The sequence below is a fragment of the Tepidimonas sp. genome (assembly GCF_046292505.1).
Lineage (GTDB): Bacteria > Pseudomonadota > Gammaproteobacteria > Burkholderiales > Burkholderiaceae_C > Tepidimonas.
Genome location: NZ_JBKBQX010000018.1, coordinates 1 through 42,394, shown reverse-complemented (window position 1 = coordinate 42,394; position 42,394 = coordinate 1). Strand labels below are relative to the sequence as shown.

Annotated in this window: 37 protein-coding genes, 1 tRNA gene and 1 pseudogene; 20 read left to right on the top strand and 19 right to left on the bottom strand. The window is 68.6% G+C overall.

The window, feature by feature from the left end:
* Positions 1 to 45 precede the first annotated feature (45 nt).
* Both rnr and ACK4TH_RS08695 read left to right on the top strand, forming a co-directional pair.
* Positions 46 to 2,376: a ribonuclease R gene (gene rnr / locus ACK4TH_RS08700; RefSeq protein WP_409625167.1), complete on the top strand. Its 2,331-nt coding sequence runs from the start codon at positions 46 to 48 to the stop codon at positions 2,374 to 2,376.
* A gap of 36 nt (positions 2,377 to 2,412) precedes the next feature.
* A complete protein-coding gene (locus tag ACK4TH_RS08695; RefSeq protein ID WP_409625164.1) occupies positions 2,413 to 2,961 on the top strand; it encodes a YggT family protein in 549 nt (182 codons plus the stop codon).
* Positions 2,962 to 3,001: 40 nt separating this feature from the next.
* Here ACK4TH_RS08695 and glp read toward each other — a convergent pair whose 3' ends face one another.
* Genes glp through moaA form a run of 3 tightly spaced genes read right to left on the bottom strand, consistent with a single transcriptional unit; the run spans position 3,002 to position 6,168 of the window.
* The gene (gene glp, locus ACK4TH_RS08690; RefSeq protein WP_409625161.1) at positions 3,002 to 4,300 is read right to left on the bottom strand and encodes a gephyrin-like molybdotransferase Glp; all 1,299 of its coding nucleotides are present in this window, start codon (positions 4,298 to 4,300) and stop codon (positions 3,002 to 3,004) included.
* A 58-nt stretch (positions 4,301 to 4,358) separates the two neighbouring features.
* Entirely contained in the window at positions 4,359 to 5,027 is a 669-nt protein-coding gene (gene mobA, locus ACK4TH_RS08685) for a molybdenum cofactor guanylyltransferase MobA (protein WP_409625158.1), read from the bottom strand.
* Positions 5,028 to 5,031: 4 nt separating this feature from the next.
* Positions 5,032 to 6,168, bottom strand: coding sequence for a GTP 3',8-cyclase MoaA (moaA, locus tag ACK4TH_RS08680; protein ID WP_409625156.1), 1,137 nt, complete (start codon positions 6,166 to 6,168; stop codon positions 5,032 to 5,034).
* 85 nt (positions 6,169 to 6,253) lie between these two features.
* On the opposite strand from moaA, the gene ACK4TH_RS08675 reads away from it, so the two are divergent.
* Positions 6,254 to 6,799, top strand: a complete 546-nt coding sequence (locus ACK4TH_RS08675; protein ID WP_409625153.1) for a TlpA family protein disulfide reductase — start codon at positions 6,254 to 6,256, stop codon at positions 6,797 to 6,799.
* Positions 6,800 to 6,820: 21 nt separating this feature from the next.
* Here ACK4TH_RS08675 and ACK4TH_RS08670 read toward each other — a convergent pair whose 3' ends face one another.
* Positions 6,821 to 8,875, bottom strand: coding sequence for a sodium-translocating pyrophosphatase (locus ACK4TH_RS08670; protein ID WP_409625150.1), 2,055 nt, complete (start codon positions 8,873 to 8,875; stop codon positions 6,821 to 6,823).
* A gap of 249 nt (positions 8,876 to 9,124) precedes the next feature.
* Between ACK4TH_RS08670 and ppa the strand changes: the two genes are divergently transcribed.
* Positions 9,125 to 9,673, top strand: a complete 549-nt coding sequence (ppa, locus tag ACK4TH_RS08665; protein WP_409625147.1) for an inorganic diphosphatase — start codon at positions 9,125 to 9,127, stop codon at positions 9,671 to 9,673.
* Here the strand turns inward: ppa and ACK4TH_RS08660 are convergent.
* Positions 9,649 to 10,878: a GNAT family N-acetyltransferase gene (locus ACK4TH_RS08660; RefSeq protein WP_409625144.1), complete on the bottom strand. Its 1,230-nt coding sequence runs from the start codon at positions 10,876 to 10,878 to the stop codon at positions 9,649 to 9,651. The genes ppa and ACK4TH_RS08660 overlap by 25 nt on opposite strands.
* Here ACK4TH_RS08660 and ACK4TH_RS08655 point away from each other — a divergent pair.
* Positions 10,877 to 12,571, top strand: coding sequence for an NAD+ synthase (locus tag ACK4TH_RS08655; RefSeq protein WP_409625141.1), 1,695 nt, complete (start codon positions 10,877 to 10,879; stop codon positions 12,569 to 12,571). The genes ACK4TH_RS08660 and ACK4TH_RS08655 overlap by 2 nt on opposite strands.
* Before the next feature lie 129 nt (positions 12,572 to 12,700).
* Positions 12,701 to 13,039, top strand: coding sequence for a P-II family nitrogen regulator (locus ACK4TH_RS08650; protein ID WP_409625138.1), 339 nt, complete (start codon positions 12,701 to 12,703; stop codon positions 13,037 to 13,039).
* A 33-nt stretch (positions 13,040 to 13,072) separates the two neighbouring features.
* On the opposite strand, the gene ACK4TH_RS08645 is transcribed toward ACK4TH_RS08650, so the two are convergent.
* Positions 13,073 to 13,675, bottom strand: coding sequence for a TIGR00730 family Rossman fold protein (locus tag ACK4TH_RS08645; RefSeq protein WP_409625135.1), 603 nt, complete (start codon positions 13,673 to 13,675; stop codon positions 13,073 to 13,075).
* Positions 13,676 to 13,708: 33 nt separating this feature from the next.
* Positions 13,709 to 14,254: an RDD family protein gene (locus ACK4TH_RS08640; RefSeq protein WP_409625132.1), complete on the bottom strand. Its 546-nt coding sequence runs from the start codon at positions 14,252 to 14,254 to the stop codon at positions 13,709 to 13,711.
* A gap of 280 nt (positions 14,255 to 14,534) precedes the next feature.
* Here ACK4TH_RS08640 and ACK4TH_RS08635 point away from each other — a divergent pair, with 280 nt between their 5' ends.
* The 6 genes from ACK4TH_RS08635 (at position 14,535) to ACK4TH_RS08610 (ending at position 22,172) form a co-directional block, all read left to right on the top strand.
* Entirely contained in the window at positions 14,535 to 16,313 is a 1,779-nt protein-coding gene (locus tag ACK4TH_RS08635; RefSeq protein WP_409625129.1) for an acetolactate synthase 3 catalytic subunit, read from the top strand.
* A gap of 128 nt (positions 16,314 to 16,441) precedes the next feature.
* Positions 16,442 to 16,933 (top strand): acetolactate synthase small subunit, encoded by a 492-nt coding sequence (gene ilvN, locus ACK4TH_RS08630; protein ID WP_409625126.1) that lies wholly within the window; start codon positions 16,442 to 16,444, stop codon positions 16,931 to 16,933.
* Positions 16,934 to 16,963: 30 nt separating this feature from the next.
* A complete protein-coding gene (gene ilvC / locus ACK4TH_RS08625) occupies positions 16,964 to 17,980 on the top strand; it encodes a ketol-acid reductoisomerase (protein WP_409625123.1) in 1,017 nt (338 codons plus the stop codon).
* A 178-nt stretch (positions 17,981 to 18,158) separates the two neighbouring features.
* Positions 18,159 to 18,962 carry a CDP-diacylglycerol--serine O-phosphatidyltransferase gene (gene pssA / locus ACK4TH_RS08620; protein ID WP_409625120.1) on the top strand — a complete coding sequence of 268 codons (804 nt, stop codon included), beginning with the start codon at positions 18,159 to 18,161 and terminating at the stop codon, positions 18,960 to 18,962.
* A gap of 255 nt (positions 18,963 to 19,217) precedes the next feature.
* Complete coding sequence (locus tag ACK4TH_RS08615) at positions 19,218 to 20,759, top strand: 2-isopropylmalate synthase (protein WP_409625117.1); 1,542 nt, start codon at positions 19,218 to 19,220, stop codon at positions 20,757 to 20,759.
* A gap of 150 nt (positions 20,760 to 20,909) precedes the next feature.
* Positions 20,910 to 22,172 (top strand): D-alanyl-D-alanine carboxypeptidase family protein, encoded by a 1,263-nt coding sequence (locus ACK4TH_RS08610; RefSeq protein WP_409625114.1) that lies wholly within the window; start codon positions 20,910 to 20,912, stop codon positions 22,170 to 22,172.
* A gap of 60 nt (positions 22,173 to 22,232) precedes the next feature.
* On the opposite strand, the gene ACK4TH_RS08605 is transcribed toward ACK4TH_RS08610, so the two are convergent.
* Genes ACK4TH_RS08605 through nth form a run of 4 tightly spaced genes read right to left on the bottom strand, consistent with a single transcriptional unit; the run spans position 22,233 to position 25,280 of the window.
* A complete protein-coding gene (locus ACK4TH_RS08605; RefSeq protein WP_409625111.1) occupies positions 22,233 to 23,018 on the bottom strand; it encodes an IclR family transcriptional regulator in 786 nt (261 codons plus the stop codon).
* 56 nt (positions 23,019 to 23,074) lie between these two features.
* Entirely contained in the window at positions 23,075 to 23,812 is a 738-nt protein-coding gene (locus ACK4TH_RS08600; protein ID WP_409625108.1) for an arginyltransferase, read from the bottom strand.
* Positions 23,809 to 24,600: a leucyl/phenylalanyl-tRNA--protein transferase gene (gene aat / locus ACK4TH_RS08595; RefSeq protein WP_409625105.1), complete on the bottom strand. Its 792-nt coding sequence runs from the start codon at positions 24,598 to 24,600 to the stop codon at positions 23,809 to 23,811. Before aat ends, ACK4TH_RS08600 begins: the two co-directional genes overlap by 4 nt.
* Positions 24,597 to 25,280, bottom strand: a complete 684-nt coding sequence (gene nth / locus ACK4TH_RS08590) for an endonuclease III (RefSeq protein WP_409625102.1) — start codon at positions 25,278 to 25,280, stop codon at positions 24,597 to 24,599. Before nth ends, aat begins: the two co-directional genes overlap by 4 nt.
* A gap of 99 nt (positions 25,281 to 25,379) precedes the next feature.
* Between nth and ACK4TH_RS08585 the strand changes: the two genes are divergently transcribed.
* A complete protein-coding gene (locus ACK4TH_RS08585) occupies positions 25,380 to 26,573 on the top strand; it encodes a PLP-dependent aminotransferase family protein (protein ID WP_409625173.1) in 1,194 nt (397 codons plus the stop codon).
* Here the strand turns inward: ACK4TH_RS08585 and ACK4TH_RS08580 are convergent, their stop codons facing one another.
* Entirely contained in the window at positions 26,574 to 27,128 is a 555-nt protein-coding gene (locus ACK4TH_RS08580; RefSeq protein ID WP_409625098.1) for a redoxin family protein, read from the bottom strand.
* A 55-nt stretch (positions 27,129 to 27,183) separates the two neighbouring features.
* Here ACK4TH_RS08580 and ACK4TH_RS08575 point away from each other — a divergent pair, with 55 nt between their 5' ends.
* Positions 27,184 to 28,554, top strand: a complete 1,371-nt coding sequence (locus tag ACK4TH_RS08575) for a TrpB-like pyridoxal phosphate-dependent enzyme (RefSeq protein ID WP_409625095.1) — start codon at positions 27,184 to 27,186, stop codon at positions 28,552 to 28,554.
* Between the two features lie 102 nt (positions 28,555 to 28,656).
* Here the strand turns inward: ACK4TH_RS08575 and serB are convergent, their stop codons facing one another.
* The 3 genes from serB to mfd are packed head-to-tail and all read right to left on the bottom strand — an operon-like array spanning position 28,657 to position 33,513.
* A complete protein-coding gene (serB, locus tag ACK4TH_RS08570; protein ID WP_409625092.1) occupies positions 28,657 to 29,373 on the bottom strand; it encodes a phosphoserine phosphatase SerB in 717 nt (238 codons plus the stop codon).
* A gap of 34 nt (positions 29,374 to 29,407) precedes the next feature.
* On the bottom strand, positions 29,408 to 30,028 hold the full coding sequence (locus ACK4TH_RS08565; protein WP_409625089.1) for a YitT family protein: 621 nt from the start codon (positions 30,026 to 30,028) through the stop codon (positions 29,408 to 29,410).
* A complete protein-coding gene (gene mfd / locus ACK4TH_RS08560; protein ID WP_409625086.1) occupies positions 30,025 to 33,513 on the bottom strand; it encodes a transcription-repair coupling factor in 3,489 nt (1,162 codons plus the stop codon). The genes ACK4TH_RS08565 and mfd overlap by 4 nt, the downstream gene beginning before the upstream one ends.
* A 28-nt stretch (positions 33,514 to 33,541) precedes the next feature.
* On the opposite strand from mfd, the gene ispD reads away from it, so the two are divergent.
* Positions 33,542 to 34,807, top strand: coding sequence for a 2-C-methyl-D-erythritol 4-phosphate cytidylyltransferase (ispD, locus tag ACK4TH_RS08555; RefSeq protein WP_409625083.1), 1,266 nt, complete (start codon positions 33,542 to 33,544; stop codon positions 34,805 to 34,807).
* 29 nt (positions 34,808 to 34,836) lie between these two features.
* On the opposite strand, the gene ACK4TH_RS08550 is transcribed toward ispD, so the two are convergent.
* Both ACK4TH_RS08550 and ompR read right to left on the bottom strand, forming a co-directional pair.
* The gene (locus ACK4TH_RS08550) at positions 34,837 to 36,138 is read right to left on the bottom strand and encodes an ATP-binding protein (RefSeq protein ID WP_409625080.1); all 1,302 of its coding nucleotides are present in this window, start codon (positions 36,136 to 36,138) and stop codon (positions 34,837 to 34,839) included.
* Complete coding sequence (gene ompR / locus ACK4TH_RS08545; protein ID WP_409625076.1) at positions 36,138 to 36,857, bottom strand: two-component system response regulator OmpR; 720 nt, start codon at positions 36,855 to 36,857, stop codon at positions 36,138 to 36,140. The genes ACK4TH_RS08550 and ompR overlap by 1 nt, the downstream gene beginning before the upstream one ends.
* A 104-nt stretch (positions 36,858 to 36,961) precedes the next feature.
* Here ompR and ACK4TH_RS08540 point away from each other — a divergent pair, with 104 nt between their 5' ends.
* The gene (locus ACK4TH_RS08540) at positions 36,962 to 37,735 is read left to right on the top strand and encodes an SIMPL domain-containing protein (protein WP_409625073.1); all 774 of its coding nucleotides are present in this window, start codon (positions 36,962 to 36,964) and stop codon (positions 37,733 to 37,735) included.
* 9 nt (positions 37,736 to 37,744) lie between these two features.
* Here ACK4TH_RS08540 and ACK4TH_RS08535 read toward each other — a convergent pair whose 3' ends face one another.
* Positions 37,745 to 38,515: a 3-hydroxybutyrate dehydrogenase gene (locus ACK4TH_RS08535; RefSeq protein ID WP_409625070.1), complete on the bottom strand. Its 771-nt coding sequence runs from the start codon at positions 38,513 to 38,515 to the stop codon at positions 37,745 to 37,747.
* A gap of 76 nt (positions 38,516 to 38,591) precedes the next feature.
* Here ACK4TH_RS08535 and ACK4TH_RS08530 point away from each other — a divergent pair, with 76 nt between their 5' ends.
* From ACK4TH_RS08530 to ACK4TH_RS08520, 3 genes are all read left to right on the top strand, one after another.
* The gene (locus tag ACK4TH_RS08530; RefSeq protein ID WP_409625170.1) at positions 38,592 to 39,569 is read left to right on the top strand and encodes an alpha/beta fold hydrolase; all 978 of its coding nucleotides are present in this window, start codon (positions 38,592 to 38,594) and stop codon (positions 39,567 to 39,569) included.
* Positions 39,566 to 41,785, top strand: coding sequence for a RelA/SpoT family protein (locus ACK4TH_RS08525; protein WP_409625067.1), 2,220 nt, complete (start codon positions 39,566 to 39,568; stop codon positions 41,783 to 41,785). Before ACK4TH_RS08530 ends, ACK4TH_RS08525 begins: the two co-directional genes overlap by 4 nt.
* 66 nt (positions 41,786 to 41,851) lie before the next feature.
* Positions 41,852 to 41,928 (top strand) — tRNA-Val (locus tag ACK4TH_RS08520).
* Positions 41,929 to 42,003: 75 nt separating this feature from the next.
* Here ACK4TH_RS08520 and ACK4TH_RS08515 read toward each other — a convergent pair.
* A complete protein-coding gene (locus ACK4TH_RS08515; protein ID WP_409625064.1) occupies positions 42,004 to 42,204 on the bottom strand; it encodes an EAL domain-containing protein in 201 nt (66 codons plus the stop codon).
* A gap of 6 nt (positions 42,205 to 42,210) precedes the next feature.
* On the opposite strand from ACK4TH_RS08515, the pseudogene ACK4TH_RS08510 reads away from it, so the two are divergent.
* Positions 42,211 to 42,394 (top strand): annotated as a pseudogene (locus tag ACK4TH_RS08510) (hypothetical protein); the annotation flags it as partial.

Genomic DNA, 42,394 nt, shown 5'->3' with positions numbered 1-42,394 from the left:
ATACACATGAAGCGGGCCTATCTCCCCGCAGGAAATCCCTTGTCCGTGAAAGAAAAATCCGCTGTTTCCCTCCCCGAAATCGAAGGGGTGGTCCTGGGCCACCGCGATGGCCACGGCTTCGTCGTGCGCGACGACGGCCAGCCCGATCTGTATCTGCCGCCCAACGAGATGCGTGCCGTGCTGCACAAAGACCGTGTCAAGGCGTGCATCGTGCGCTACGACCGGCGCGGGCGCCCCGAGGGGCGCGTGACCGAGATCCTGGAGCGATCCGGCTCGCCGATCATCGGTCGTCTGCTGCACGAGAACGGCGTGTGGCTCGTCGCGCCGGAAGACAAGCGCTATGGCCAGGACGTGCTGATCCCCCAGGGGGCCACCGGCACGGCCCAGCCCGGGCAGGTGGAGCTGACCGATCCGCCGGCGCTCTACGGCCAGCCGGTCGGGCGCGTCAAAGAAGTGCTGGGCGACATCGACGACCCCGGCATGGAAATCGAGATCGCGGTGCGCAAGTATGGTGTGCCGCACCAGTTTTCGGAAGGGGCGCTGGCCGAGGCGCGCGCGCTGCCGGACAAGGTGCGGGCCGTGGACCGCCGCGGCCGGGTGGACCTGACCGACGTGCCGCTGGTGACCATCGACGGTGAGGATGCGCGCGACTTCGACGACGCGGTCTATTGCGAGCCGGCGCGCGTCGGTCGCGGCAAGGGCTGGCGGCTGCTGGTGGCCATCGCCGACGTCAGCCACTACGTGCGCAACGGCTCGCCGCTGGACATCGACGCCTACGAACGTGCCACCAGCGTCTACTTTCCGCGCCGCGTCATCCCGATGCTGCCGGAAAAACTCTCCAACGGGCTGTGTTCGCTGAACCCCGGCGTGGATCGGCTGTGCATGGTGTGCGACATGCTGATCGACGCCAAGGGGCTGGTGCAGGCCTACCAGTTCTACCCGGCGGTGATGCACAGCCACCAGCGCTTCACCTACACCGAGGTGGCGGCGATCCTGCAGAACACCCGCGGCCCCGAGGCGCAGCGCTACGCGACCATGGTGCCGCACCTGCTGAATCTGCACGATGTGTACCGTGCCTTGCTCGCGGCGCGCGAGGCCCGCGGCGCGGTGGACCTGGAGACGGTAGAGACGCGCATCGTCTGTGACGAGGCCGGCCGCATCGAGCGTATCGAGCCGCGCACGCGCAACGATGCACACCGCCTGATCGAGGAGGCGATGCTGGCCGCGAATGTGTGCGCGGCTGAGTTCATCGCCACCCACCACCACCCGGGGCTGTACCGCGTGCACGAGCGGCCGTCGGCGGACAAGGTCGAGATCCTGCGCGAGTACCTCAAGGCGTTGGGGGTGCCGGCGACCATCGGCGACATGCCGGGTCCGCGCGACTTTCAGGCCCTGTCCAAAGCGACGGCCGACCGCCCCGACGCGCCGCAGATCCATCAGATGCTGTTGCGCTCGATGCAGCAGGCCATGTACTCGCCGCACAACGTGGGGCACTTCGGGCTGGCGTTCGACGCTTACACGCATTTCACCAGCCCCATCCGGCGCTATCCGGACCTGCTGGTGCACCGGGTGATCAAGGCCATCCTCAAGGGCGAGCGCTATCACCTGCCGGTCCTGCCGATTCCCGGCGAGGCGCAGGCCAAGCTGGCCAAGCGGCTGGAGGAGCGCGGCGCGTCGGAGGCCATGAAGCGCTCGCGCGGGCGTCCGTCCGGCGAGGTGCTGGGCTGGGAGGCCGCCGGCCTGCACTGCAGCGCCAACGAACGCCGCGCCGACGAGGCCAGCCGCGACGTCGAGGCCTGGCTGAAGTGCAAGTACATGCGCGAGCGCCTGGGCGAGGAGTTTGCCGGCACCGTCACCGCCGTCACCAGTTTCGGCCTGTTCGTCACCCTGGACAGTCTGTATGTCGAGGGCTTGGTGCACATCACCGAACTGGGGGGCGAGTACTTCCGCTACGACGAACGCCGGCAGGAACTGCGCGGCGAGCGCACCGGGGTGCGCTACACCTTGGGCTCCAAGGTGGCGGTCCAGGTCAGCCGTGTCGATCTGGACGGGCGGCGCATCGATTTCCGACTGGTGCGTGAGGATGCGGCGGCCGAAGGCCGACCCGAGCGGGGCGGCGGCCGCCCCGCCGGCCGCACCCCGCGGGAGCCCAGCGCGGAGGCGGGCGAGGTCGCGGACACGTCCCCCGGCCGGCGTGGGCGCAAAGGCGGTTCAGGGGCGAAAGCTGCCGCATCGGCGCCTTCCCGTGGCCGGGAGGCGGCGTCGACGAGTACGGGCAAAGGCCGGCGATCCGCCCCGCGTGCGGCCGGGGCGGGGTCTGCGGCACAATCCCCGGTGTCCGGGCGCGGTCGTCGTGCGCGCCCCGGTCGCGGTTGACGCGGCCGCACGTCTGCCACCTATGCCCATCGGTCCATGCGCATCGTCCTGTTTTTGCTCGACACGCTGTCGTTCTTTTTGATCGGGGCGGCCTTGCTGCGAGGCTGGATGAACACGCGGCGTCTGCGCATGGCCGCCCAGCCGGGACCGTTCGTCATCGCGGTGACGGACTGGATCGTCCAGCCGCTGCGCCGCTCGCTGCCGCGCGCGTGGGCCCAGGCCAATGTGGATTGGGGCAGTTTTTTGGCTGCGGCGCTGTTGGCGCTGGCCTATGCAGGGTTGGTGCACCTGCTGTGGGGCGGCGCGCTGCCGGGCGTGGAGGCCCTGGGTTTTGCCGTGACCGTGCCCCTGATGGCGGTGCAGATGTTGCTGCGCACCGTGTTGCAGGGGTTGATGCTGTTGCTGCTGGTCTATGCGGTGTTGACCTGGGTGCAGCCGTTTTCGCCCTTGATCGGGACCTTGGGGCGGCTGCTGGATCCGGTGCTGGCGCCGGTGCGGCGCATCGTCCCCACCGTGGGCGGCGTGGATCTGTCGGTGCTGGTGCTGCTGGTGTTGCTGCAGGTGGGCTTGATGCTGCTGGGCTGACGCCCATGTGTGGCTGGGCGGGGCCACGGCCGCAGCTGGTTCAGATCACGCCGTCGAACATCATCACATCCACCTCGTCGCCCACGGCCACGGGCCCCTGCTGGTGACCCAGCACGATCAGCCCGTTGGCCTCGACCATCGAGCGCAGCACGCCCGAGCCCTGGTTGCCCGTGGTGCGCACCCGCAGGGTGCCGTCGGCCTCCCGCGTCACGATGCCGCGCTGGTACTCCGTGCGCCCGGGCTTTTTGCGCATCGGCTCGGCGCTGCGGGCGCGCAGCAGCACGGGCGCCGTCTCGCGCGCCCCCATCATGCGCAGCAGGGCCGGGCGCACGAAGGTCAGAAACGTCACCATCACCGCGACAGGGTTGCCGGGCAGGCCGAACAAGACCGTCGGCGCGCCGCCCGCGGGGTCCAGCAGGCGGCCGACCGCCATCGGGCGGCCCGGACGCATGGCGATCCGCCAAAACGCCACATCCCCCAGCCGGCGCATCATGGCCTTGGTGTGATCGGCTTCGCCCATGCTCACGCCCCCGCTGGTGATGACGGCGTCGGCTTGCTCGGCCGCCTGCCGGAAGGCCGCTTCCAGCGCAGCCGGGTCGTCGCGCACCACGCCCAGGTCGATCACCTCCACGCCCAACCGTCGCAGCAGGCCATAGACGGTGTAGCGGTTGCTGTCGTAGATGGCGCCTTCGCGCAGCGGCTCGCCCAATGAGACGATCTCGTCGCCGGTGGAGAAATATGCCACGCGCAGCCGCCGCACCACGGGGACCTGTGCGATGCCGAGGCTGGCGATCAGACCCAGTGCCGCCGGGCCGAGGCGTTGTCCCGCGCGCACGGCCGCCCGTCCGGCCGTCAGGTCTTCGCCGCGCCGGCGCCGGTGATCGCCGGGTTGGACCACGCCGGCGGGGATGCGCACACACTCTTGCGCGCCGTCCCGGTCCGTGCGCACGAATTCCACCGGCACCACGGTGTCCAGCCCATCGGGCATCACCGCCCCGGTCATGATGCGCACACAGGCGTCCGCCGGGATGGGGCTTGACCAGCGGGCATCGCCCGCGTAGCAGGTGCCCACCACGCGCAAGACCGCTTCCCCATCCCCCGACAGGCAGGCTCCCCGCAGGGCGAAACCATCCATGGCCGCGTTGTCGTGCGGGGGCACGTCGATGGGGGAGACGATGTCTTGCGCCAGAACCCGGTCCAGCGCCTCGAAAATGCCGACCGTCTCCGTATCGGTCAGCGGCTCGACCAGTTGAGCAAGAAAATCACCCACGGTCGTGGCGGGCAGGGCCGTGGGGTCGTAGCCCTGGAGTTCGGCGGCGATCTGATCGAGCGTCTTCATGGTTTTGGGGCGCGGTGCGGTGGCTGGCCGACCAGCGGGCACTGGGCGGCCGCAGCGGTCAGGGGGAGGCGGTGGCCTGTTGCAAGGCGTGCAGCTCCCCGCGTGTGTTGATGTTGGTGAAGGCGAGGGGGTCGTCGTCGGGGCGGTCGAAGGACACGACGGCGCAGCGGTGGCGCGCGGTCCAGGCGTCGATTTTGCGACCGCCCTCCTGCAAAAAGGCGCTCAGGCTCTCGAGCAGGTGCGCCCCCAGCAGGCAGAACACGGGCTGGGTGCGAACGCGGCCGTCGGCCTCGGGGGCGGCGGCCATCGCCAGGTCGGCCTGCTGCTCGGTCAGGGCCTGGCACAGCCGTTGTGCCAGATCCAGCGGCAGCCGGGGGGTGTCGCACGGGACGGTCAGCAGGTACGGCGTCTCGCAGTGCATCAGCGCCGTCAGCATGCCCGCCAGGGGGCCGGCGTAGCCGCCCAGCTCGTCGGGCCAGACCGGCACGCCAAAGCCCTCGTACGCCGCCAGGTTGCGGTTGGCGTTGATCATGCAATCGGCCATCCAGTCGCCGTGCTGCATGCGCAGCCGCCACAGCGCGTGCAGCGCCAGCGGCGCCCCTTGAAAGGATTGCAGCCCTTTGTCCACCCCGCCCATGCGGCTGCCTTGCCCGCCGGCCAGGACCACGCCCGTGACCGTTCGCGGTCCAGGCGGCCGGGGCAGCGATGTCGGCGGGGTACTCGTCATGCGGTCAGCCTCCGATGTAGCTCATCTCAATGCGCCGTGCGGCACGGCGCGTCTCGGGCGGCAGCGTGGCGCGGATCTCCGAGTAGCGGTCGGCGCGCTGGCCCCAGATGGCCGCCAGCGACGCGGCGATCTCGGCATCGCTGGCGCCGCCGCGCAGCAGCGCACGCAGATCGTAGCCGCGCTCGGCGAACAGGCACAGGTACAGCCGCCCTTCGGTGGACAGGCGCGCGCGGTTGCAGTCGCGGCAAAACGCCTGCGTGACGCTGCTGATGAAGCCGACCTCGCCCAGCGCCGGGTCGTGGCGGCCATCTGCACCGGCATAGCCCCAGCGCTCGGCGGTCTCGCCGGGGCTGGAGGGGGCCAGCGGCACCAGCGCAAAGGCTTGACTCAACCGTTCTCGCGCCTCGGCACTGGGTAGCACCTCGTCCATGCACCAGCCGTTGGAACTGCCGACGTCCATGTACTCGATGAAGCGCAGCACGATGCCGCTGCCGCGGAAGTACCCTGCCATCGGCACGATCTGTGCGTCGTTGGTGCCGCGTTTGACCACCATGTTGACCTTGATCGGCGCCAGACCAGCATTCTGCGCAGCGGCAATGCCCTCTAGCACCTGCGCGACCGGAAAGCCGACGTCGTTCATGCGCTGGAAGACCGCGTCGTCCAGGGCATCCAGGCTGACGGTCACCCGCTGCAGACCGGCGTCGCGCAGCGCACGCGCCTTGCGTTTGAGTAAGCTGCCGTTGGTGGTCAGCGTCAACTCCGGTGGCGTGCCGTCCACCGTGCTGAGTCCCGCCAGCATCTCGACGAGACGCTCGATGTCCTTGCGCAACAAGGGCTCGCCGCCAGTCAGGCGGATCTTGCGTACGCCCTGTGCCAAAAACACGCGCGCCAGCCGGGTGATCTCCTCGAAGGTCAGCAGATCTGCATGCGGCAAGTAAGGGTAGTCCTTGCCGAATACCTCCTTCGGCATGCAATAGCTGCAGCGAAAATTGCAGCGGTCGGTGACGCTGATACGCAGGTCGCGCAGCGGCCGCCTGAAGCGGTCGAGCAGCCGTCCGTCGGTTACCGCCGCAGTGGTCGGACGGGGGATGGGCAGCGCAGGGGTGCGCTGATCGTGCAGGAGGATGACACGTTCGGCCATAGTGCGCTAGATTATCGCTGGACGGCAGCTGTGGCGCGGGTGGGGTTTCCCACGGGCGACAAGGCTGGCGATGCGAGGAGACACGATGACCCCGAACCGACGCGACTGGATGGTCGGCGCCGGCGCGTTGGCGATGGCCACGGTCGCTGCGCGCGGCTGGTCTCAACCCGCCGATGCCGCCGCGGCCGAAGCTCAGGCGCCGCCTCTGCCGGCGCTCGGCACGTCGTGGACGCTGCCGCTGCTGCCCATGGAGCTGCTGGATGGCGGCCGCTTCGAGCCGGCGCGTGCCGATGGCCAAGTGCTGGTGCTGTACTGGTGGGCCAGTACCTGTCCGTTCTGCGCCGTGACGACGCCGCACCTCAACGCTTTTTGGCAGCGCCACCGCCAGCGACCCGGCTGGCAGTTGCTGACGCTGTCGATCGACCGCACGCGCGAGGCGGCGGTGCGCTACCTGCAGCAGCGCGGCTACGCCTTCCCGTGCGCGTGGGTCACGCCCGACATCCAGCGCGCCATGCCCAAGCCCAAGGGCCTGCCGATCACGCTGGTGCGCGGGCGCGACGGCCGCCTCCTGATGGCCGAGCGCGGTCAGCTCTTTGCCGAGGACATCGACGCCATCGCCCAGTGGCTGTAAGCCGGCCGCCCCCAGCTGTGCTCAGGCCAGCAGCGGCACGATCAGCAGCGCCACGATGTTGATGATCTTGATCAGCGGGTTGACGGCCGGGCCCGCGGTGTCCTTATAGGGATCGCCCACGGTGTCGCCCGTGACGGCGGCCTTGTGCGCGTCGGATCCCTTGCCGCCGTGGTGGCCGTCCTCGATGTACTTTTTGGCGTTGTCCCAGGCGCCACCGCCGGTGCACATGCTGATGGCGACGAACAGCCCGGTCACGATGGTGCCCATGAGCAGCCCCCCCAGGGCGACGGGCCCCAGCGCCAGGCCGACCACGATCGGCACGACCACCGGCAGCAGGCTCGGCAGCATCATCTCTTTGATGGCTGCCGTGGTCAGCATGTCCACCGCTCGGCCATACTCCGGTTTGGCTGTGCCGTCCATGATGCCTGCGATCTCGCGGAACTGGCGGCGCACCTCCTCGACCACGCTGCCAGCGGCGCGGCCCACCGCTTCCATGGCCAGCGCCCCGAACAGGTAGGGGATCAGGCCGCCGATGAACAGGCCGACGATGACCATCGGGTCGGACAGATCGAAGCGCAGCGCCCGCCCGGCATGCTCCAGCTTGTGCGTGTAGTCGGCGAACAGCACCAGCGCAGCCAGCCCCGCCGAGCCGATCGCGTAGCCCTTGGTGACCGCCTTGGTGGTGTTGCCCACTGCGTCGAGCGGGTCGGTGACGTCGCGCACGCTGGAGGGCAGCTCGGCCATCTCGGCAATGCCGCCGGCGTTGTCGGTGATGGGGCCATAGGCATCCAGCGCTACGATGATGCCGGCCATGCTCAGCATCGCCGTGGCCGCGACGGCCACCCCATACAGGCCCGCCAGCGCATACGAGGCGACGATGGCCGCGCAGACCGCCAGCACCGGCCAGGCGGTGGACTTCATGCTCACGCCGATGCCGGCGATGATATTGGTGGCGTGCCCGGTGGTGGAGGCCTGCGCGACGTGCCGCACCGGGGCGTAGTCGGTGCCGGTGTAGTACTCGGTGATCCAGACCATGGCCGCCGTCAGCGCCAGCCCGACCAGCGCCGCCGCCCACAGCCGCCACTGCGTGCCGCTGGCGGTGATGGCGTCATCGGGCATCAGCCACACCGTCACCCCGTAGAAGGCCACGGCCGACAGGGCGCCCGCGACGATCAGCCCCTTGTACAGCGCCGGCATCACATTCTTCATGCCCGGCGTCGCCTTGACGAAGAAGCAGCCCACGATGGACGCCAGAATCGACACGCCGCCCAGCGCCAGCGGATACAGGCTGGCCTGCACCGGGGCCGCGGTCACCAGCAAGGCGCCCAGGACGATGGTGGCGATGAGCGTGACGGCATACGTCTCGAACAGGTCGGCCGCCATGCCGGCGCAGTCGCCCACGTTGTCCCCGACGTTGTCGGCGATGACCGCTGGGTTGCGCGGGTCGTCCTCGGGGATGCCCGCTTCCACCTTGCCGACCAGGTCGGCGCCGACGTCGGCGCCTTTGGTGAAGATGCCACCGCCCAGCCGCGCAAAGATCGAGATCAGCGAGGCACCGAACGCCAGGCCGATGAGCGGTTGCAGCAGTGTGGTCAGCTTGCGGTCGGGCGTCAGTTGCCCGTTGCCGACCAGAAAGCCGTAGAACGCGGTGACGCCCAGCAAGCCCAGGCCCACCACCAACATGCCGGTGATGGCCCCGCCGCGGAAGGCCACTTCCAGCGCCGGCTCGATGCCGCGCGCGGCGGCCTGCGCGGTGCGCACGTTGGCGCGGACCGACACGTTCATGCCGATGAAGCCGCAGGCCCCGGACAGCACTGCACCCACGACGAAAGCCACCGCCGTCACCCCATCGATGGCCACTGCGATCAGCACTGCAAGCACGACGCCCACCGCCGCGATCGTTTTGTATTGCCGCGCCAGATAGGCCGCCGCCCCTGTCTGCACCGCCGCGGCGATTTCCTGCATGCGGGGGTTGCCGGGGTCTTGCGCCAAGATCCAGGTCCGCGCCCAGATGCCGTACACCACGGCGACCAGCGCGCAGACCACCGCAAATATCAACGCGGATTGACCAACCATGCCAGTGTCTCCTCAAAGGGTTCGACTTGGAGGAAGCCAACGCAAGCGAGCCGTCGGCTTCCGCTGCGTTGCTTCCTCACCGCCGGTGCGCAACCGGGCGCGTCCTGCGGCGGTGATTGGCCAACACGATCACTGTAGCGCAAGGTGCGCCGCGATGCACCCCCTGTGTTGCGCCGGCCCGTCAGGCTCGTGCCAGTAAAATCCCTCAAACTCTCTCATCTCCATCACTTTTTTCGGAGCTGCGTACCCATGTCCCTCGACCAAGTCTCCGCGGGCGACAAGATCCCCGACGCTTTCAACGTGATCATCGAAATCTCGATGCACGGCGAGCCGATCAAATACGAGGTGGACAAAGCCTCCGGCGCGATCTTCGTCGACCGCTTCATGAACACCGCCATGCACTATCCGACCAACTACGGGTATGTGCCCAAGACGCTGTCGGGCGACGGCGATCCGGTGGACGTGCTGGTCATCACCCCCGTTCCGCTGCCCCCGGGGGTGGTGGTCACGTGCCGGCCGCTCGGCATCCTCAAAATGGAAGACGAGGGTGGCGTCGATGGCAAAGTGCTGGCCGTGCCGACGGAAAAGCTCCTGCCGCTGTACTCGCGCTGGAAGTCGTACGAAGACCTCAACCCCATCCGCCTGAAGACGATCGAGCACTTTTTCGAGCACTACAAGGATCTGGACCCCGGCAAGTGGGTCAAGGTGATCGGCTGGGGTTCGGTCGAGGAAGCGCGCCAGGAGGTGCTCTCCGGCGTTCAGGCCTATCAGGCTCAGTTGGGCGCCCAGGGCGCCTGACGAAAGGGCGAGTGCGCCTGCAGCGCCGCACGGTAGTTCTCCGTCGCGGCGCGCTCGCGGATCAGGTAGTCGCCCACCGCATCCGCAAAAACGGGGTGTGCCAGCCAGTGGCGGCTGTGCACCACTGCGGGCAGCAGGGCGCGGGCGATTTTGTGCTCGCCCTGCGCGCCGCCCTCGAAGCGCCCGACACCATGCGCCAGACACCAGGCCAACGGTTGGTAGTAGCACGCTTCGAAATGCAAACAATCCACGCGAGCCAGCGCGCCCCAATATCGGCCGTAGGCGGCAGCGGGTGACGCGCCGTCGTCGCTGAGGGCGACCAAGCTGGCCGCGATGGGGGTGCCGGCGGCATCGCGGGCCGTGAACATCAGCCACGTATCCGGCAGGGCGGCACCGACCGAGCGGAAAAATGCCTCGTTCAGGTAGGGCGGGTTGCCGTGTTCCCGGTAGGTCTGCCGATAGCAGCGGACAAAGAAAGCCCAGTCCTCGGCCGTGATGTCGGCTCCCCGGCGCGCCTCGAAGGCCACCCCGGCGTCGGCCACCTTGCGCCGTTCCTGTCGGATTTTTTTGCGCTTGTCTTGGCTCAGACTGGCCAGAAAGTCTTCCCAGTCGGCAAACGGCCCGCCTCGGGTTGGATGGCGGTTGTGCCAGTGGAACTGCACCGTCTCGCGGGCCAGCAGGCCGGACGCATCCGCCGCGGCCCGATCGGCGGCCGTCCCCAGCAGCACATGCAGTGAGGACAGCCCCTGGGCGTCGGCATGGGCCAGCAGCGCCCGCACCAGCGCAGCACGGGTGGCGGCATCGCGGGCCAGCAGGCGCGGGCCCGCCACGGGGGTGAAGGGCACGGCCACCACCCCCTTGGGGTAGTAGCGTACCCCGTGCCGGTGGTGGGCCTCGGCCCACGCCCAGTCGAACACATACTCGCCGTAAGAGTGCGTCTTGATGTACAGCGGTGCCGCGGCGATCAGCGAGCCATCCGCGCGCGACCAAAGCGTCACCCAATGCGGCGCCCACCCGGTGGCAGCCGTCGCGCAGCCGCTGTCGTGCAACGCCGCCAGGTACTCGTGGCGCATGAATGGCCCGCAGGCTTGGCCATCCGGCTGGGCGTGCAGCAGTGCATTCCAGGCGCGGGCCGGCACCGCGCGCGGATCGTGCACGACCCGGGTGACATAATCCGCGCTTTCAGAGGACGTCGGGGCATCCATGGCGATCAAGATCGGGGTGGCGCAGTGCAATTTTGTGGTGGGTGACCTGGCCGGCAACGCCCGCCGCATCATCGACGCCGCTCATGCGGCCCACGCCCAGGGCGTGCAGGTGCTGCTGACGCCGGAGCTGGCCATTTGTGGCTACGCCGCCGAAGACCTGTTTTTGCGGCCTGCGTTCGTCGATGCTTGCGATGATGCCGTGCAATCGGTCGCCGCGCAGACGGCGGCCTTGAAGGGCCTGCACATCGTGGTGGGACAGCCGCTGCCGGCGCCCGCTGCGGCCGGGCCGTCCGCCGGTCGCAGCGTCGGCCGCACGCCCTGCCTCAATGCCGCGAGCGTCCTGTGCGAAGGCCGCATCACCCACCGCTACGCCAAGCGCGAGCTGCCCAACTACCAGGTGTTCGACGAGCGGCGCTACTTCGTGCCCGGCGACCGGCCCTGCGTATTCGAGGTGGCCGATGCCGCCGGGCGCACCCTCCGTGTCGGCCTGCTGATCTGCGAGGACGCCTGGCACGTCCGCCCGGCGGCAGAGACGGCGGACGCGGGCGCGGACGTTCTCTGTGTCATCAACGCTTCGCCGTTTCACATCGGCAAAGGCGATGAACGCGAGCGCGCCATGCGCGAGCGCGTCCTGCACACGGGGCGCCCCCTGGTGTATGCCCATCTGGTCGGAGGCCAGGACGAAATCGTCTTCGAGGGGCGCAGCTTCGCGCTGGATGCGCGCGGGGCGGTGGCGGCGCGCTCGCCCAGTTTTGCCGAGGATCTGCTGGTCGTGGAACTGGACGACGGCCCCGGCGGCCGGGCGGTGCGAGGCCCCATCGCGCCCGAGCCTTCGACGGAGTCGGACCTGTGGCACGCGCTGGTGCAGGGCACGCGCGACTATGTGCGAAAAAACGGCTTTCCCGGTGCCATCATCGGCCTGTCGGGCGGCATCGACTCGGCGCTGGTGCTGGCCATCGCCGTCGACGCGCTCGGGCCGGAGTCGGTGCGGGCCGTCATGATGCCGTCGCCGTACACGGCCGACATCTCGTGGCTGGATGCGCGCGAGATGGCGGCCCGGCTGGGCGTGCGCTACGACGAGATCGCGATCGGGCCCATTTTCGAGCGGTTTCTGTCGGCGCTCGATCCGCTGTTCGAAGGGCGGCCGGCCGACACCACGGAGGAAAACCTGCAGGCGCGCATCCGCGGCACGCTGCTCATGGGGCTGTCCAACAAATTCGGTCACATCGTGCTGACCACTGGCAACAAGAGCGAGATGGCCACCGGTTACTGCACCTTGTATGGCGACATGGCGGGTGGCTTTGCCGTCATCAAAGACGTCACCAAGACCTGGGTCTGGCGGCTGGCGCGCTGGCGCAATGCGAACGACCCCTTCGGCCGCGGGCGCGAACCCATCCCCGAGCGCATCATCACCCGCCCGCCCAGCGCCGAGCTGCGCCCGGACCAAAAGGACCAGGACACCCTGCCGCCTTACGATGTGTTGGACGCCATCGTCGAGCGCTACATGGAAAACGACCGCAGCCCAGCAGAGATCGTGGCCGAGGGTTTCCCGGCCGCGGCGGTGGAGCAGGTGGTGCGGCTGATTCGCGTCAACGAATACAAGCGTCGCCAGGCGCCGGTGGGCATTCGCGTCACGCACCGCAGCTTTGGCAAGGACTGGCGCTACCCCAACACCAACCGTTGGCGGGGGTGAGCGGGCGGGGGCGAGCCGAGACCCCGCCCCGGTATGGTAGATTCCACAGGCTGGCGACCCGGCCGGGCGTTCCAGCGTCCGCCCATCGTTGCCCAGAAGGTTTACCTCGCCGTTTCGGAGTCATCCCGCATGAAGCAGATCACCGCCGTCATCAAGCCGTTCAAGCTGGAGGAAGTGCGCGAGGCGCTGGCCGAGCAAGGCGTGACGGGCTTGACGGTGACCGAGGTCAAGGGCTTTGGCCGCCAGAAGGGGCACACGGAGCTGTACCGCGGTGCCGAATACGTGGTGGACTTTTTGCCCAAGGTGCGCATTGACGTGGTGGTGCGCGACGGCGATGTCGATCGCTGCATCGATGCCATCGTGCGCGCGGCGCGCACCGGCAAGATCGGCGACGGCAAGATTTTCGTCACCCCGGTGGAGAAGGTCATCCGCATCCGCACCGGCGAAGAGGACGACGCCGCCGTCTGATTCCGCCCGCCCGCCTGTCCGCGGCGGGTCCGCTCAAATCTGCTGGAACTGGGCCTGCACCGAACAGCCCGCGGCCTCGACGAGGCGCGGCAGCAAGGCTTGCGGGTCGCTGCCCACCGCCACCAGGTCCATCTGCCAGCCGCTCACGAAGCCGTCGGTCACCGTCTGCGCCAGAAAGCGCAGCAGCGCATCGTAGTAGCCGTCCGCATTCAGGATGCCGACGGGCTTGTCGTGGTAGCCGAGCTGGCGCCACGTCCACACCTCGAACAGTTCCTCGAAGGTGCCGATGCCGCCGGGCAGCGCCAAGAAGGCGTCGGCCCGCTCAGCCATCATCTGCTTGCGCTGGTGCATCGTCTGCACCACATGCAATTCGGTGCAGTCGCGTTTGGCAAACTCGCGTTCCACCAGGCTTTCGGGAATGATGCCGACCACGGTGCCGCCAGCCGCCAGCGTCGCGTCCGCCACTCGCCCCATCAGTCCCTGGTTGCCTCCCCCATAGACCAGCCGTGCGCCGTGGCGGCCAATCCAGGTGCCCACGGCCTCGGCCACCGGCAGAAAGCGCCCGTCGGCGCCGGGGCGCGAGCCGCAATAGACACACAACGAGAATGGCGGTTCGTCCGGGCGAGGGGTGTTCATGCGTGTCGGTGGGGCGTCGAGCGCGGGCGCGATTCAGGCGGATTTGGCGGTGGATCGCACAGGGCGACTGTCGACCAGCCGTGTGCCGGCCCAGGCGTCGTGCCAAAACTGCCGGTCGGGGTGAAAGCGCGCCAGCACCGCCCAGATGGCGATCCAGCCGCCCAGCAGCACCACCCCTTCCAGCGCGGGCCAGGCCATGGCCTCGCGCAGCGCCAGCGGCGGCAAAAACCACGACCACGACAGCAGGTAGCGCAGCAGGGCGCGCGCCTGGGTGAGCGGTCGCCCCTGCCGGTCCACCACGCGGATGTGCCAGGTCTTCATGGCCAGCGTTTGGCCTTTGTGCCAGAACCAGGTGAAGTACACCCCCAGCACGACGAACAGAAAGGCCTGCTGCATGTGCCGGTTGTCCAGCGCATGGCGCGTCTGGGTCAGGGCCGAAAACAGATAGCCCGCGATGAACACGACGCCAAACAGCAGCATGCCTTCGTAAAGCCAGCACGCCATGCGGCGCGGCAGCGACGGGGTCGGCAGCCGTTCGATCGTGGCAGTCGGGGTGGGGGCGGCGGGGGGCGAGGACATGCGCGCGGCGGGGATGCGGTCGGGGTCAGAGAAAACCCGCTTGACATTGTCGCATGTCCCGCTCGTGCCTCCGGTGCGGAAAAAATCCGGCCGGGCTGCAGAGTTTGCATGCTGCAGTGCCATAATGAGCATTGGTATTCATCATTGCCAGCCCGAAACGGGTCAAGGTCGCGGACCAACCGCCATGGCCTTGGCCTCAAGTCCCAAAGCCGCCTCACAAGGGCGCGATCGAGGGGCACCGGAGGTTTTTCGTCAGAGAAATACTGAAAGGTTGTTTGCCATGGAAATCAACAAGGCCGAAATCGCGTCCGCCGCTGCCGCCGCCGGCCAGCCGCCCGTCGCCGAGCTCATGGGGGCGGAGGTGCTCGTCAAGTGCCTGCAAGCCGAAGGGGTGAAATACGTCTGGGGCTACCCCGGCGGTGCGGTCCTCTACATTTACGACGCGCTGTACAAGCAAGACAGCATCCAGCACGTGCTGGTGCGCCACGAGCAGGCGGCCGTGCATGCCGCCGACGGATACGCGCGTGCCACCGGCGAAGTCGGCGTGGCGCTCGTCACGAGCGGTCCGGGTGTGACCAATGCCATCACCGGCATCGCCACGGCGTACATGGACTCGATCCCGATGGTCATCATCACCGGGCAGGTGCCCACGGCCGCCATCGGTCTGGATGCCTTCCAGGAATGCGACACCGTGGGCATCACCCGGCCCATCGTCAAGCACAACTTCCTGGTCAAGGACGTGCGCGATCTGGCCAGCACGATCAAAAAAGCCTTCCACATCGCGCGCACCGGTCGTCCCGGACCGGTGGTGGTGGATATTCCCAAGGACGTGTCCTTCAAGAAAACCGCGTTCACCGGCTATCCGGACAGCGTCACGATGCGCTCCTACAACCCGGTGCGCAAGGGGCATGGCGGCCAGATCCGCAAGGCGCTGCAACTGCTGTTGAGCGCCAAGCGGCCCTACATCTACACGGGGGGCGGCGTCATTCTGGGCAATGCGGTGCCGGAGTTGCGGCAGCTCGTGGATCTGCTCAATTACCCTGTGACCAACACGCTCATGGGGCTGGGGGCGTTTCCCGCGACCGACCGGCGCTTCCTGGGCATGCTGGGTATGCACGGCACGTTCGAGGCCAACAACGCCATGCAGAACTGCGACGTGCTGCTGGCGGTGGGGGCGCGGTTCGACGACCGCGTCATCGGCAACCCGAAGCACTTCGCCCAGATCGAGCGCAAGATCATCCACATCGATATCGACCCGTCCAGCATTTCCAAGCGCGTCAAGGTGGACGTGCCCATCGTCGGGGATGTCAAGGATGTGTTGAACGAGCTGATCGCGATGGTGCGCGAAAGCCCGGTCCGTCCGGACGAGCGGGCGCTGGCCGCCTGGTGGGAGACGATCGAGGGCTGGCGCGCGCGCGACTGCCTGCGCTACGACCGCGACAACACCGACGTGATCAAGCCGCAGATGGTCATCGAGACCCTCTGGAACATGACCAAGGATGTCGAGGCCTACATCACCTCCGACGTCGGTCAGCACCAGATGTGGGCGGCGCAGTTTTACAAGTTCGAGCAGCCGCGGCGCTGGATCAACTCGGGCGGGTTGGGCACCATGGGCGTGGGCATTCCGTATGCCATGGGCATCAAGCTCGCCAAGCCCGAGGCCGAGGTGTTCTGTGTGACGGGGGAAGGCTCGGTGCAGATGTGCATCCAGGAGCTGTCCACCTGCCTGCAGTACAACACGCCGATCAAGATCCTGTCGCTGAACAACCGCTACCTGGGCATGGTGCGGCAGTGGCAGGAGATCGAGTACTCCGGCCGCTACAGCCACTCCTACATGGATGCGCTGCCCAACTTCGTCAAGCTGGCCGAGGCCTACGGGCATGTCGGCCTGCTGGTGGAGCGGCCACAGGACGTGGAGCCGGCGCTGCGCGAGGCGCGCAAGCTCAAAGACCGCACGGTGTTCATCGACTTTCGCACCGACCCGACGGAGAACGTCTGGCCGATGGTGCAGGCGGGCAAAGGCATCACCGAGATGCTGCTCGGCAGCGAGGACCTGTGACGTCATCGCGGCGGACGGCCCTCGCCGTGAGGGCGGCCCGCTGGCGACGAATCCGAGGAATCTATTGACCGCCAAGCCCGCCCCTTACCGGGGGTGGGGGAGGGCGGCCGAAAAGAGGAATCTCATCCATGAAACACATCATCGCCGTTTTGCTGGAAAACGAGGCCGGGGCCCTGTCTCGTGTCGTCGGGCTGTTCTCCGCCCGGGGCTACAACATCGAGTCGCTCAACGTCGCCCCGACCGAAGACCCATCGCTGTCGCGCATGACGATCCAGACGACCGGCTCGGACGACATCATCGAGCAGATCACCAAGCACCTCAATCGCCTGATCGAGGTGGTCAAGGTCGTCGATCTGACCGAGGGCGCCTACACCGAGCGCGAGCTGATGCTGGTCAAGGTGCGCGCCGTCGGCAAGGAGCGCGAGGAGATGAAGCGCATGGCCGACATCTTCCGCGGCCGCATCATCGACGTGACCGAGAAGAGCTACACCATCGAGCTCACCGGCGATCAGGCCAAGAACGATGCCTTCCTGCAAGCCATCGACCGCAGCGCCATTCTGGAAACGGTGCGCACCGGTGCCTGTGGCATCGGCCGCGGCGAGCGCATTTTGCGCGTCTGAATCCCACCCCCTTTTCACCTGGAGCGAACAATGAAAGTGTTCTACGACAAGGACTGTGACCTGAGCCTGATCAAGGGCAAGACGGTGGCCATCATCGGCTACGGCAGCCAAGGCCACGCGCATGCGCAAAACCTCAACGACAGCGGCGTCAAGGTCATCGTCGGTCTGCGCAAGGGCGGTGCGTCCTGGGGCAAAGCCGAAAAAGCGGGCTTGACCGTGATGGAGGTCAACGACGCCGTCAAGGCGGCGGATGTCGTGATGATTTTGCTGCCCGACGAGCAAATCGCCGAGGTCTACAACCAAAACGTCGCGCCCCACATCAAGCAGGGCGCGTCGCTGGCCTTCGCCCACGGCTTCAACGTGCACTACAACCAGGTGGTGCCGCGCGCCGATCTGGACGTGTGGATGGTCGCGCCCAAGGCCCCGGGCCACACCGTGCGCAGCACCTATCTGCAAGGCGGCGGCGTTCCGCACCTGGTGGCGGTGCACCAGGACAAGAGCGGCAAGGCGCGCGATCTGGCGCTGAGCTACGCCATGGCCAACGGCGGCGGCAAGGCCGGCATCATCGAGACCACCTTCAAGGAAGAGACCGAAACCGACCTGTTTGGCGAGCAGGCCGTGTTGTGCGGCGGTGCGGTCGAGCTGGTGAAGATGGGCTTCGAGACGCTGGTCGAGGCCGGCTATGCGCCCGAGATGGCCTACTTCGAGTGCCTGCACGAGTTGAAGCTCATCGTCGACCTGATGTATGAGGGCGGCATCGCCAACATGAACTACTCCATCTCCAACAACGCGGAGTTTGGCGAGTACGTCACGGGTCCCGAGGTGATCAACGAGGAGTCCCGCAAGGCCATGCGCAAGGCGCTGGAACGCATCCAGAACGGCGATTACGCCAAGATGTTCATCCAGGAAGGCCGCCTGAACTACCCGAGCATGACCGCGCGTCGCCGCAATCTGGCCGCGCACCCGATCGAAGTGGTCGGCGCCCAATTGCGGGCCATGATGCCCTGGATCGCCAAGAACAAGCTGGTCGATCAGAGCCGCAACTGATGGATCGCCGGCCAATGGCCGGCCGATTTCTCCCCAACGCCCGCGTGCGGCACATGGTGCCCGCCCGCGGGCGTTGCGCCATGCAGGGGCGCATGAGGCATCCCGCGTGGGCGTACACTTGCGCTCGGCCCGGCGCGTCCGACGCGCCGGGGCAGTCCCCTCGCAGTGGCCTTGGTTCATGCTCGACGGATCTGATATCTCCCCCACCCCGGAGGCGCCGCGGCGCGCCAAGGGCATTTATGTCTTGCCCAACCTGGTGACGCTGGCGGCGCTGTTCGGCGGCTTTTACGCCATCGTGATGGCGATGAACGGCCGCTACGATCTGGCCACCACCGGCATCTTCGTCGCGATGGTGCTGGACAGCCTGGATGGCCGCATCGCGCGCCTGACGCACACGCAAAGCGCCTTTGGCGAGCAGATGGACTCGCTGTCGGATATGGTCTCGTTCGGCGCGGCGCCCGCCTTGGTGGCCTACGAGTGGGCGCTGCGCGATCTGGGGCGCTGGGGCTGGATCGCGGCGTTCGTCTACTGCGCCTGCGCGGCGCTGCGGCTGGCGCGCTTCAACGTCAACACGCACGTGGTCGACAAGCGCTATTTCCAGGGTCTGCCGTCGCCGGCGGCGGCGGCGCTGGTGGCCGGCTTCATCTGGCTGGCCAGCGATGCCGGCCACGACGGCGAGGGGCTGGAGTGGGTGCTGTTTGCGCTGACGCTGTACGCCGGGCTGACGATGGTGACCAATGTGCCGTTCTACAGCTTCAAGGACCTGAGCCTCAAGCGCAGTGTGCCGTTCGCGACGCTGGTGGCGATTGCGCTGGGGATCGCCGTCATCAACATCCACCCGCCGACGGTGCTGTTCGCGCTCTTCGTCCTGTACGGCTTGTCCGGCTACGTCGTGTATGTGGTGCGCAAATCCAAGGGTCGGCCGGTCAGCGTGGTCAGCACCTCTACCGACGAGCCGGACGAGCGCGGGCTGCACGACTGAGTGGCGTGGTGCGGGCCATCGCGGCGATCGCCATAGTCTATCGCCCGTCCGTCCATCGCGCGCGCCGTGCCGCTTGTGTTACATTGATGGCCATGGAATTCGCGTTGATCCGCCTACTGCTGCTACCCCGTTGCGGGCAGGTGGTTTAGCGCGCGTTTCCAAACCTCCACGGCCCGCATGCCCCCGCTGCGGGCCGTTTGTTTTGCTGGCAGCGCACGGGCATCGACCACAGCCACCCCTAGCAGGAGTTCCGCCATGACCGACAAGCTGATCATTTTCGACACCACCCTGCGCGACGGCGAGCAGTCCCCAGGCGCCTCGATGACCAAGGACGAAAAGCTGCGCATCGCGCGCCAGCTCGAGCGGCTGCGCGTCGATGTGATCGAGGCGGGCTTTGCGGCCAGTTCCAACGGCGACTTCGAGGCGGTCAAGGCGATTGCCGATGTGATCAAGGATTCCACCGTGTGCTCGCTGGCCCGGGCCAACGATCGCGATATTTCGCGGGCGGCCGAGGCCCTGCGCGGCGCCAACCGCGCGCGCATCCACACCTTCATCGCGACGTCGCCGCTGCACATGGAAAAGAAGCTGCGCATGACGCCCGAGCAGGTGCTGGAACAGGCGCGGCAGGCGGTGCGCTTTGCGCGCAATTTGTGCGCCGACATCGAATTCAGCCCCGAGGATGGCTACCGCAGCGAGGTGGACTTCCTGTGTCGCGTGTTGGAGGCGGTGATCGCCGAAGGGGCGACGACCATCAACATCCCGGACACCGTCGGCTACGCGGTGCCGGAGTTGTACGGCCATTTCATCAAAACGCTGCGCGAACGCATCCCCAACTCCGACAAGGCGATTTGGAGCGTGCACTGCCACAACGACCTGGGCATGGCGGTGGCCAACTCGCTGGCCGGTGTCAAGATCGGCGGGGCGCGCCAGGTCGAATGCACGATCAACGGCCTGGGGGAGCGGGCGGGCAACTGCTCGCTGGAGGAGATCGTCATGGCGGTCAAGACCCGCCGCGACTATTTTGGGCTGGACGTCGGCATCGACACCACACAGATCGTGCCCGCCAGCCGCATGGTCAGCCAGACCACGGGCTTTGTCGTGCAGCCGAACAAGGCGGTCGTGGGGGCCAACGCGTTCGCGCACGCCAGCGGTATTCATCAGGACGGCGTGCTCAAGGCGCGCGACACCTACGAGATCATGCGCGCCGAGGACGTGGGCTGGAGCGCGAACAAGATCGTGCTGGGCAAGCTGTCGGGGCGCAATGCCTTCAAGCAACGCCTGCAGGAGCTGGGCATCGAGATGGAGTCCGAGACGGACCTCAACACGGCCTTTGCCAAGTTCAAGGAGCTGGCCGATCGCAAGGCGGAGATCTTTGACGAAGACATCCTGGCGCTGGTCAGCGACGAGAGCGTCACACCGGAGAGGGAGCAGTACGGGCTGGTGTCGCTGTCGCAGCACTCCGAGACGGGCGAGCGCCCGCACGCGCGCGTGGTCTTCACGATCGACGGCAAGGAATACATTGGCGAGGCCGACGGCAACGGGCCCGTGGATGCGTCCATCAAGGCCATCGAGTCGCACGTCAAGAGCGGTGCGGAGCTGCTGCTGTACTCGGTCAACGCGATCACCAGCGGCTCCACCGAGTCGCAGGGCGAGGTGACGATTCGCCTGCAGCACGGCGGTCGCGTGGTCAATGGTGTCGGGGCCGATCCGGACATCGTCGTCGCGTCGGCCAAGGCCTATTTGTCGGCCCTCAACAAGCTGCACAGCAAGGTCGATCGCGTCGCCGCGCAGGGCTGAGCGGGCGCGGTGCCGGGGCTGGGCGGGCGGCACGGCCCCGGTGTTGCGGAAACGGCTCAAAAATTTTGCCTAACACGGTGTCGAAAAGGGTGTTTTGAGCGATCGCTCCCCTATACTGCCAACCTTGTCGATGGCTATGGGGCCGACACCATGAACAAGACGCTGTTGTGGGGCACGCGAGCGCTGGCGCTGGCGCTGGTCGGATGGGGTTTGAGTCTGCCGCCGCAGGCAGCGCACGCGGCGACCGTTTCGGTGAGCGCCAAGGCGGACCGCGCCAAACCCCCGGCCAAGCCGCGGGCCAAAGCCGCCAAGGCCGCGCCCCGAGCCAAACATCGGGCGCAGAGCGGGACCACGCGCCGCACCGCATCGGCCCAGCCTGCAGCCCTCAAGGCTCAGGCGGCGTTTCCCGCCGCGGCACCGCGCGCGACTGGGGCGTCCGCGCCCCGGACACGCACCACGCTGGTATCCGCCCCCGCCATGGGGGCGGCCGCGCTGTCGGGTGCGGCGTTCGTGTCCCGACCGGCGGAAGGCGGGACGGACGACGCGCACGCGCTGTCGCTCGATCCGGTGCGCCTCAATTCCAACGCGGTGCTGGTCGTGGACCGCGACACCAATGCGGTGCTGGTCGGCAAAAACGACGCGGCGGTGCTGCCCATCGCGTCGCTGACCAAGCTGATGACCGGGCTGGTGATCGCCGACGCGGGTCTGCCGATGGATGAAGTCCTCACGATTACGGCGGACGACATCGATCGCCTCAAAGGCAGTGGATCGCGTTTGGCGGTGGGCACGCGCCTGTCCCGGGCCGAGGCCCTGCACCTGGCCCTGATGTCCAGCGAGAACCGCGCGGCCCATGCGCTGGGGCGCACCTATCCGGGGGGCATTCCGGCATTCGTCGCCGCCATGAACCGCAAGGCGGCCGAGCTGGGCATGAGCGCCACCCGTTTCGTCGAGCCCACCGGCCTGTCCAGCGACAACCAGTCCAGTCCGCGCGATTTGGCGCGACTCGTTTCCGCCGCGGCCGAGCGCCCCGTGCTGCGCGAGCTGACCACATCGCCCGAGTACGAATTGGCCAGTGGCCGGCGCGTGGTGCACTACCGCAACAGCAACAAGCTGGTGCGCGAAAGCGAGTGGGATATCCTGCTGCAAAAGACCGGCTACATCCGCGAGGCCGGTCGCTGCGTGGCCATGCAGGTGCGGCTGGCGGGGCGCGACCTGATCATGGTGTTGATGGATGCTGCGGACTCGTCGGCGCGCTGGACGGATGCGGAGCGCTTGTTGCGCTGGCTGGAGCAATCGTTGCTGCGTTCCGGGGCGGGTAAGCCCGAGGCGCTGATGCCGGAGCGGGTGTCGCAGCCGTGGGATGCCTCGGCGGACCCCTTGGCGGATCGTTGGACCGAGCACCCGCCGGGGTGACGCCTGACGCGCCGCGCCGACAGGGGCGGACAGGATGACGGTGGGTCGGACGAGGGCTGGTCAGGAGCGCTCGCCGCGGTAACCCAGCGCGGCGCTGATCTCCGCCGCGGTGGCCTGAAGCTTGGGCAGCCAGCTCTCGTCGATGCGGTTGGCGGGCGCGGAGATGGACAGGCCCGCGACAAGCCGCCCTTGGTCGTCGTGGATGCCGGCGGCCATGCAGCGCACGCCGGGCTCCAACTCCTCGTTGTCGCGTGCCACGCCCAGCCGGCGGCACAGGGCCAGCTCTTTTTCCAGCACCGCCAGTTGGGTGATGCTGTTGGGTGTGTTGCCCGCCAGCCCGGTGCGCGTGGCGTAGGCGCGCAGGCGCTGCGGGTCCTCTTGCGCGAGGAACAGCTTGCCCACGGAGGTCAAATGCAGCGGCGCCCGCCCCCCAATGGCCCGCACCACCTGCATGCCCGAGCGCTCGCTGTAGGCGCGCTCGATGTAGACGATCTCGTCGCCCTGGCGCACGCTCAGGTTGACCGGCTGCTGGATTTGGCGGTGCAATTCGCGCATCGGGCCGACGGCGACTTCGCGCACATCCAGCCGCGCCTTGACGAGGTTGCCCAGCTCCAGCAGGCGCAGACCCAACCGATACATGCCGGGTTCAGGGCGTTCCACGAAGCGGCCGATCGCCAGATCGTTGAGGATGCGGTGGGCGGTAGAGGGGTGCAAGCCGGTTTCTTCGCCCAGCGTTTTGAGCGATACCGGATCCTCGTGTCGCGACAGGACGTCCAGCAGGGCGAACATGCGCTCGAGCACCTGCACGCTGGGTCGTGGAGGGAGGGTGTCGTCCGTTTTGCGCATGGCTGTCGTCGGAAATCTCGACAGCCGATTTTACCAGATGAAATGACGGCCCATCCTCAAAACGCCAGTTGCCAGCGGCCATCCCGGTAGAGCTCATGCGGCCGAAAACGGACCTTGTAGGCCATTTTGGGGCTGTCGGCGATCCAATACCCCAGGTACACATAAGGCAGGTGCAAACGGCGGGCCTGCTCGATTTGCCACAGCACACCGTAGGTGCCCAGCGAGCCGGGCCAGTCCGGGTCGTAGAAGGTATAGACCGCGGACAGGCCGTCGTCGAGCAGGTCGATCAGGGACACCATCACCAGCCGGTCCGGGGTGTCCGCGCCGGCCCGGGCCCAAAACTCCACCAGTCGCGAGTTGACGTGGCTTTGCAGCAGGAACTGGCTGTACTGCTCGACGTTGTCGTGGTCCATGCCGCCCCCCGCGTGGCGGCTGCGCTGGTAACGCAGGTACAGCGCGTAGTGCGCAGGCGAGTAGCCTAGGCGCATGACCCGCGCGTGCAATGTGGCGTGTTCACGCCAAGCACGGCGCTGGCTGCGGTTGGGGGTGAACTCCGCGGCGCGCACGCGCAAGGGGATGCACGCCTGGCAGCCGTCGCAATGGGGCCGGTAGGTGAACAGGCCGCTGCGTCGAAACCCGCTGGCCACGAGGCGGGAGTAGGTCTCCCCCTGGATGAGGTGGCTCGGGGTGGCCACTTGCGAGCGCGCCAGCTGCTGCGGCAGATAGCTGCATGGGTAGGGCGCCGTGGCATAGAACTGCACGGCGGTCAGGGGCAGTTCGTGCAGGCGGGTCACAAGGGTGTCGAGGAGGTGATGGTGGGCGGCGTGTCCAGCGGCGCGTCGGGCCACAGCCGGTCCCAGTATAGGCAATCCCAGCGCCATGCGGGGGACGGCGCATCGATGGCCTGGCGAACCTCCTGCAAAAAAAGGTTGCGCGATTCCTCGGCAGCCCCGAGCGACGCCAAATGGCGGGTGTTCTGCTGGCAATCGATCAAGGGTACGCCCCAGGCGCGGCACGCCGCCACCAGCGCCGCCAGCGCCATTTTGGAGGCGTCCACCCGGTGGCTGAACATCGATTCGCCAAACACTGCGCGACCAATGTTCACCAAATACAGGCCACCTACCAGCCGCCCATCCCACCAGGTCTCGACGCTGTGCGCGTGGCCCTCGCGGTGCAGCGCGCGGTAGGCGGCCATCATCTCCGGGACGATCCAAGTGCCGTCCTGTCCGGGGCGCGGTGTGTGGGCGCAGGCGTCGATCACGGCATCGAATGCGCTGTCCAGGCGGATCTCCAGCCGCCCGTGGCGCAGCGCGGCGCGCAGCGCCTTGCGCAGCGAATGGCTGAGGTGAAAGCGCGACGGTCGCAGCACCATGCGCGGGTCGGGGCTCCACCACAGAATGGGCTGCCCCTCGCTGTACCATGGGAACACCCCGTGGCGGTACGCTTGCAGCAGGGTCGGGGTGTCCAGCGCGCCGCCGGCCGCGAGCAGTCCGGGGACAGGGTCCCGCCGCCCCCAGGCCCGCTCCGCGGGCGGGAAAGGGTCGCCGGGCTCCAACCAGGGCAGCGGGCGGAGGGGGCTCATCTGGGGGTGGTCTGGGTCCGGCGCGACTTGCGGATCTGGGGTGACGCTTGCGTCTGCGCCTTGGCATGGTCGCACCATGCCGCCACGCTGCACGCGCCGCACTTGGGCGCGCGCGCGGTGCAGGTGTAGCGCCCGTGCAGGATCAACCAGTGGTGCGCGTCGCGCAAAAAGCGCTCGGGCACGCGCTGCAGCAGCCCCTGCTCGACCTGCAGCGGCGTCTTGCCGGGGGCGAGCCCCGTGCGGTTGGCGACGCGGAAGATGTGCGTATCCACCGCCATCGTCGGCTCGCCGAAGGCGACGTTGAGCACCACGTTGGCGGTCTTGCGGCCGACGCCGGGCAGGGCCTCCAGCTCCTCGCGGCGGCGCGGCACCTCGCCGCCGTGGCGCTCCAGCAGCAGGCGGCAGGTCTCGATCACGTGGCGCGCCTTGCTGCGGTACAGGCCGATGGTGCGGATGTGCGCTTCCAGCCCTTCCTGCCCGAGCGCAAGGATCGCCTGCGGCGTGTTGGCCACGGGAAACAGCCGCCGCGTGGCCTGGTTGACGCTGCGGTCGGTGGCCTGGGCGCTCAGCATCACCGCGACGAGCAGCTCGAACACGCTCGTATACTCCAGTTCGCTTTGCGGCTGAGGCCGCTCGGCCTGCAGGGCCGAGAAGAAGGCTTCGATGTCGCGCGGTTTCATGACCCAGATGGCGGCGCCGGGCCCCTCGGGGCTGCGGCGCCTTCGCATGCACGTGCCTTGCAAGGATACGCGATGACGGATCACGCGCCCGCCTCCCCGGTGCGGCTGGCCGATCGGCTGGCCCACGTCGAGACCTCGGCGATCCGGGAATTGTTCAAGCTGCTGGGCAAGCCCGGCATCATCAGCTTTGCCGGCGGCTTTCCGGATGCGGCGCTGTTCGACGTCGAGGGCATCCGCGCCGCGACGTTGGCGGCGCTGGAGGCCAACCCGGGCGCGGCGCTGCAGTACGGCGCCACCGAGGGCTTCGATCCGCTGCGCGAGCAGTTGGCTGCCTTCATGGCGGCCAAGGGTGCGCGTGGCGTGGCGCCCACCGACCTGATCGTGACCACCGGCAGCCAGCAGGCGCTGGACCTGATCGGCAAGACGCTCGTGTCGCCGGGCGACAAGGTGATCGTCGAGGCGCCGACGTTCCTCGCCACCATCCAGTGCTTCCGCCTCTACGGCGCGCAGCTGCTGACGGTGCCGGTGGACGGGCAGGGTGCCGACGTCGAGGCGCTGGAGCGGCTGATCGAGGAGCACCGGCCGAAGTTCGTCTACCTGATCCCGACGTTTGGCAACCCGAGCGGGGCGCAGATGAGCCTGGAGCGCCGCCGCCGCGTGCTGGAGCTGGCCGTGCGCACCCGCACGCTGGTGGTGGAGGACGACCCGTACGGCGACCTCTACTTCGACGCCCCGCCGCCGCCCAGCCTGCTGGCGCTGAGCCACGAGGTGCCCGGCAGCCGGGAGTGCCTCGTGCACTGCGGCAGCCTGAGCAAGGTGCTCTCACCGGGCCTGCGCATCGGCTGGATGGTGGCCCCACCCGAGCTGCTGGCCAAGGCGACGATGTGCAAGCAGTTCAGCGACGCGCACACCAGCACCTTCGCGCAGGCCACCGCGGCGCAGTACCTGGCCAGTGGCCGCATGCCGGCGACGCTGGCGCGCGTGCGCGGCATCTACGCCCGCCGTGCCGCGGCGATGGTGGAGGCGCTGCGGCAGGAGCTGGGCGCGGCGATCGACTTCGTGCCGCCGCGCGGTGGGCTGTTCGTCTGGGCGCGGCTGACCGGTGCGGATGGCCGGGCGACGGACGGCGGGGAGCTGGCGCGCCGGGCCATCGAGCAGGGCGTGGCCTTCGTGCCGGGGGCGCCGTTCTTCGCCCGTGATCCCGACCCGGCGACGCTGCGGCTGAGCTTTGCGACGGTGGACGAGGATCGCATTCGCGAGGGGGTGCGGCGGCTGGCGGCGGCGCTGGGATGATCATCCTTGCGCGCGTGACCACCGCAGCGACGCCGCCCACAGCCTGAGCCGCATGCCGAGGCCGGTGGTGTAGCCGACCGTGACGTGGCGCAGGCGGTCGCCGGCGTCCAGCACGGCAAACACCGGCACCGCGCGCCAGCCGTGCGCGGCGGCGAGGCGTCCGTCCGCATCCAGCACCGTCACCCACGGCAGGCCGCGCTGGCGCAGGTGAGCGCGCACGGCGGCCGCATCGCCGCTGCGCGTGGCCAGCGTCACCACCGGCCGCTCGGCCGCCAGCGCGGTGACGGTGCCTTCCTCGGCGCGGCAGATGCCGCACCAGGTGGCCCAGACGTGCAGCGCCAACGGCGCATCGGCCCCGGCGCCGAGCTGCGCGCGCAGGTCGGTCCAGCTGCCGCGGCCCTCGGTGCCGTCCGGCATCAGCCACGCCAGCGTGCCTTCGGGCGCCCAGCGCTCGGGCGTGGCGCGCGTCAGCCACGCCTGCACCCCCAGGAAAACCCCAAGCGCCAGCGTCAGGGTGATCGAAGCTTCGCGTACAAAATGGCGGATGCGGCCCATGGCCCGATTGTGCCCGGCCACCCCCCACCGTATCCGATCCTCGAGGAGATCCCCCGTGACGACGCCGACCAAGTTCCTGCTGCAGGAAAGCCAGATGCCCAAGTACTGGTACAACATCGCCGCGGACCTGCCGAAGGCCCCGCCGCCGGTGCTGCACCCGGGCACGCTGCAGCCGGTCGGCCCCGACGACTTGGCGCCGCTGTTTCCGATGGAGCTGATCCTGCAGGAGGTCAGCACCGAGCGCGAGATCGAGATTCCCGAGCCGGTACGCGAGATCTACCGCCTCTGGCGGCCGAGTCCGCTGTTTCGCGCCCATCGGCTGGAAAAGGCCCTGGGCACGCCGGCCAAGATCTTCTACAAGTACGAGGGCGTCAGCCCGGCCGGCAGCCACAAGCCCAACACCGCGGTGCCGCAGGCGTTTTACAACGCGCAGGCCGGCACCAAGCGGCTGACCACCGAGACCGGCGCCGGCCAGTGGGGCACGTCGCTGTCGTTCGCGGGGCAGCTGTTCGGGCTGGAGGTGCTGGTGTTCCAGGTGCGCGTCAGCTACGACCAGAAGCCCTACCGCCGCGCGGTGATGGAAACCTACGGCGCGCGCTGCCTGCCGTCGCCGTCCACCGAGACGGAATATGGCCGGCGCGTGCTGGCGCAGCGCCCGGATCACCCGGGCAGCCTCGGCATCGCGATTTCGGAGGCGGTGGAGCTGGCTGCGCAGCGCGAGGACACCAAGTACGCGCTCGGCTCGGTGCTCAACCACGTGCTGCTGCACCAGACCGTCATCGGCCTGGAGGCGATGGAGCAGCTGCAGATGGCCGACGCCTGGCCGGACGTGATCGTCGGCGCCACCGGCGGTGGCAGCAATTTCGCCGGCATCGCGTTTCCGTTCATCGGCCACGCGCTGCGCGGCGGGGCGCGGCCGCGCGTGGTGGCGGTGGAGCCGGCGGCCTGCCCGTCACTGACGCGCGGCAAGTACGCCTACGACTTCGGCGACACGGCGCACCTGACCCCGCTGACCAAGATGCACACGCTGGGCTCGACCTTCACGCCGCCGCCGTTTCACGCCGGCGGGTTGCGCTACCACGGCATGGCGCCGCTGGTGTCGCACCTGAAGGAGTTGGACCTAATCGAGGCGGTGGCCTACACGCAGACGCAGTGCTTCGAGGCCGGCGTGCTGTTCGCGCGCAGCGAGGGCATCGTGCCGGCGCCGGAGGCCAACCACGCCGTCAAGGGCGCGATCGAGGAGGCGCTGCGCTGCAAGCGCGAGGGCCGCAGCGAGACGATCCTGTTCAACCTGTGCGGCCACGGCCACTTCGACATGGCCGCGTACCAGAAGTACTTCGCCGGCGAGCTCAAGGACGAGACCTACGACGAGCGCGAGCTGGCGATGGCGCTGTCGGGTCTGCCGAGCGTGCCGGAGCCGGTTTGAGCAACCCGTGGGTCGGCATCCGATGGATGACCGGCCCGCGGGCCGAAAGATCATGCAAACCGGAAAGTCGACTTTCCGATTTGCATGAAATGACTCGGTGGCTCAGGGCCGCACGACCTCCAGCAGCCGATCCAGCCCGCCCATGTCGATCGCGACGTGGGCCTGCTGGCGCACCTTGGGCTTGGCGCGGTAGGCCACCGCCAGGCCCGCGGCGGCCATCATCTCCAGGTCGTTGGCGCCGTCGCCCATCGCGATGGCCTGCTCGGGCGTGCAGCCGATCAGGTCGCACGCCTGCAGCAGCGTGCGGCGCTTCTCCGCGCCGTCGCAGATGTCACCCCAGTGCTGGTCCACGAGCCGGCCGGTCAGGCGCCCGTCGACGATCTCCAGCTTGTTGCTGCGCGCAAAGTCCAGCGCCAGCCGCTCGCGCAACCGGTCGGTGAAGAAGGTGAAGCCCCCGCTGACCAGCAGCACTTTGAGCCCCGCGGCCTTGCACGCCAACACCAGCTCGGCCGCGCCGGGGTTGAGCTTGAGGCGCTGGCGATACACGTCCTCCAGGTGCTGCACCGGCACGCCGGCCAGCAGCGCCACGCGGCGGCGCAGGCTTTCCTTGTAGTCGGTGATTTCGCCGCGCATCGCGGCCTCGGTGATGGCGGCGACCTCGGCTTTGCGCCCGGCGGCGTCGGCGATCTCGTCCACGCACTCGATGTTGATCAGCGTGGAATCCATGTCGAAGGCGATCAGCCGGAAGTCGCGCAGGCGCAGCGGCGGGGTGATACCTCGCACGGCGAGGCCGGGGGCGATGTCGGTCAGAGGGGTCATGGGCGGCATTATCGCGGGGTGGCGTGGCGGTCCGTCAGTACGCCACATAGCGCCCGGGCTTGTGGTTGATGGCCAGCGTCAGGTTCATCAGCGCCGCGGCCAGCACCGACAGCAGCAGCTGCAGCGGGCCGACCCAGGGGATGGCCGCGAGCAGGATGGTGACGTCGATGGCCAGCTGCACCACGCCGGCGCGCCAGCCGTAGCGCTCCTGCAGCCACAGCACCAGGGTGTTGAAGCCGCCGAGGCTGGCCCGGTGGCGAAACAGGATGATGAAGCCGACGCCGATCAGCAGCCCGCCGGCCACGGCGGCAAACCAGGGGTTGAGCTGGCCGATGACGATCCAGCGCGGCATGACCTCGGTGAACGCGGCCAGCAGCGCCACCGCCAGCACCGTCTTGAGCGTGAACGCGCGCCCCATGCGCACCCAGGCCAGCGCGTAGAACGGCAGGTTGATCGCAAACACCAGCGCGCCAAACGGCCAGCCGCTGGCGTAGTGCAGCACGAATGCCAGCCCCACCGTGCCGCCGGTGACGAAGCCGGCGTGCCGAAACAGCACGAGCCCCAGCGCCACGATCAGCGTGCCGGTCAGCAACGCCTGCGCATCGTCCAGCCAGGTGTGGCGCGGGGTGGGAAAGGGCATCTCGGCAGGGGTCATGCGGTTTCGGTGGCCAAAGGCTGGCCCAGCGATCGCAGTACGTCGCGCACCAACTGGGCGCGCGCGGCGGGTTCGGGCAGGGCGCGCTCGATCTTCAGACGGTCATTGCCCGCCAGTTTGACCTGGCGGTTTTTCTGCACCAGCTCGATGATGCGCATCGGGTCCACCGGGGGATTGGGCCGAAAGCTGATCAGCACGTGCGACGGGGCAGCATCGATCTTGACCACGCCGTAGCGGCTCGCCAGCACACGCAGCCGGTGCACGTCGATCAGATGTTGCGCGGGTGGCGGCAGCTTGCCAAAGCGGTCGACGATTTCTTCGACCAGCGCGTCGATCTGCTCGTTGGTCTTGGCGGTGGCCAGCTTTTTGTAGAAGCTCAGGCGCAGGTGCACGTCGCCGCAGTAGTCCTGCGGCAGCAGGGCCGGGGCGTGCAGATTGATCTCGGTGGTCGCGGCCAGGGGTTTGAGCAGGTCCGGCTCCTTGCCCTCGCGCAGGCTGCGCACGGCTTCGGCCAGCATCTCGTTGTAGAGCTGAAAGCCGACCTCCATCATGTTGCCGCTCTGGTTCTCGCCCAGCACCTCGCCGGCGCCGCGGATCTCCAGGTCGTGCATCGCGAGGTAAAAGCCGCTGCCCAGCTCCTCCATCTGCTGGATCGCCTCCAGCCGCTGCGCGGCCTGCTTGGTCAACCCCTCGATGTCGGGCACGAGCAGGTAGGCGTAGGCCTGGTGGTGGCTGCGGCCGACGCGCCCGCGCAGTTGATGCAGTTGAGCCAGACCGAATTTGTCGGCGCGGCTGATGACGATGGTGTTGGCGGTCGGCACGTCGATGCCGGTCTCGATGATGGTGGAGCACAGCAGCAGGTTGAAGCGCTGGGCGACGAAGTCGCGCATGACGCGCTCCAGCTCTCGTTCCGGCATCTGGCCGTGGGCGATACCGATGCGTGCCTCGGGCAGCAGCTGCTCCAGCTTGGCGCGACGGTTCTCGATGGTTTCCACCTCGTTGTGCAGGAAATACACCTGCCCGCCGCGCTTGAGCTCGCGCAACACCGCCTCGCGGATGACGCCGGCGTTTTCCTCGCGCACGAAGGTTTTGATCGCCAGCCGCCGCTGCGGCGCCGTGGCGATCACCGACAGATCGCGCAGTCCCTCCAGCGCCATGCCAAGCGTGCGCGGGATGGGTGTGGCGGTCAGCGTCAGCACGTCCACCTCGGCGCGCAGCGCCTTGATGGCTTCCTTGTGACGCACGCCGAAGCGGTGTTCCTCGTCGATGATCAGCAGTCCCAGATTCTTGAACTGGGTCTTTTCCGACAGCAGCTTGTGGGTGCCAACGACGATGTCGATGGTGCCGTCCGCGATGCCTTTGAGCGCGGCGCTGATCTCTTTGGCGGTGCGAAAGCGGCTCATTTCCGCGATGCGCACCGGCCAGCGCGCAAATCGGTCCACCAGTGTTTGGTAGTGCTGCTCGGCCAGCAGCGTCGTCGGGGCCAGGAAGGCGACCTGCTTGCCCCCGGTGACCGCGACGAAGGCCGCGCGCAGCGCCACTTCGGTTTTGCCAAAGCCGACGTCGCCGCAGACCAGCCGATCCATCGGTCGCGGGCTGATCATGTCCTGGATGACGGCGTGGATGGCGGCGCGCTGGTCCGGCGTCTCCTCGAAGCCGAAGTCGTTGGCAAAGGCTTCGTAGTCCTTGGCGTCGAAGCGGAAGGCGTGGCCTTCGCGCGCGGCGCGGCGGGCATAAACGTCGAGCAGCTCGGCGGCGGTGTCGCGCACCTGCTCGGCCGCCTTGCGCCGCGCCTTGTCCCACTGGCCGCTGCCGAGGCGATGCAGCGGCGCCTCCTCGGCGCTGACGCCGGTGTAGCGGCTGATCAGGTGCAGTTGCGACACGGGCACGTAGAGGGTTGCGCCCTGCGCGTATTCCAGATGCAAAAACTCCTGCAGGGCGGGCGTGCCGTCGGGGTTTTTTTCGCCCAGGTCCAGGTTGACGAGCCCGCGGTAGCGCCCGATGCCGTGCTGCGCGTGCACGACGGGGTCGCCCAATTGCAGCTCGCTTAGGTCTTTGATCAGCGCTTCGACATCGCTGGTTTGTTCCTGCTTGCGCCGTCGGCGCACGGTCGGACCGGCGGCGAACAGTTCGGTCTCGGTGACGAGCTCGATGCCGGCCTCGGGCCAGGCGAACCCCGCGGCCAGCGGCCCGGTGGCGATGCCCACCGGCTCGGTGCTGGCGCGGAAGGACGCCAGGTCGTCGAAGACCGGGGGATCGAGCCGGCTGGAGCGCAGAAAGTCCAGCAGGCTCTCGCGCCGGCCATCGCTTTCGGCCAAAATCAGCACCCGGGCGGTGGTGCGCCGCAGGTGGACGTGCAGCCGCTCCAGCGGGTCGTCGGCGCCGCGCTGTGCGGTCAGGTCGGGCAGCGCGTCGATGACACCGGGCCACGCTGCCAGCGCTTGCCCGGCCGCAGCAGGGCGCAGCGCCCATTGGGCGTGCGGTTTGGCACGGGCGTAAAAGCCCTCGGCGTCCAAAAACAAGGTCTCCGGCGGCAGGGCGGGGCGTTCCGGATCGCCCTGCACCAGGCGGTAGCGCTCGCGAGTGTCCTGCCAAAACCGCTGGAAGGCCTCGTCCAGGTCGCCGTGCCACACCAGCGTCGCGTCCGCGCCCAGGTAGTCGAAGACGGTGGCCGTCTCGTCGAAGAACAGCGGCAGGTAGTACTCGATGCCCGCGGTGGCCACGCCATTGCCGATGTCTTTGTACAGGCGGCTTTTGGTCGGATCGCCCTCGAGCAGTTCGCGCCAGCGGGCGCGAAAGCGCGCCCGTGCCGCATCGTCCATCGGAAACTCGCGCCCGGGCAGCAGGCGCACCTCAGGCACGGGGTAGAGGCTGCGCTGCGTGTCCGGATCGAAGGTGCGGATGGAGTCGATCTCGTCGTCGAACAGATCGACGCGGTACGGCATGGGCGACCCCATGGGGAAGAGATCGATCAGCCCGCCGCGCACCGCGTACTCGCCCGGGCTGACGACTTGGGTGACGTGCTGGTAGCCGGCGAGGGTGAGCTGGGCGCGCAGGCGCGCTTCGTCCAGCTTTTGCCCGGTTTTGAAGGCAAAGGTGTAGGCCGCCAAAAACGACGGCGGCGCCAGCCGGTACAGCGCCGTCGTGGCCGGCACCAGGATGACGTCGGCGCCATCGTCGGCCGCGCGCTGCTGGATGCGCCACAGCGTGGCCAGCCGCTCCGAGATCAGGTCCTGGTGTGGCGAAAAGGTGTCGTAGGGCAGGGTCTCCCAGTCCGGAAACAGCGCGCAGCGCAGCCCGGGCTCGAAAAATGGCAGCTCGGCGAGTAGCCGCTGGGCGTCCGCCGCGTCGGCGGTGACGATGGCCGTGGGGCGGCCGGCGGCCTTCTCGCGCGTGGCCAGGGCGGCGAGCACCATCGCATCGGCCGATGGGGCGGGGCGCGCCGACTGGAAGCGCTTGCCAGGGGTGAGGCGGGGAAGTTCCATGAGGGGCTGCATTCTAGAATCCACGGCCATGACGGATGCGAATGTTGCGCATACCCTGCAGCTTCCCCGAGCGACGGACGGCGCTGGCGTGCCGTGGCCCTCGGACGCGGGGGGCGCGGTCCGCTGCTATGCGCTCGTGCCGGCGGCGGGCAGCGGCAGCCGGGCGGGCCTGAACACGCCCAAGCAATACCATGTGATCGCAGGGCGCCGGGTGATCGACCACACCCTGGCAGCCTTGATGGCGGTGCCCGCGCTGGTGGGCGTGGGGGTGGTGCTGGCACCGCAGGACGACACCCCGCTCGGCTGGGATGCGCGGGTGCGGGTCTGGCGCGTCGGCGGTGCGACCCGCGCCGAGAGCGTGCTCAACGGGTTGGCGGCTCTCGCCCGGGCCGGTGCGCGCGACCACGACTGGGTGCTGGTGCACGACGCGGCCCGTTGTCTGGTGCGGCCGGCGGACATCCAGGCCCTCATCGACGCCTGCCGTGACGACCCCGTGGGCGGGCTGCTGGCGGTGCCGTTGGCGGATACGCTCAAAGAGTCGGTCGCCGAGGGCCGCAGCGAACGCACCCTGCCGCGCGAGGGCAAGTGGCTGGCGCAGACACCGCAGATGTTTCGCCTGGGCGCGTTGCGTGACGCCCTGCAGGCCCACCGCGATATGGGTTTTGCCGGCATCACGGACGAAGCCAGTGCCCTCGAACGCTGCGGTGCCCGTCCGCAGTTGGTGCGCGGCAGCACCCATAACCTCAAGCTGACCTACCCGGAGGACTTTGCCGTGGCGCAGGCCTTGTTGACCGCATCCGACTCGCCGGCCTGGCGCATTGGCGAAGGCTGGGATGTCCATGCGCTGGTGCCAGGCCGGCGCCTGGTGCTGGGCGGGGTGGAGATCCCGTTCGACCGCGGGCTGCTGGGCCATTCCGATGCGGATGCGCTGCTGCACGCCATCACGGATGCGCTGCTGGGCGCGGCGGGCCTGGGCGATATTGGTACCTGGTTTCCCGATACGGACGAGCGCTGGCGCGGTGCGGATTCGGCCCGGCTGCTCGTCGAAGCGCGCGCCGCCGTTCGTGAACGGGGATGGCGGCCGGTCAACGTCGATGCCACCGTCATCGCTCAGGCGCCTCGTCTGGGCCCTTATCGCGCGGCCATGCAAGCCCAGATCGCCGCCTGCATGGACCTGCCGCCGCAGGCCGTCAACGTCAAGGCCAAGACCGCCGAGCGGCTGGGCCCCGCTGGCCAGGGGCTGTGCATCGAGGCGCGTGCGGTGGTGCTGTTGCAGCGCGCGCCCTGCGTCTGACGCGGTTGCCCCCTGCGGGCGCAACCAGTTCAAGCGGGGCGCAGCCGCAGTGTTACCGACAGGCCACCCCCCGGGGCGTTGCGGATGTGGCACTCGCCCCCCATACGCTCCAGTGCGCGCCGCACGATCGCCAGCCCCAGGCCGCTGCCCGGCGTGGTGCGCGCGCTTTCCGCGCGGTAGAAGGGGTCGGTCAGTCGCGGCAGCGCTTCCGGCGCCGTGCCCGCGCCGTGGTCGCGTACCTCCAGCTCGATCCATTCGCCCTGCCGCACGACCTGGACGTCGATGCGCGCGCGGCCATCGGCGCTGCGGCCGTGCCGCGTGGCGTTCTCGAACAGGTTGGTCAGTACGCGCTGCAAGGCCGTGGCATCGGCCATGGCGTGCAGCCCCTCCGGGGCGCGCACGCGCAGCTCGACGTCGTCGCGCTGGCGGTAGGGGGCGGCCGCCCGCTCCAGCGCAACGGCGATGGGCGTCGCGTCCAGGTGGGCCGGGCGCTCGCGCGCGTATTCCAAAAACTGGCCAATGATGGTGTCCACGTCCGCCACGTCGTCGGCCATGCGGGCCCGCGTGGAGGCATCCGGCACGCCCATCTCGATTTCCAGTCGCAGCCGCGCCAGCGGGGTGCGCAGGTCGTGCGAGATGCCTGCCAGCATCAGGCGGCGGTCGGCTTCGGCACGGGCGAGCTGCTCGGCCATGCGGTTGAAGGCCCGATTGACGCCGGCGATCTCGCGCGTGGGCAGGTTGTCGTCCAGCCGCGCGCCGTCAAAATCCCCGTCGCGCACGCGCGCGGCGGCCTGGGCGAGCCGCTGCAGGGGTTGGTTGATCAAGCGCGTGATCGCCGCCGCACCGACCATGGACAAGGCCAATGCCGTCGCCAGCCAGGCCAGCCAGGTGCGTCCGCGCACAGCGTCCAGTCGGGAGGGGTCGGCCAGCAGCCAATACTTCTCCCCCTCGATGGCAAAGCCGATCCACAGCCCATCGAAGCCGTTGACCTCCCGCGCCACGATGGTGCCGGGGCCCAGGCGCTCGACCAGGGCCACCGCGACCCGGTGGCCCGGCGAGTCGGCCTCGAACGGCGTGTAGGTGTCGTGCTCGTCGCGCACCGCGATGCGCACGTTCTCCTCATCCACCAAGGTCTTGACCAGTGCCACGCGGGCGATGGGGTCGGTGTAGATGAGGGCCGCGCGCGTCAGGTTGACCAGCGAGGCCAGGGCTTGCGCGCTCTGCAGGGCGCGGGGCTCCTGCTCCAGCGTGCGAAAGGTCTGAAACCACGCCAGCACGCTAAGCAGCAGCAACCCCGACAGCAGCAGAAAGTTGCGCCAGAACAGGCTCATCAGTCGTCCGGCACGAACATGTAGCCCACCCCCCAGACCGTTTGGATGTAGCGCGGGTTGGCGGGGTCGGGCTCGATCAGCTTGCGCAGGCGCGAGACCTGCACGTCCAGGCTGCGGTCGAAGGGTTCGAACTCTCGTCCGCGCGCCAGTTGCGCCAGCTTGTCACGCGACATCGGCTGGCGCGGGTGGCGCACCAGGGCCTTGAGCATGGCGAACTCGCCCGTGGTCAGCGGCACCTCGACACCGTCGCGGGTGAGGATGCGCTGGCCCAGATCGAAGGCAAACGGCCCGAAGTGCACCACGGCCTTGTCCGCGGCGGCGGCCCCCGGGGCCTCGGGGCGGGGGCGGCGGCGCAGCACGGCATGGATGCGCGCGAGCAGCTCGCGCGGATTGAAGGGCTTGGGCAGGTAGTCGTCGGCGCCGAGTTCGAGGCCGACGATGCGATCCACGTCTTCCCCCTTCGCCGTGAGCATGACGATGGGCGTATGGTCGCCGCTGGCGCGCAGACGCCGGCAGATGGACAGCCCATCCTCTCCGGGTAACATCAGATCAAGCACGATCAGGTCCACCGGGTCGCGCAGCAGCAGGCGGTCCAGTCGCTGGCCGTTTTCGGCCAACAACACCTCGAAGCCCTCCTGGCTCAGGTAGCGGTGCAGCAGTTCGCGGATGCGGGTGTCGTCGTCCACGATGACGAGGCGGTCCGGGCGGCGCGTGTTCATGCGGGCATTGTGGCCCGAAAATCCCGTGCTGACAGCACCGCCGCCCGCACGGCAGCACCGGCCGGTGGCACACTGCGGGCTTGCGGTTGCCCCTGGAGCGCCCCATGCCGTATGACCGAATCACCCCGCCCACCCCCGCCAGCCGCGCAGTCCTTTCGCATCGCCGGCTGCGCGGGTCGCTGCTGGCACGCGCCGTCGTGTGCACCCTGTTCTTGGCTGCGTTGCCGTCATCATGGGCGCAGGGGGGGCCGGAAGCGAATGTCGTGCACCTCAGTGCCCAGGCCGAGCAGCGCCTGCCCCAGGACTGGATCACCATCACCGTGGCGGTGCGCCACCAAGCCCCTGATGCTGCCGCCGTACAAGCGCACCTGGGGCGGGTGCTCGAGCAGGCGCTGGCGCACATCCGCCCGCGCGAGCGGGCCGGGCGGCTGGAGGTGGCCAGCGGCGGCGTTCAGGTCCAGCCGCGCTATGGGCGCGACGGGCAGATCACCGGCTGGCAGGGCAGTGCTGAGCTGCTGCTGCAGGGAAGAGACCTGGCGGGCGTTGCTGCCTTGGCGGCCGAACTGCCGGGCATGGCCGTCACCGGGCTGCGAATGTCGCTCAGCCGCGAGGCCGCCCGGCAAGCCGAAGCGGCGGTGCGCGCGCAGGCGATCGAGGCCTTTCGCCAACAGGCCGCGGAGGTGGCGCGAGCCTTCGGTTTTCAGGGCTACGAGCTGCGCGAGGTCCACGTCGGAACGCAGACCCCAGGGCCGGAGCCGCGCCCCTTGCTGCGCGCCATGGCCGCCAACGTCGCAGAGGCCACGCCCGCGCTGCCGGTGGAGCCGGGGCAGGCGTTGCTGCAGGTCACCGTCTCGGGGGCCGTGCGCCTGCTGAAGTGACCCGGCCCGTCATTGCGCGGCCCAGCCGCCGTCCATGTTCCAGGCTACGCCGCGCACATTGTTGGCCGCCGGCGAGCAGAAGAACACCGCGAGTTCGCCCAACTCCTCGGGCGTGGTGAATTGCATCGAGGGCTCCTTTTCGCCCAACAGCAGCCGCGTGGCTTCCTCGTTGCTGATGCCCAGGGCCGCGGCCTTGGCGTCCACCTGCTTTTGCACCAGTGGCGTCAGCACCCAGCCCGGGCAGATCGCATTGCAGGTGACGCCGGTGGTGGCCGTCTCCAGCGCCACGACCTTGGTCAGCCCCACGATGCCGTGCTTGGCGGCCACGTAGGCGGACTTCTGTGCCGAGGCCACCAGTCCATGCACCGAGGCAACGTTGATGATGCGCCCCCAGTTGGCGGCCTTCATGGCCGGCAGCGCCAGCCGTGTGGTGTGAAAGGCGCTGCTCAGATTGATCGCGATGATGGCGTCCCAGCGCTCCGGCGGAAAGTCCTCGATCGCCGCCACGTGCTGGATGCCCGCGTTGTTGACCAGAATGTCCACGCGGCCGAAACGATCGGCGGCGGCGCGCATCATGTCCTCGATCTCGGCTGGCCGGCTCATGTCGGCGCCGTGGTAGAGCACGTCCACGCCCAGCGCGGCAATCTCCGCCCGCGCCCCGTCCACATCGCCAAAGCCGTTGAGGACGATGTTGGCCCCTTGGCGGGCCAGGGCCTTGGCGATGCCCAGCCCGATACCGCTGGTGGATCCGGTGACGAGGGCGGTCTTGTGCTTCAGCATGGTGCGCGCTCCAATTCCTTTACGATGTGGTGATCGACGTCGACGAAATCGCACGCATTATCAGCCACACATGCCCATGGAACCGACGCTGCATCACCTGGCCGTTCCTGGCCCCCGCGCTGCGCATGGAGAGCCCCGTCGCATCGCTTGGTGGGAATGGAATGCCACCCCAACGGCCCACCCGGCCCATGTCGTCGTGTGCGTGCACGGTCTGTCGCGTCAGGCCCGCGACTTCGATGCGCTGGCGCGGACGCTGGCGCCCCACGCGGCCGTCGTGTGCGTGGATGTGGCCGGCCGCGGTCAGAGCGACTGGCTCGAAGATCCGATGGCCTACCAGATTCCGACCTACGTCAACGATCTGGCGGTGTTGCTGGCCCACCTGCGCCAGCGCCACGCCCAGGCGAGTGGCACCGCCGAGCCCTATGCGCTGCGCATCGACTGGGTGGGCACCAGCATGGGCGGGTTGATCGGCATGGCGCTGGCGTCGCAGCCCGCCATGGGCCTGCACCGGCTGGTGCTCAACGATGTCGGGCCGGTGATCGAGCCCGCGTCGCTGGAACGCATCGCTCGGTATTTGGGCCAGCAACCCGTCTACCCGAGCGAGCAGGCCGCTGCGGACGCGCTCTGGCAGGTGTCCAGCACCTTCGGTCCGCACACGCCCGAGCAGTGGCTGGCGCTCACGCGCCCCATGCTGCGACCGGTCGCGGGGGGGTGGACCCTGCACTACGACCCGGCCATCGCGGTGCCATTTCGCGCCCTGCTGGACGCCCAGCGCGCGGCCCAGGCGGCCGACCCCGTTGCCGCTGCCCAGGCCCGCTCCGCCGCGCAGCAGGCGGGCGAGGCGGGCCTGTGGGCGATGTACGACGCCATCACCTGTCCCACACTGTTGTTGCGCGGGGCCGAGTCGGATTTGCTGTCCCGCGCCACCGCCGTTGCCATGACGCAGCGCGGCCCGCGCGCGCGGCTGGTGGAGTTTGCCGGGGTGGGCCACGCCCCGACCCTGGTGCAGGAGGACCAGGTGCGGGTCGTGCGGGACTTTCTGCTGGCGCCATGATCAGCCGCCCCACCCACGAGGACGAAGTCCCCGGCGCGGCCACGGCGATCACGGCCGCACTTGCCACCGCCAACGGCAGCGACGACGAGCGCGCACTGCAGCGCGCGCGGGCGTTTGCCGAGCCCCTGCTCAGCGGTGAGGCGTTGGACACGGGCGAGCCCGTGCTCGATCACGCCGACGCCGTGGTCCAGATCCTCGGCCGTATCGGGGGCACACCGGATCTGCAAGCCTGCGTGTATCTGGTTTATGCCAGCCCCTTCCTCGCGCGCCCGCGCGAGATGATCGCCAAGGCCTTCGGCGAGGCGTTTGCCGACGTCGCCATCGAGACCAACAAGCTCATCCAGTTGCAGCGCCAGGCACGCCGGCGCAGCGCACCGCCCGACGCCGCCGCCTCGGCGCTGGATGCCGCGCAGACGGAGAATGTGCGCAAGATGCTGTTGGCCTTCTCGCGCGACCTGCGCGTGGTGCTGCTGCGGCTGGCCTCGCGCCTGCAGACGCTGCGCTACCACGCCGCCGTCAAGCGCTTGCCGGAGCGCTCGCTCGCCGCCGAGTCGCTGCAGGTGTTCGCGCCGCTGGCCAACCGGCTGGGCATATGGCAGCTCAAGTGGGAGCTGGAGGACCTGGCCTTCCGCTTTCTGGAGCCAGACACCTACAAACACATCGCCCGGCTGCTCGACGAGAAGCGGATCGAGCGCGAGACGCATGTCGAGCATGTCCGCCAGCGCCTGGAGCGCGAGCTGGCTGCGCTCGGCCTGTCTGCGCAGGTACAGGGGCGGCCCAAGCACATCTACAGCATCGTCAAGAAGATGCGCGGCAAGTCGCTCGATTTCGACCAGGTCTACGACCTGCGTGCGCTGCGCGTGATCGTCGAGACGGTGGACGACTGCTACCGGGTGCTGGCGTGGGTGCATGCGCATTTCTCGCCGGTGCCCGACGAGTTTGACGACTACATCGCCAAGCCCAAACCCAACGGTTACCAGTCCCTGCACACCGTGGTGCGCGACGAGCAGGGGCGGGCCTTCGAGATCCAAATCCGCACGCGCGCCATGCACGAGCACGCCGAGCACGGCGTGGCGGCGCACTGGGCCTACAAGGAGGCCGGCACCAAGGGCTACGCCGGCGTGACCGCCGGGTCGTCCTACGACGCCAAGATTGCGGTGCTGCGCCAGTTGCTGGCGTGGCAGCACGACTTGAGTGGCCTGTCGCACGGCCTGTTCGACGACAGCATCTATGTGCTGACGCCGCAGGCGGCCATCGTCGAGCTGCCCAAGGGTGCCACGCCGGTCGATTTCGCCTACGCCGTGCACACCGATCTGGGCCACCGCTGCCGCGGCGCGCGCGTGGATGGGCAGATGGTGCCGTTGAACACGCCGCTGGCCAATGGCCAGACGGTGGAAATCGTCGCGGCCAAGGAGGGCGGGCCGTCGCGCGACTGGCTCAACCCCGAGGCGGGCTACCTGGTCAGCCACCGCGCCAAGGCCAAGGTGCGCGCTTGGTTCAATGCGCAGGCTGCGGCCGACAACATCGCGCGGGGCCGCGAGCAGGTCGAGCGGCTGCTGCAGCGCGAAGGCAAAACCGCCGTCAAGCTGGAAGACCTGGCGCTGGAGCTGGGGTTCGAGACCCCGGACGACCTGTTCGAAGCCGTGGGCAAGGAGGCTTTGACGCTGCGTGCCATCGAGCAGCAGCTCCACCGCGCCGAGCCGCCCCCGCCGCCCGACGAAGTGGTGCTGAAAAAGGCGCGCAGCCACCCCGGCGGGCGCCCCGGCGGGGTGCTGGTGGTGGGCGTGGGTGCCCTCATGACCACGTTGGCGCGCTGTTGCAAGCCGGCGCCGCCCGACGAGATATGCGGCTTCGTCACCCGCGGCAAGGGTGTGAGTGTGCACCGCGCCGACTGCCCCGACTTTCTGGCCCTGGCCCGCCGCCAGCCCGGCCGGGTGATCGAGGTGGAGTGGTCTGGTAGCGCCCCCGCAGGGCCCCATGCCCCCGTCTATGCGGTGGATGTGGGCGTGCAGGCCCAGGACCGCCAAGGCCTGCTGCGCGACATTTCCGAAGCCTTTGCGCGCGAGAAGATCAACGTCATCGGCGTGCAAACCCAATCCGTCAAAGGTGTGGCATGGATGACCTTTACCGTGGAGGTCAGCGACGCGACCCGCGTCAGCCGCGTGATGGCGGTGCTCACCGACGTTCCGGGGGTGCAGAAAGTCTGGCGCCGCTGACGGCGATCGGCCCGTTTTTCTGCTATAGTTTCGGTTCTGTCGACGCACCGATGTGCTAGACGCAACAGGCGCGTAGCTCAGCTGGTTAGAGCACCACCTTGACATGGTGGGGGTCGTTGGTTCGAGTCCAATCGCGCCTACCAAACACCTGCAGCATAAAGGCCCGGAGTCACCTCCGGGCCTTTGTTTTTTGCGCCGGGTGTCGTTTGCGTCCGCTCTCAGACGCGGACGTTGGCGCGGGCAAATGCCACGAAGGCGTCCGCCTCCAGCGGTCGGCTGCACAAAAAGCCTTGGATTTCGTCGCATCCGCAGGCTTGCAGCAACGAGCGCTGTTCGTCGGTCTCCACCCCTTCGGCGATGGCGGTCATGCCCAAGGCATGCGCCATGTCCACCATGGTCCGGGCGAGCCGGCCCGCCATCTCGTCATGGACGATGTCGCGGATGAACGAGCGGTCGATCTTCAATTTATTGACCGGGCGGAGTCAATAATCAAGTGCAACACCCCTGATCTGCCTTGCACCCGACCCTGCCGCTGTCCCATGGGAACCCTCTACCAGCACCTGAGCGCCGAGGAGCGCGCCACCATCATGATCCTGCTGCAGCAGGGCT

What these genes read in the sequence shown, in the direction of transcription:
- ACK4TH_RS08540 (WP_409625073.1), top strand. Translation starts at nt 36,962, where the DNA reads ATGCCGTATGACCGAATCACCCCGCCCACCCCCGCCAGCCGCGCAGTC.
- ACK4TH_RS08640 (WP_409625132.1), bottom strand. Translation starts at nt 14,254, where the DNA reads ATGTCCTCGCCCCCCGCCGCCCCCACCCCGACTGCCACGATCGAACGG.
- ACK4TH_RS08550 (WP_409625080.1), bottom strand. Translation starts at nt 36,138, where the DNA reads ATGAGCCTGTTCTGGCGCAACTTTCTGCTGCTGTCGGGGTTGCTGCTG.
- moaA (WP_409625156.1), bottom strand. Translation starts at nt 6,168, where the DNA reads ATGGCCGAACGTGTCATCCTCCTGCACGATCAGCGCACCCCTGCGCTG.
- mfd (WP_409625086.1), bottom strand. Translation starts at nt 33,513, where the DNA reads ATGGAACTTCCCCGCCTCACCCCTGGCAAGCGCTTCCAGTCGGCGCGC.
- ilvN (WP_409625126.1), top strand. Translation starts at nt 16,442, where the DNA reads ATGAAACACATCATCGCCGTTTTGCTGGAAAACGAGGCCGGGGCCCTG.
- ACK4TH_RS08610 (WP_409625114.1), top strand. Translation starts at nt 20,910, where the DNA reads ATGAACAAGACGCTGTTGTGGGGCACGCGAGCGCTGGCGCTGGCGCTG.
- ACK4TH_RS08650 (WP_409625138.1), top strand. Translation starts at nt 12,701, where the DNA reads ATGAAGCAGATCACCGCCGTCATCAAGCCGTTCAAGCTGGAGGAAGTG.
- ACK4TH_RS08675 (WP_409625153.1), top strand. Translation starts at nt 6,254, where the DNA reads ATGACCCCGAACCGACGCGACTGGATGGTCGGCGCCGGCGCGTTGGCG.
- glp (WP_409625161.1), bottom strand. Translation starts at nt 4,300, where the DNA reads ATGAAGACGCTCGATCAGATCGCCGCCGAACTCCAGGGCTACGACCCC.
- ACK4TH_RS08660 (WP_409625144.1), bottom strand. Translation starts at nt 10,878, where the DNA reads ATGGATGCCCCGACGTCCTCTGAAAGCGCGGATTATGTCACCCGGGTC.
- ilvC (WP_409625123.1), top strand. Translation starts at nt 16,964, where the DNA reads ATGAAAGTGTTCTACGACAAGGACTGTGACCTGAGCCTGATCAAGGGC.
- ACK4TH_RS08695 (WP_409625164.1), top strand. Translation starts at nt 2,413, where the DNA reads ATGCGCATCGTCCTGTTTTTGCTCGACACGCTGTCGTTCTTTTTGATC.
- ACK4TH_RS08580 (WP_409625098.1), bottom strand. Translation starts at nt 27,128, where the DNA reads ATGGGCCGCATCCGCCATTTTGTACGCGAAGCTTCGATCACCCTGACG.
- ACK4TH_RS08655 (WP_409625141.1), top strand. Translation starts at nt 10,877, where the DNA reads ATGGCGATCAAGATCGGGGTGGCGCAGTGCAATTTTGTGGTGGGTGAC.
- ACK4TH_RS08635 (WP_409625129.1), top strand. Translation starts at nt 14,535, where the DNA reads ATGGAAATCAACAAGGCCGAAATCGCGTCCGCCGCTGCCGCCGCCGGC.
- ACK4TH_RS08525 (WP_409625067.1), top strand. Translation starts at nt 39,566, where the DNA reads ATGATCAGCCGCCCCACCCACGAGGACGAAGTCCCCGGCGCGGCCACG.
- ispD (WP_409625083.1), top strand. Translation starts at nt 33,542, where the DNA reads ATGACGGATGCGAATGTTGCGCATACCCTGCAGCTTCCCCGAGCGACG.
- pssA (WP_409625120.1), top strand. Translation starts at nt 18,159, where the DNA reads ATGCTCGACGGATCTGATATCTCCCCCACCCCGGAGGCGCCGCGGCGC.
- ppa (WP_409625147.1), top strand. Translation starts at nt 9,125, where the DNA reads ATGTCCCTCGACCAAGTCTCCGCGGGCGACAAGATCCCCGACGCTTTC.
- ACK4TH_RS08515 (WP_409625064.1), bottom strand. Translation starts at nt 42,204, where the DNA reads ATGGCGGGCCGGCTCGCCCGGACCATGGTGGACATGGCGCATGCCTTG.
- ompR (WP_409625076.1), bottom strand. Translation starts at nt 36,857, where the DNA reads ATGAACACGCGCCGCCCGGACCGCCTCGTCATCGTGGACGACGACACC.
- ACK4TH_RS08670 (WP_409625150.1), bottom strand. Translation starts at nt 8,875, where the DNA reads ATGGTTGGTCAATCCGCGTTGATATTTGCGGTGGTCTGCGCGCTGGTC.
- ACK4TH_RS08645 (WP_409625135.1), bottom strand. Translation starts at nt 13,675, where the DNA reads ATGAACACCCCTCGCCCGGACGAACCGCCATTCTCGTTGTGTGTCTAT.
- ACK4TH_RS08615 (WP_409625117.1), top strand. Translation starts at nt 19,218, where the DNA reads ATGACCGACAAGCTGATCATTTTCGACACCACCCTGCGCGACGGCGAG.
- ACK4TH_RS08530 (WP_409625170.1), top strand. Translation starts at nt 38,592, where the DNA reads ATGGAACCGACGCTGCATCACCTGGCCGTTCCTGGCCCCCGCGCTGCG.
- ACK4TH_RS08565 (WP_409625089.1), bottom strand. Translation starts at nt 30,028, where the DNA reads ATGACCCCTGCCGAGATGCCCTTTCCCACCCCGCGCCACACCTGGCTG.
- serB (WP_409625092.1), bottom strand. Translation starts at nt 29,373, where the DNA reads ATGACCCCTCTGACCGACATCGCCCCCGGCCTCGCCGTGCGAGGTATC.
- mobA (WP_409625158.1), bottom strand. Translation starts at nt 5,027, where the DNA reads ATGACGAGTACCCCGCCGACATCGCTGCCCCGGCCGCCTGGACCGCGA.
- ACK4TH_RS08605 (WP_409625111.1), bottom strand. Translation starts at nt 23,018, where the DNA reads ATGCGCAAAACGGACGACACCCTCCCTCCACGACCCAGCGTGCAGGTG.
- ACK4TH_RS08535 (WP_409625070.1), bottom strand. Translation starts at nt 38,515, where the DNA reads ATGCTGAAGCACAAGACCGCCCTCGTCACCGGATCCACCAGCGGTATC.
- aat (WP_409625105.1), bottom strand. Translation starts at nt 24,600, where the DNA reads ATGAGCCCCCTCCGCCCGCTGCCCTGGTTGGAGCCCGGCGACCCTTTC.
- nth (WP_409625102.1), bottom strand. Translation starts at nt 25,280, where the DNA reads ATGAAACCGCGCGACATCGAAGCCTTCTTCTCGGCCCTGCAGGCCGAG.